The following is a 57,671-nucleotide window of genomic DNA, read 5'->3' as shown; positions in this document are numbered from 1 at the left end:
AAAGTTTTCTGAGATGTTTGCAATAAGTTTAATGTTATTTGCACTATTTTTCGGTGCGGGTAATATGATTTTTCCACCAGCATTAGGACAAGGCGCTGGAACAGATGTATGGATCGCACTATTTGGTTTTGTCGTAACAGGCGTTGGATTGCCTTTATTAGGAGTTATCGTTATAGCTTTAAAGGGAGATATTAATGAGCTAGCAGGGCGTGTACACCCTATATTCGCACTAGTTTTTATTACTGCAATTTATTTATGTTTAGGCGTATTCGTAAGTGTGCCGCGTACAGGAACTGTTGCTTATGAAATGAGTGTTGCACCGTTTTTACCAAGTGAAATAGCTGGTCAATCGTATCCACTTGTTATCTTTACATTTATTTTCTTTGCTGTCACTTTCTATTTAGCTTTAAACCCATCAAAATTAGTGGGCCGCATCGGTAAAGTATTAACTCCGATTTTATTAGCTGTTATTGCAATCATCGTAGGTAAAGCATTTATTACACCAATTGGAGAATTTGGCGCACCGACAGAAGCGTATAGTGCTCCTCTTTTCAAAGGATTTATTGATGGATATTTAACTTTAGATGGACTTGCAGCGCTAGTATTCGGAAATGTTGTCATTCATGCTTTAAAAGAAAAAGGAATTACAAATAAAAATAGCATTGCAAAAGTAACAATTTTTGCAGGATTTATTGCGGCACTTGGTTTACTACTAGTTTACTTGGCGCTTGCTTATCTCGGAGCTTCTAGTGTCTCTCTTGGAATGGGAGCAAACGGAGGGATTATTTTAACAAACGTTGTAAATCATTTATTCGGTAGTTACGGAACTCTATTATTAGGAATCGCAATTACAGCAGCATGTTTAACAACTTCTGTAGGTATTGTTGCAGCTTGCGGAGAATATTTCTCTTCTTTATTACCAAAACTTTCTTATCAAAAGGTTGTTTTCATTTTCTGCGTATTAGCATTTATGGTAGCGAATCTTGGATTAACTCAGTTAAATGCATTAGCATTACCGATTTTAATTGCAATTTACCCAATTGGTATCGTGCTTATTGTATTATCACTTGTTGAAAACTATATTCGTCTTCCTTTAGTCATGTATGTAGGTGGTATTGTAGGAGCATTCATGATTAGTTTCTTTGATGGGTTACACAATGCAAATCTTGAGATTGCAGCATTAACACCAATTTTAAATAAAATTCCATTATATAGTGTAGGGATTGGTTGGTTCGTTCCTGCTCTAGTAGGTATTGTAATTGGATATATTATTTCTTTGTTTCAAAAGCAAGAAGTTGCTGTAGAAAAATAGAGAAAAGAGGCTTTCTATGAAAGAAAGCCTCTTTTTTTGTAGAAAAAGCCGCATATAGAGAAATTTAGATATTTAAAATTTTATACGTAATATAGTTGACAAAAAAATTATGAGTAGGCTAAGATTGACTTAGTTGTGGAAATATTGGAAGGAAAGTGAGGAGTGAAAGGTATAAGGTTTTCTATAACAATATTATTTTTGTAGATAGAGGTGATCAAGTAGGAAGATGGATAGTTTTATTTTTTTTGAGATTCATTGAGAATGATAATCAACGAAATAAATAGGGACTTATGTTAAAATAAGAATCGCTCTTTATAAAGAATAGAGAGGGATATTATTTTTAACATGAATTGAGAATGATAATCAATAATATCTGTATTACATAAACAAATTACAATTAAATAAGGATAGAAGATTATTATTTTTTTCTAATATAATGAGAATAATTATCATTTTCAAAAAGTGTGGATGAAAGATAAACAAGGAGGAAGTAAGCCAAATGAGAAAGATTTCTGTATTACCCGCTTTTATTATAACGTTCGTATGTATGCTAGCTTTTCTTGTCATGCCATATGGGAAAGTTGCAGCACAACTAGCTGACGGTACTTACGATATTAACTATGTCATTCAAAAAGCGGAAAATGATTCAGCTTCAATGGCAAATGATTATTTTGAAAAACCAGCTAAGCTAGTTGTGAAAAATGGTGAGATGAGAGTGCAAATCCCGATGAATCATAGTGCTTGGATTACAGAATTTAAAGCACCTGAGAACGGGAATTTTGTTGATGCAAAAGTTGTTAGTAAAGATGAATCGACAGATAAAAGAACAGTAGAGTTTAAAATAGATGATTTATCTAAACCAGCAGCTGCAAAAATTCATGTTGTTGTACCAAACGTAAATTATGACCATAACTACACAATTCGCTTTGCATTTGATGCAAATGTAAAAGCGGTAGGTGGAGAAAATAAAGCAACAGCTGTAACAAAGAATAACGATCAAACAAAAACAGATACAAAAGTAAAAGAAGAAGTGAAAAAAGAAGAGAGTAAAGAAGCAAATAAAGAAGCGAACAAAGGAACAAATGAAAGTGGTAAAGCTGAAAAAACAGATAACCCAAAAACAGGCGATGAAGCACGTATTGGATTATTTGCAGCGTTAATCCTTATTTCAGGAGTTTTCTTCATTCGTAAAGTACGTCAAAACTAAATAAAGGAGCGGTATTCCATTGAATAGATATTTTAAAATTGTTGTTGCGATGTTTTTAATGATATTTACATTCGTATCAACATTACAACCTCTTGCAGTTCAAGCAGCAACTCAATTAGCTGACGGTGAATATTCAATCGGTTTTAAGGTTATTAAAGATACATCGGATGAAGTATCTAAAATGAATGACTATGTTATAAGTCCAGCTACTTTAAAAGTAAAAGATGGCAAACAAAAGGTCTCATTCACTTTAAAGAATAGTGAGTGGATTACGAAGTTTACAACAGAAAAAAATGGTCAGTTTGTTGATGTAAATGTAATTGGTGAGAATAAAGAGCAGAATACTAGAGTAGTGGAATTCGATATAGTCGATGTAGCAAACCTTTTAAATGGAAAAGTAAAAGTAGATATTGATGCGATGGATTACCATCATATTTTTGACGTTCGCATTAAATTTGATTCAAGTAGTATTACACTAATTAAGGCAGAAAAGCCAAATGAAAAAGAGGATCCAGCAAATAAGCCAGATCCAAATGAAAAACCGGATCCAAGTCAGAAGCCCGACCAAAAGCCTGACCCAGATCAACAACCAAATTCTAACACAATTGCAGATGGAGAGTACAGTATTCCATTTAAAGTGTTAAAAGATAAGACAGATGAAGAATCTAGAATGAATACTTACATGGTAAATCCAGGAGTATTAAAAGTGAAAAATGGTAAGAAAAAAGCGGTTGTAACACTAACAGACAACGTATCAATTAAAAATTTCCAAACGGAAAAAGATGGTTCATTTGTTGATGCAAAAATAGTAAGTGAAGATAAAGAGAAAAATACAAGAGTAGTAGAATTCGAAGTAGACAATTTATCTAAAAAATTAAATGCAAAAATATTTATTGAAGTGGCATCAAGAAATTATAAACAAACGCATGAGGTACAGCTTTCATTTGACCAAGAAAAACTCAAGCCAATTAAGAATGAAGAAAAACAACCGGATGAAGATAAAAAGCCAGAAGCAGAAAAGCCGAATGTAGAAACAATTAAAGACGGTGAATACAGTATCAATTTCAAAGCTTTAAAAGATCAAACAGAAGAAATTTCAATGATGAACACGTATACAAAGAGTCCAGGCGTGTTAAAGGTGAAAAACGGTAAAAAATACGTATCATTCACATTAACGAATAGTGCATGGATTACAAAGTTTGAATTTGAGAAAAATGGTTCGTTTATTGATGCAAGTGTATTAAGTGAAGATAAAAAGGCTGATACACGCGTAGTGGAAGTAGAAGTAAACGACTTATCTAAAAAGTTAAATGCAAAAGTGAAAGTAGATATCGATTCAATGAATTACCATCATTTCTACAATATCCAATTTGCATTTGATAAAGATAGCATTCAGCCAGTAGAAAACCAAGGTGGAAACAACAACGAAGGTGGAAACGAAAACCAAGGTGGAAACAACAACGAAGGCGGAAACGAAAACCAAGGTGGAAACAACAACGAAGGCGGAAACGAAAACCAAGGTGGAAACAACAACGAAGGTGGAAACAACAACGAAGGCGGAAACGAAAACCAAGGCGGAAACAATAACCAAGGCGGAAACGAAAACCAAGGTGGAAACAATAACCAAGGCAATAACACAACCATTGATCCAAAAGCTCTTAAAGATGGTGAATATAGCATTGGTTTTAAAGTTTTAAAAGATCAAACAGAAGAAATTTCAATCATGAACACATATACAAAGAGTCCAGGTGTATTAAAAGTAAAAGATGGTAAGAAGTATGTATCGTTTACATTAACGAATAGTGCGTGGATTACAAAGTTTGAGTATGAAAAAAATGGTTCTTTCGTTGACGCGAAAGCGTTAAGTGAGAACAAAGAAAAAAACACAAAGGTAGTAGAAATAGAAGTAGATGATTTATCAAAAAAATTAAATGCAAAAGTAAAAGTAGATATTGATGCGATGAATTATCACCATTTCTACGATGTTCAATTTGTGTTTGATCAAAATAGTATTAAAGTTTCAGGTAACGAAGATGGAAACAACAACGAAGGTGGAAATGAAAACCAGGGCGGAAACGATAGCCAAGGTGGAAATGACAACCAGGGCGGAAACAATAGCCAAGGTGGAAATGACAACCAAGGTGGAAACAATAACCAAGAAGGAGATAATAAGCCGAAAGTAATCGTTGATCCGAAAAATTTAGTAGATGGTCAATACGATATTCCATTTAAAGTGTTAAAAGACAAAACAAATGAACTTTCAAAGATGCATGACTATACTGTGCATCCAGCAAAATTAATCGTTAAAGATGGTAAAAAGTACATTGAGATGACGCTGAAAAATAGTGCGTGGATTACGAAATTCCAAACAGAAAACAATGGTCTATTTGCTGATGCGAAAATAGTGAGCGAAGATAAAAATGCAAATACGAGAGTAGTGCAATTTGAAGTAAGTGATTTATTTGCAAAATTAAATGCAAAAGTAAAAGTAGATATTAACGAAATGAACTACCATCATTTCTACGATGTACAAATCCAATTTGATACAAATAATATTGGTGCGTTAGGAACGATTAAAGAGGATCCAAAAAAAGATCCGAAGAATGATCCGAAAAATCCAGTAACTACACCGAAAGTAGATAATGTAAAAACAGTAGGAACTCCTGATTTTAACCGAAATGCAGATGGTAAAAAGAAAAACGAAGCTACAAATAATGATGCGAAAAAAGAGAAAAACTCAAAAACTGCAGATACAGCACAGCTTGGTTTATACATGGTGCTACTGCTTGGGTCACTCGCTTTACTAGTTCGTAAATATAGAGCTGGTAGATTGTAATTTTGGGAGTCTTGATGCGTTTTCGGGCGCATCAAGACTTGTTTCATATTGTTTGGAAAGGAGTGGTGATTAAGAGTGAAGAAAATTGCAAGTGTACTAATGGCTATCATTTTATTAGTGAGTATAGCTGGTTGCTCCCCACAAAAAAAAGAAACAGCGAAGCCGGCAAAGAGTGAAAATAAAGAGAGGGTTGTTGCAACGACCGTCGCTGTTACTGAAATTATGGATGCGTTAGAAGTAGATTTAGTTGGTGTGCCAACGAGTACGAAAGATTTACCAAAAAGATATAAAGGTTTAGCTGAAGTCGGGAATCCGATGAGCCCTGATATGGAAAAAGTAAAGTCGTTAAAGCCGTCAGAAGTATTATCCGTGACAACACTTGAATATGAATTAAAGCCGGTGTTTGACGGTGTAGGTATGAAAGCAAATTTTGTGGACTTAACTAGTTTAAAAAATATGCAAAATTCCATTAGTAATTTAGGTAAGCAATATGGACGCGAAAAGCAGGCTGAAGCAGTTGTAACGAAGTTAGATAAAAAGGTTGCTAGCATTCAAAAAGAAGTAAAAGGAAAGAAAGAACCGACAGTGCTTATTTTATTAGGTGTACCAGGGAGCTATTTAGTAGCAACTGAGCATTCCTATATTGGAGATTTGGTGAAACAATTAGGTGGTAAAAACATTGTACAAGGTGAGAAAGTAGAGTATTTAGCCTCTAATACAGAGTATTTAAAGAAAGCTGATCCAGATATTATTTTACGAGCAGCACATGGTATGCCTGATGAAGTTGTAAAAATGTTTGATAAAGAATTTAAAACAAATGATATTTGGAAACACTTCGCTGCAGTTAAGAATAACCGTGTTTACGATTTAGAAGAGCGTTTATTTGGAACGACGGGAAATTTAGAGGCAATGGAAGCGTTAGATGAATTGAAGAAAATGATGTATCCGTGATGCATTTTCATATAAAGGAAGAGTGGAATGAATAAAAAAACTTGGAGTTTCTTCATTGTTACTGTATTACTTATTGTTATGACATCATTGTCAGCAATGAAAGGGAGTTTAGAAATAGGGATAGTAGACCTTGTACAAGGAATATTTACAGGGGCTAATGAAGATGTGAAAGTGATTAAAGATTTACGTTTCCCGCGTATTATTATTGCGCTGTTCACTGGGGCGGCTCTTGCAGTTTCAGGTGTGCTTTTTCAAGCTGTTATGAAAAATCCACTTGCTGATGCTGGAGTGATCGGTATATCTTCAGGAGCAAGTTTTATGACACTTGTTATTATTACGTTATTCCCGCAATTCTTTTTCTGGACACCAGTATTTTCCTTTTTAGGTGGTGCGTTTGCATGTTATCTCGTTTATGCCTTTTCATGGAAGTCAGGGTTAAGTCCACTTCGCATTATTTTAGTTGGTATAGCTATTAATGCGATGTTCACTGGATTAAATGAATCGTTCATTACGATTTGTGGATATTTCATAAAGAGTATTAAGCAAACGACGACTTCTAATATAACGATGAAGACGTGGGGTGATGTAGAAATAATGGTTACGTATGGAACAATTGGTCTTATTCTTGCTCTGTTTGTAGGAGCTTGGTGTAACTTATTATCACTACAAGATAAGACTGCGAAAAACTTAGGCTTGCACGTGACGAGAGTTCGTCTTATTATCTCTGCTATTGCAGTACTTTTAGCGGCAGTATCAACAGCGATTGCAGGTGTTATTGCTTTTGTAGGATTACTTGTTCCGCACATTTCGAGACAACTAGTTGGTTCAGACCATAAAGTGTTGATTCCATTTTCTGCACTTGCAGGAGCGTTATTAATTTTGACGGCGGATACGATTGGAAGGTTAATTGTGCCACCTAACGAAATTCCAGCGGCGACGATTATGGCAGTTATTGGTGGCCCATTCTTAATATTCTTGCTTAGAAAGAGTGATAAAGTTCATGGAAATTAAAAATGTAACCTTTTCATACGATAATGTAACAAATCGTTTAAAGTCTGTTAGTAGTGAAATAGAAATTGGGAAAATTACAACAATCATTGGTCCGAATGGTTGCGGGAAATCAACATTACTTGGTGTTATGTCTAGAAATCATGCTCCTAATAGTGGGGAAGTAATACTTGATGGAAAGGCGATTAGTGAGTATAAACCGAAAGAGTTTGCTAGAAAATTAGCTGTTGTCCATCAACAAAATGAGGCGCCAGCAGATATTACAGTGGAAAAACTAATAAGCTTTGGACGTATGCCATATAAAAATATTTTTTCTTCGCAAACTGATGAAGATAGAGAAGCAATTGAGCGTGCACTAACATGTACGAATTTGCAAAGTAAGCGTGAAAAGCCAATTCATGCTTTATCGGGCGGAGAGAGACAGCGAGTTTGGATTGCGATGACATTAGCTCAAAGTACACCAATGCTTTTCTTAGATGAACCGACAACATATTTAGATATTTATTATCAGCTAGAAATATTAGAGTTAGTGAAAGAATTAAATGAAGTGTATGGATTAACGATTGTGATGGTACTACATGATATTAATCAAGCCATTCGTTATAGTGATCATATTATCGTTATGAAAGATGGGGAAATTGTTACGAAAGGTAATCCTAATGAGGTAATAACAGAAGAAATGGTTAAAGCAATATATGGTGTAGATGTCGTTGTGAAACAAGACGAAGATACAGGGTTATACATGGTACCAATGGGAATTTAAAGGATGGGCATAATCCGTTTTGAGGTGATAATTTGAATAGTAAGAAAGAACGGAAAAAGAATTCTTTTTTTCAACGAATACTTACAATTGTATTTTTAGGAATCTTTTTCTATTCAATGTATGAATTGGGTGGGATTTTCATGGATTATTATGAAAATCGTAAAGTAATGGCTGAAGCGCAACATATTTATAAGAGAAGTCCAATGGAAGAAAAATCAGAAGATGGGGAAGTACGTAAACAGTTTCAAGCTCTCCAAAAAATTAATCCAGAAATAGTGGGATGGATTACGATGGATGATACACAAATCAATTATCCAATCGTTCAAGCGAAGGATAATGATTACTATTTATTTCGTAATTATAAAGGCGAGGATATGAGAGCGGGAAGTATTTTTATGGATTATCGTAATGATGTGAAATCTCAAAACCGAAATACTATTTTATATGGTCATCGTATGAAGGACGGTTCTATGTTTGGAAGTTTAAAAAAGATGTTGGATGAAGATTTCTTCATGTCCCATCGTAAATTGTATTACGATACATTATTTGAAGGATACGACGTTGAAGTTTTTTCAGTATATACGACAACGACGGACTTTTATTACATTGAAACGGATTTTGAAAGCGATGCAGCGTATACAGCGTTCTTAAAGCAAATTCAAGATAAATCCCTTTACAAAACGGATACGAAATTGACGGCTAATGATGAAATTATAACACTTTCTACATGTGACTATGCACTTGATCCAGAAGCAGGAAGATTAGTCGTACATGCGAAACTAGTAAAAAGACAGTAAATAAAAAGTATAGAATATGAGAAGTGGTAACGCTTCTCATATTCTATACTTTTAAAAAAACAGTTTTTACTGTGCTGCAGCCATTGGCATACGTACAACTTTCACATCATAGTAAGAGATTTTATTATCGAGAATATAATCTGGCATTCCGCCTTGATGTGAGTGAGCTGCTTTAAATGCTGGGCTCTTTGTCCAACCTTGGAAATCTTCTTTTGCATTCCAGCGCGTGCTAATTGTTACCTCATCATAATCAACTGTATTTTGCGTTAGAAGAACTTCTAATCCTAAAAATCCTGGCATTGTTTCGACTTGACCTACTTTATTAAAACGATCAATTAATTTATGTCCATTTCCCTTGGTGATTTTAGCTGTATTTGTAACAATAATCATGTTTATTCCTCCTATAAGTTGTAGCCTTTATTTTCGAGAACTCATATACATTAAACGATAATGAAAATCATTATCATTGTCAATGGTAAATATGAAATATATAAGTATTTTTTCTATTATGTTGGACAGTAAGATTTCCATTTCAAAATGTAGTAAATAGGTGGCGGTTAAGCGAGAGAATGAGTGAGTTGTACTAGCAAAGCAATAATATGGTATAGTGAAACGAGGCTGTTTTTTCAGTCTCGTTTTTCAAATGCTTCCTATAGAGAAAGCATGCAAATGGAAAGGAAGTTATTATATGCGATCAGAAGTAACTGTAAAAATAAAACCGAAATTTATAAAAGAAATTAAAAGTGGATATCCGCTTATTTTAAAAGATGCGATTCAAAATTTAAATGATGTTCAGGAAGAAGGAACAATCATTAAAGTGGTAGATGAGAAAAACCACTTTGTCGGAAAAGGTTATTATGGAAAACAAAATAAAGGATACGGCTGGATTTTAACGAGAAAAGAGAGTGAACAAATTAATCAATCTTTCTTTGAAAGTAAAATTAAATCTGCCTTACATAAACGAAAACAATTTTACAAATCAAGTGATACGACAGCATTCCGCGCCCTAAATGGTGAAGGTGATGGGCTTGGAGGCTTAATCATCGATTATTATGATGGTTATTATGTAGTTAGTTGGTATAGCGAAGGGATTTATACTTTCAGGGATGAGATTATAGCAGCTCTTCAAAAAGTAGCAAATTTTAAAGGTATTTATGAGAAGAAGCGTTTTGATACGAAAGGGAAATACATTGAAGGCGATGATTTCGTAGCAGGAGAGCGCGGTGAGTTCCCGCTTATCGTAAAAGAGAATGGTGTGAACTTTGCTGTTTATTTAAATGACGGAGCGATGGTTGGGGTATTTTTAGATCAGCGTAACGTACGAAAACAAATTCGTGATAAGTATGCGAAGGGAAGAACAGTGTTAAATATGTTCTCTTATACAGGTGCCTTTTCTGTATTTGCAGCGCTTGGTGGAGCGAGCAAAACGACGAGTGTCGACCTTGCAAATCGTAGTTTAAGTAAAACGATTGAGCAGTTTAGTGTAAATGAAGTTGATTATGAAGCGCAAGATATCATTGTAGAAGATGTATTTCTTTACTTCAAATATGCAGCGAAGAAAAAAATGAAATTTGATATGGTCGTACTTGACCCTCCAAGCTTTGCGCGTTCAAAAAAATATACATTTAGTGCAGCGAAAGATTATAAAAACTTATTAAAAGAAACAATTGCCATTACAGAAAATAACGGGATTATCGTTGCTTCAACAAATTGTAGCGCATTCGATATGAAAAAGTTTAAAGGCTTTATCGATACAGCATTTAAAGAAATGAATGGCAAATATAAAATATTAGAAGAACATTCTTTACCAGAAGATTTCCGTACAATCGATCAATTTAAAGAAGGAGACTATTTAAAAGTAGTTTTCATTGAGAAAATTAAAGGGTAATAAAGAAAAAGGAGCTCGAGTTTAGTTGAGCTCCTTTTCTTATTGAACGATATTTTGTACTCTGCCGACTTGCCCGTCCTGCAAGCGCACTTTAATGCCATGCGGATGAGAAGGGGAGTTCGTTAAAATATCTTTTACAATGCCACGTGTTAATTTGCCAGTTCGTTGATTTTGTTTTAATACAATATCAACTTCAAGGCCGGGTACGATATTAGAACGTTTTTGTCCGTTCATTTATACACCTGTACGTCTACGTTGGTTGTTTGTTTTCTTTGTTTGTTGGTTTTGTAGTTTTTTTGTTTCTTGGCTTTGGTTTTTTGTATTTTGACCATTACCGTTACCTTGCTTTTTCTTTGCAAGTTGTTCACGCATTAAATCAGCTAAGCTTACTTTTTTGTTTTCTGACATGATAAGTCTCCTTTATATAAAGTTAATTATGAACTATCGTAGTAAATTTCATCATATCATTGTTATGGAAGGAAGGGAAGTTGGTTTGAAAATTCATATAATTGTTTCCAGTCTGTAGTAGTTACGATACAATTAAAATGTTAATGTTTGTAAAAAAGGGGATAGATATATGTCACATCATATTTTATTAGTGGAAGATGATATTTCAATTCAAGAGATGGTGCAGAAGTATTTAATAAAAGAGGGCTTTCAAGTTACAATCGCGTCTGATGGAGAGGAAGGCGTGAACACATATTTACAAGGTTCATTTGATTTGATTATCCTCGACATTATGATGCCAAAGTTAGATGGCTTAGAGGTTGTACGAATCATTCGAGAAAAAAGTGCAGTACCGATTTTAATGATGTCGGCAAAAGATACAGATGTTGATAAAGCTGTTGGATTAGGACTAGGAGCAGATGATTACATTTGTAAGCCATTTTCTATGATTGAATTGGCGGCGCGTGTAAAAGCGGGTATTCGGAGGTCTACGAAATATTCAGCTACAGAAACAACAGAAAAGATGATTCAAATTGGCGATTTAACAATCGATCCAATTAATTTTACTGTGGAAAAAAACGGGAAGCCTCTCAAACTTACTTTAAAAGAATTTGAGATTTTAAAACTGTTTGTAAAGAATCAAAATCGTGTATTTACGAAAGCACAAATATATACGCTAATTTGGAACGAAGAGTATTACGGTGACGATAACGTTATTAATGTTCATATGAGAAGATTGCGTGAGAAAATCGAAAGTGATCCATCTAATCCAGAATACATTAAAACGTTATGGGGTATCGGTTATAAGCTGGACGTGATGTAATATGGTCAATTTGTTAATAGGTATTATTTTTATATTGTTATGTGTCATTTATCTACAATATAAAATGAGGAAAAATAATAGCAAAAATTTGCGATACACATATGAAAAATTAGAAAGTATTGTTAATGAAAAAACAGGCGAGAAGTTACTCGTTATGACAGATGATCTAGAATTGCAAAAGTTGTTAGTGGCAATTAATCAATTGTTAGATGCGAAACAGAAAACGAATGCTGATCATGCGAAAGTAGAAATTTCGATGAGAAAAATGCTTTCAAATATTTCACATGACTTGAAAACACCACTAACAGTTATTCTTGGATATACAGAAATGTTAAATAAGGATAAAACGATAAATGAAGAAGAACAACAAATATTACTTGAAAAGGTGCATGTGAAAACATTAGAAGTAATGGAACTGATTCATAAGTTTTTTGATTTAGCAAAACTAGAATCTGGTGACAAGGCAATCGAGATGACAAAAGTAAATATGAATGAAGTTTGCCGTGAGAAAATTTTATCTTTTTATGATTTAGTGACGACGAAAGGTTTTCATGTTCATATTAATATACCAGAAAAAAATATATATGCACTTGGAAATGTAGAAGTATTAGGTAGAGTATTGAATAATTTAATATCAAATGCAATTACATATGGAGATGATGGAAAGACGCTCGGTATGACGTTAAGAGATGATGAAACGAATGTGTATATAGATGTATGGGATACAGGAAAAGGAATTGATGAATCTCATATTGATAAAGTGTTTGAGCGTATGTACACACTTGAAGATTCCAGAAATAGATTGTACCAAGGAAGCGGTCTAGGTTTAACGATTACGAAAAGGCTTGTAGAAGCGATGGACGGAGAAATACATCTTTTTAGTAAGCCGTATGAAAAAACAATTTTTACAATTGTATTAACAAAGATGCAGTTTTAGCTTGTAGAGAAGTAGATTCTACAAGCTTTTTTTTCAGCGTAAGGAATTTGTAAGGAACGGGTAAGAAAAAAGAGATTTCCGTTGTCTATTATAGAAGTATAAAGTAGTGCGAAAGGAGAAAACGACATGACATATATATTAAAAACGAATCAGTTAACGAAAGTGTTTAAGGGGAAAGAAGTTATTTCTAGCGTTAACATGCATGTGAAAAAAGGAGAGATATACGGTTTCTTAGGACCGAATGGTGCTGGTAAAACAACGATTATGAAAATGATCACAAATTTAATAAAACCGACGAGCGGTGATATTGAAATTTTCGGTGAGAAGTTAACGGATACATCTTATGAAGTATTAAAGCGCATGGGGACAATTATCGAATATCCAATCTTTTATGATAAATTAACGGCGAAAGAAAACTTAGAATTACATTGTGAATATATGGGCTATTACGATAAAAACGCAATTGACCATGCTTTACATTTAGTAAAATTGCAAGGGATCGATAATAAAAAAGTAAAAGATTTTTCATTAGGGATGAAGCAACGACTTGGTATTGCAAGGGCGATCATGACAAAGCCAGAATTACTCATTTTAGATGAGCCAATTAACGGTTTAGATCCAATTGGTATTAAAGAGTTACGAGACTTATTTAAAATGCTCTGCAAAGAATATGGCATTACGTTATTAGTTTCTAGTCATATTTTAGGTGAGATGGAACTAATGGCGGATACAATTGGTGTAATTCAAAATGGAAAACTAATAAAAGAAGTTTCAATGCAGAGTATTAACGGAAAACAAACAGAGTACATTGAAATTACTGTTCCTGATGTGAAGCGTGCAGCTTATATTTTAGAAGATAAACTCGGTATAAAAAATTACAAAATAATGAGTGGAAATATGATTCGCGTGTATGAATTGAAGGCGACGCAGCAGGCTATTTCAAAAGCACTTATTATGAACGATGTGGAAATAGAAAGTATGAATAAGAAACATAGTTCCTTAGAAGAGTATTTCTTAAATGTAATGGATGGAGAGGGCATTCATGCTTAATGGATTGTTAGTGAATCTAGTGAGTGGATTAATCGTAATGTTTATAAGTGCAATTTTATATTATAGAAAACCTGAGCGGAAATGGTTGTTAATTATAATAGTGATAGGAATGATGAGCGTAGTTACTGCTGGAATTAGAATGTTAGTAGCATAGAGATAGTTATGTCAGTAATGGAGGCTTGGTTTATATGTTTAAATTGATGAAACTTGAATGGAAGAAACATAAATTATCTAGTTATTTTAAAGGGGTAGCAATTTGTATTATAGCAATTTTTGCTTCGGTAAGTCTTATGGGGATGGGAGTGAAAGGTGAAGTAGACGCAGCCCTCACTGATTTCACAAAATATATGACTTTAGCAAACATTTTTATAAGAATGACATTTCTTATTTTTAGTGCAGTCATTTTATCGCGTTTAGTAATTGATGAATATAAGAACAAAACAATGCAACTATTGTTTATGTACCCATTACAAAGGAAATTGCTAATGAGGGCGAAATTAACAATTGTTTTTAGTTTTTGTTTTATCAGCATGATTATTGCTACGTTCACTATTAGTTTGCTCATATTTTTTATGAACCCAATGATGGGGTTAATTGAAACACCTATTACGATGGGTGAAATAATAGCTACTGTTCCAGCTACCTTTATAAGTGCATTTATGATATCTGGTATAAGCTTAATTCCTTTATTTTTTGGGATGAGAAAGAAATCTACACCGACAACAATTACTTCTGCAGTAATAATTGGGATGCTAATGAACAGTAACGTAGGTCCTGGAAGCGGTCAAGTAAGTATGTATGATTTTATATTTATCCCAATTGTACTCTGTTTATTAGGAATTTTTATTAGTTATTTATCGTATCGTAAAATCGACAAGATCGATGTAGCATAAAACAATAACGAACTGGGGTATGAATAGTGAAAAAAATAATAGTAATTGCAATATTATTCATTACAATTGCTAGTGCGTTTTTTTGTTTTAAAGTATTTCAGGGGAAAGATTTTAAGAAAGAAAAGTCTTTTGAGATAAATAATATAAAAGAAATAGAAGTGGACAATGAAAACTGGGATATTGAATTTAAAAGTACAGAAGCTAACAAAATAGTCATTTCGGCTCAAGGTAAACGTTTAGATAAAGAGGTAGATCCTGTCGAAATAGAACAGGTAGGGAATAAAGTTATAGTTAAGCAAAAACAAAAGGCGACCAGATTTTTTAATGGTTTCACGTTTAGGAAGAAAAATAGTATATGTATAGCTATTCCGAAGAAAGAAATAGATAAAATTGTATTAAATAATAAATCGGGTGATGTGAAAATAAGCGATATAGTAGTAAAAAGTATCGTGACAAAAAGCAAGTCTGGAGATGAAATGGTTGTAGGACTATCAGCTGAGAAAGGTGAATTCATATCGCAAAGTGGAGAGTTAGCTGTAAAAGATAGTTCAGTACAAGAATTAAATATAAAGTCTACGACTGGTGATAACTATATAACAAATGTAAGTAACTCAAATATGAACATCACTTCAACATCGGGAGAAGTATTACTGAAGGATATGAAAGAAGGAAAATCGTTATTTGTAGAAACAAAATCAGGAGATATTGGCGTACGGTATAAAGGTGTTCCGACTTCTTTAAAACTTACGGCTAAAAGTAATTCGTCTGACGTAATGGTGAATGTAAAAGGACTTAAGAAAGATAAAAATACAGAACATGTAAAAGCAGGAACCATTGGTGATGCGAAAAACGAAATGAAGATTTTAAGTAAAACAGGAGCGATTTATATCGATTAAATTTCAAATGAAAGGAGGACTATTATGCTACGTCTTATGAAGCTAGAAATGAAGAAGTTTAAGCTTGGATGGTATGTAAGGGGAGCGATTATTGCAAATATCGCTATACTGACATTACTGATCTTTACGAGCATCGTTTCTCAAATAGAAGGCGATCCAGAAATAAGAGATCCACAGATGGTTTTGTTAATGGCTAGTACATTAGTAAGAGCAACGTTTATTATTTTTGGTAGTGTGTTAATCGCAAGGTTAATAATTGGTGAATATAAAAACAAAACAATACTACTTATGTTTTCTTATCCAATTAACCGAAAGAAAATGATGGTTAGTAAGTTGATTATTACAGCAACATTAACATTTATAACAGTTATTTTATCTAATATTTTAGTAGTAGGAGTTTTCTTTTGGATAGATAGCTATTTTTCAATTCTTCCTCATTCATTCACAGTAGATCAATTGATGCAAGAAGGGATAAATCTTGTTCCTTTAGCCGTTGCAACTGCGGGAATAAGTTTAATTCCACTATATTTCGGAATGCGTAAACGTTCAGTGCCAACTACAATTGTTTCATCCCTTATCGTTGTATCAATTGCAATTAATAACACCCCAATGTTTTCAACGGCAACTTTTCTTCCCCTTCAACTAGCATTGGCAGCAATTGGAGTTGCCATTGCATATTACGGAATTAAAAATATAGAGAAGGAAGATATAACTGTATGATAAGAATACGTAAAATAGTTTCACATGAAACAAGTTACAGAAAAAGACAAGATGTGTAAATTTTATTAAAAGTCAAGATATTACTTAAAATGTACGATAATAAAATATCTCTATATAATGTCAGACATTATATGTGAAAATAAATGAAGGGTAGATGAGCGTAATAAAAAATCCACTCTATCTATCCTTTTTTGTACTACAAATGACCTCATTTGCTACAACAACTTCATTCTTTACCACAACAGTTTCACTTGTAGCTTTAGTGTCCTATAAAAATGTGCTATTATCAAATAAATAACACCGTTCAATTGATTTGGAACGGTGTTATTTATATCTATTAAATTTTCTGTTTCACTCTTATTGGAACTTTAATTTTATTTCTAGCAATGCAGACCCCATTTTTTATAATAAAACATTCAACAAAATGATCTCCATTGAACTCAGTTTCTTCATAATGAAATAACGCATTCTCTGGAATTCTACTAGGAGTTAATTCTCCTCTAATCATATCTTTACTTTTAGCAACGTTGCCACGATTTTTGACTTTCCAGTAGACTGTATATGGAGGTAGTGCATTAGTGTTAGCTGTAAAATAGAGACCTAATCCTCTATCCAATGTTTGATTTTGTTTCAACACATCTGAAAGTTTCCCTAAAAATTTGTCTCCTTTTACGATATTACATTCTAAATGTAGCTCATTTTTCAGATTAATGGCAGCTACATACTCAATAAATTCTTCGGTTTCTCTAAAATTGTAGTAAGGTTCAGGTGCTAAAGTATAAGATTTGCTAACTTCGCTTAGAGAACGATTTTCTTGTAGGTCATTCCAATATGAATGCTGGAAAAAATCATTCCATGCAGCAATTGCCTGTGCCTCAGTACATGTACTCTGAAACAAAATATCTAACTTAGATAAATAAGTAGTCAGTCGGGTGTGTAAATTCCCTATTTTTGTAATATCTTTCTGTACAAGTGTTAGGCTTTGAGATTTATCAGTAGGATTGAATACCTCTTTATCGTTATCCAATCGCTCCTTAATCGATTTTATTGTGTAGTAAAAACGTTCATCTAATCTCGTATAAGTGGATTCACACTTTTCGTCAGCAAGTACACTCTGAATGAGACCACCAGGCATTTCCCATTTCTCTCTAGATTTAGAGAACATTTTCATCAAGCGAACAATTTCTCTTAATCTAGAATTATGATTTTTATTCTGTTCCATAAACCATTTGGTAATAGAGCGTGGATTTCGTTCTCTCCATTTGCTACCACAATGTTCATAAGTATATTCGTTATCTTGTTCATCTTTTTTAAAACGACGATAGATTGCAAAATCAATATGGTATCCATCTTTATAAACAATTCTTACACAGTTAGTGTGGGCTTTAGGGGCTATTGTAAATCCCGAACATTTCTTTAACAGTGCTTTTTCAATAACTCTTTTGGCTAATAGAGTAGTGTCAGGAAAATTATCTTTTTCAAAGACAATTGCTACATCTATATCATAATCATTTGATTCATTCTGTGTTACAGTATGCATGGCTACGCTTCCTTGAATAACAGGTTCTTCAGCCATTTTATAGTCAGTACCAAATTCTTCGTTATAAGCAATTAAACCTGCTTTCAAACGTTGGATATTTAGCTTTTTCTTTTCATATAACTCATTTTTTTGATCCTTCTTTAATACAACATGCGTACTGTAAAACGTATTAAATTTTCCGCTTAAATCATACATTGACATTTACATGCTCCTTTGTGATACAAACAGTAATAGGTTGATCAACTTTTTTTAAATTTAGATTCCAATTATACTTCGGGACTTCTGATCCTACATAATTATATACAACAATTTCTTTATCCATTCTTTGAGTAATAGCACTCCCCATATAATAGGCAAATGAAGGTTGTCCAGAATAAAATAAATGAATCTTTTTTAGATTAATATATTTTTGATTGATATCATCTAGAAGGTTACGGAAATCTTTCTTATATTTTTGAAGCTGCTCGGAACTGATAATGTTATTTCGATGTGGCTTTTCTAAGTGTAAATAAAAAGTATTTAAATGCTCAAGAGATAAGCCTCTTAAATCTTCATCGGGTATGGGGTAAGTCATCCCTACTTTCAACACAACTTCAGTAGTATCAATTTGTTCTTGCTCTTGCTTATTTTCCAGGATAAGAGGGGGATATTCAACTTTCTTTGAATTAATGGCTTCCCAAATATTTTTATTCTGATTCCACTCATGAAATTTAACAGGTATTTTATCAGCAATTTGATAACCTAGTAGAATAGTAAATGGGATATGAGCCAAACCATAATAATCTACGTCCACATAATCATTCCCATCTGTAGAATGAATAATGTCTTTAGCGACCTTTTCTTGGATATATAAGGCTCTTTCAATCCCTTCCTTTGAAGTTACTTTCATCTCAAACTTTTGATCGATATCTTTTTTGTCCACTTGGTAATTTGAAATGTCTTTATTTATCTTTGAAAAGTTAGTTGATTCAATAGAAGAATGCCTAATTTGAAGTAGACTACCAATTACTGTATTCTCTTTTGTTTTAAAATATAAAATGATGGCACACCCGTATAAGAATAGCCCTACAGTTATTAATACCCCAAGAACTATGTAATCTATACTTGGGTCGGAAGCATTAAACTTTGTTTCTAGGTAAGTGTTGCATAGCTGAGCTATGATAGGCCAAATGTAGTCAGGGCTGACGGCAGCTATAATGCAAATTGTGCCAGCTGAAAAGAGTCCCAACACCATTTTATTTTCTAGTTTCCCTTTGTATAGTTGATACAATTTTATTAAAAATTCTTTTGTGTTCATTTTGTTCCTCCCTTCGATATCCTTGTTTTATTTTAACATATAAATATACACTATATGTTTAATATGTAAGATAGCGGTGTAATTTTATTAGGAATATTTTAAATAAGATATTTATGCAAATATCAAGTGAAATAACGGTCTCGCTATATAAAACGTAAAAAGTCTTCACATGATTTTTTACGTTTTAGGTATTGGCAATTTCAAAACAACCAATCTTTCTCACAAAGATACATCACTTAAACGATTCGAAGTGACTCGCAACCCATTTAGCATTATTTTCCGCAATATATTCTTCTGCTAGAATTAGCCTTTGTATAAGTTCTTTCTTAGATAGTTTCATATATTTTTTTCTGAGATTATCCCGATTACGGTTTGGTCTTATATTATAAAATTCAATCCCCTTAATGTTTAGAGGATCGTTACGGAGATTATTTTGGCTATTCTTTTTTTGTTTATGAGTTTTACTATATTGCTTGTAATATTCATATAACTGTTCGTTTGTACGAATGGTGTTTGGATGAATTCCTTTCCCTTCGGGATCAATCTCTTTTGATTGTTTAGCGATTGTTGTATAAGTGATTGGATCACCTATTTTAATTAATTGATTAATTGATTGTTTCCCTAATTCTACTGAACGATCACTACGTCTTTGATAGCTTTCCTTAAGCCAAACTGGTTCATTTTTGGAATTGAATGTTTGGCTCATATTTTTGCTCCTCCCTATACTTTTCAATCGATTCTATCTCTTTCAATTCATTACGTGCGTGTTTTCGCATCACTTTTGCCTTCTTTACATCAATTTTTAAACCCATTGCACTATATCGTTTCTCCATATCTTTCGATAAATCAATAACCTCTAATAATTCTTGTTTCTTTTCAGGTTGTGGGATTTTCGCTTGGCAACCTAAACACGCCATTTTGATTGGACAAACGTGATTAGTGACACATGTTCCACCTACCACATTATTGAAGACACCAACTGTTTCCTTATATTCTTCAAGTTCTTTTTCAAGTTCTTCAGGATTTCGCAATATAGCTTCATCGATATCTATATAATCGGAGATAACATCATGTAAATCGCTGATTGATTGAGCCACTTGGCTTGATGTAGGCTCTGAATAATAACTAGTTACCCCCGCATCTCGCTGATGTAATATCTTTGCTACGATGTCTATCGGTAACTTTTGTCGTTGAACAGCTTCGGTAGCAAAGGCATGACGTAATAAGTGGGTTTTCACCACAACAGGTTTTCCTTCTTCCGTTTCGAATTTTAATCCGTGTAGTAAAAAGCGGAGATTTGCTGTAATCGTTTTGTATTGAAATGATTTTTTATGATACTGAAAAAAATATGGTTTAGGTTTGGGAAATAGATGTTTTCGTATTCCTCGATATTCCACGCCTGGTATTTTATCAGTGCCATAATGATTTTTAAGCATTAAACCAACGGATTGTATTATTTTCATTGTTTGTTCACTGATATTAAAAGCTTCTAATCCATCACGACCTTTTGGAACAACGTGAAAAGAAAAACGTAATTTCTTATCAACTTTAACCGTACGGATACATTCTTTAGTGTTACTAATTTGCAATAATTCATTTAATCTAGCACCAGTAGTGGTGCATATATCTAATGTTAATAAACCAAAGGTTGCTGCTGCATATAAAGGTTCTACATCAAACAAAATACCTTTTGCTTTGTCTTTATGAACAGAAACAAATGTACTTGGTGTAAGTATCCCTTTATGATCTGACTTAAAGGGGGTTGGATTTTCGCTTGAATTTTCTTTACCATACCCCCATTCATTAAGTAGTTTGCGTTTTAGCTTAATTTCTTCATCGGTTGCATTATTATGCCACTCTCCAATAACATTATATTCAAAAAGTTTAATAAACCATAGCCCTTCAGGTTCATCATCATCTTTAAATCGTTCTGCTTTAATAAACTCTACAAAGTAATGATTATTATCATCTGAATAACATCTTGTACGAGTCATTGCTGCTTTTATAGTCCCTTTACTAAATTGTTCTTGATGATTCAAAACAAATGATTTTTTGTCCCATAGGCGAAAATAAAAGCGTTCGCCAATCCTTTCAGGTTCATCGTAATGGAAATCTAGGGGCATAACTTCATTTTGTGTTTTTGTTTGTTCACAAGCTTTTAAATAAGCTTGTCGTAGTCGATTTATTTGATTCCGTCGAAAATGGCCTTCTGCTCGAATCTGAGGGAGTAAGGGTACGATAGCATCTGTTTCACTCTTACGACTGTTTTTTGTCTGGTCTTTGGCTGCTTTAGTAAAAGAAAAATCTCTTGAATCATAAGTTGGCATTAGAAATATAAAGCGATGGAAGTATTCTTGTTGTTCATTAGATATTTTAGTTTGAGCCCATTTATTTGTTGAGTAAGAACAACTTCTATAATTACTCAAAAAAGCTGCCCTTATATGATCTGAATGTTCTTCGAAAATCTCCCCCTTAAAGTATTGATACATATGTGTTTCAATATTCAGGTCTGTCATCTCAGTCAAATGAAAGTAATCAAACAAATTTCGTAATCGTAAGTTAATAACATTGATAGTTTTCTCAATTGTTTTAACATCTAAATTTTTTTCCTTATAAACAATCATAATTAGAAAGATATGATTGTTCCAAGGTTTGTCTACCACATGATTAATATAATATTTTAAATATCTTTCATTCATTTTATCTAGAATAAAAATATCTCTTGCATCACGAAAATGCAAAAGTTGTTCATCGACTTTATCCAATAATTGCTCGTAAAAAGGTGATTGAGGTTTAAGGGTTGATATTGTCAGTGTTATCACTCCAATCCATCTAAAAATTCTTGTAGTTCAGGATCTATTTCAACAGCTTGGCTACTTTCTAAAACTGTTAGGGTAGGTTTTTTCTTTAAATCATGTTTCTTTTGTTCTATATACTCATTTTCCAACTTTGTCATATTGTCCAACATTTGATCGTGAGCCTCGCGATGTCTTTCTTCATCAAAATAATGTTCATAAACTTTTATGGTATTAACATTTTTCCACTTTATATATTTAATAAGTTCATTTGTCCTTTGTTTAATTTCAACTTCTGTTTTGGAAATATTATGTATCTCTCTTAACCTTGTAGTAACAAACCAGTGCCTTGTTTTATGAGGGTTTAACTTAACCTCGCATTCTTCTATAGCCCTGCTCCAATGATAATACCAAGCTTGATATGAAAAAGGAGTTCCTAGTTCCGTAAGAAATATGGGAGATTCATTTGGTAATTTTTCGAAGGTTCGTTGGAATTCGTCATATTGAATTCGGTCTCTATTAATATATCGCATCAGTAATTTTACTGTATCTTTGCTAAATCTAAGAAACTTGACCCGTCTTCCGTGGCTACCTTTATTGAATGTACTTACCTCTTGAAAATCCTTTCTTGAGCGATAATCACCAATAGTTAATTCGATAACCTCTGATGCTCTTGCTCCTGTCTCGAATAGCATACGAGATATAATCAATTCCCTTAGTGACCAGTGCACCTTTTTTCCTGCTTGATAGACCTGAGAAGGGAGGTAAGGATCATCAATAATTTTAGGCTGCCACTCTTCATTAATTAGCTTAAAATAGGAATCAGTCAGTCGTCTATGCAGCATGGCACCTTCCGTTCCAGCTTCAGGTGGCATACGAGGTTTATCCTTTCTTACACCTTCGATTTGACTTTTATATTCATCTGAAATCGCATAAGAATCTATCAAAGGATTTGAATAATTGTACTGTTTTAATCGAATAAGAGATTTATAAAATGATTTCAAAGCTGATAGAAAACGGTTTACCGTATTAGGACTTTTTCTTGTACGATTGACAAAGCGAAAGGTGTCTTTTTCACGAACTTTACATTCCATTCCATTCATTAGATAATCTTCAACAGCAATTCGTATTATTTCAGGAGGTTCATTCCACTGAATACGTTTACCCTGATAATTACTTGACTCGTCTAGCCACCTAAAGAAAGGAAGAAGACATTTTAAATACGAAAGGGTAGAGCTTTTAGCTATCCTGCCTATACAATCGTGGTAATAATCCGTCAAGGGTAGAAAAGGATCATTGTCACCATTAAAAACCATTAATTCATAGCGACTTTCAATCCCTTTGGGGCAATAATGATACTTATAGCTTTCTATAAAAATCACCTACTTAATTTTTTACACATTGTTAATCTCTTATTTTTCTTTTTTTGTAACTTTACAGGGGCAAAAGTAGGACTCCAGTTCTCACGAACTGCTTTTTTAATACATCCGTCAGGATTTTTAACTTTTGTTGTGGATTGCTGCATTATAAGGTGTATCTCCAACGTTGGTTTGATTCTTATAACAGAAAGAACTGATAAAATATCATTGCTAGGAGAAGTTGTTTATTTTTTCCAAATAAAAACAACAACTTTGTTTAAATTTAATAAATCATTTTCTGAAATTCCTCCTCCTTCTTTGTCGTTATTTCTAAATATTTTAGGTAATTCACCTAAATGAAACCACCTTTCTATTGTCTCCACGTGCTTTCCTAAAATTTCGGCTGCCTCTTTTATTGAATATACTTTAGCCATTACAACGCCTCTCATAAGAATGTACGTTCTTATTATAGCGCTACATTATTGTTGTAGTAAATGATTAACATTATTGTATGACTGTGGTATTGTATAGAATCATCTAGAGGCATAACAAAGATTAAGTACACCACTATATATAAGTGATGTACTTAATCTTTGTTTAATGTGTGACATTAAATATAAATAACCAATTATTATACAAAAAGGTCCATTCACTTGTCTTTAATTTTACATGGTACACCTTGTCTTTTTCTGTAGTTACATTTTAGGAGCTTCCATTCCAGCTGTAGCCCATTCTTCTTTTGCAGGACCATATACGCCAGGAACTGTTAAGCCAGCCTGGCGCATTAAAACTGTCATTTGTCCGCGGTGGTGATTTTGATGATTAATGAGTGTCATTAAAAATATAGAATTTGGCATAGGGCGGCCAAAGAAGTCATTAATAGTAGTTAAGTCTTTATCCGTCCATTCGCTTTGAAGTGCTTCAACAAAAGCTGTATTCACTTTACGATATCCATCTGCAATTGTTTTTGCTGAAGTTGGTACGGGATAATCTTTCGTTTCTCCTTCAAACTTTAGCCCTGTGCCAGATAGTATAACAGGAATTGCCGTCACGATATGCCAAGCGACTCTTCCTAACGTCCAGTGCCCAGGTGCGATTTCTTGTGACAAAGATTCATCTGTTAGTACATCGAGCATTTTTTGAGTAGACTCAGTCTCGTATGTCCATGATTGCAAGAAGCCTTCAATTGTTTGGTACATAGTTATCCCTCCTAGTTATGTTCATAGGTTACATTCGTGAAAAAAAGATAGTTTCCTTTTGGCCTATAAGAACAAATAAAAAAGAAGACTCCTAACAAGAAGCCTCTTTTTTATTAACTTTCTTCCCACTCTCCCTCATCAACTATAAGAAATAAGGTGCTCCAAGTACGAGAACACCAAGTGGTTTTATTAAGAAAAAGAATTTCGTTTGAGTAAGAAGGCAAAAGTACAAGCAAAAGGGGTAAAAATCGCATGTAATAATTATTAGAATGTACGGAGTAAAGTTATTCTGGGGTATTTGATAGGTGTTTTTTTATTTGTTGCTTATACTTAAAAGATTGAATTTGAAGGAGGGGATCAACATGTCTTCATGGCGCAATAATATAAATGGGTATTGTGAGTGTAATAATCAAAATGGTGTACATGTTGATTCGTGTTGTTTTAGTTGCGATGGGACAGTGCCTAAGCTAGGTCCAACTGGTCCGACGGGAGCAACGGGTCCAACGGGAGCGACAGGTCCAACGGGAGCAACGGGTCCAACGGGAGCAACAGGTCCAACCGGAGTGACAGGAATAACGGGAGCAACAGGTCCAACCGGAGTGACAGGAATAACGGGAGCAACAGGTCCAACCGGAGCAACGGGAGCAACGGGAGCAACGGGAGCGACAGGAATAACGGGAGCAACGGGAGCGACAGGAATAACGGGAGCAACGGGAGCAACGGGAGCGACAGGAATAACGGGAGCAACGGGAGCGACAGGAATAACGGGAGCAACAGGTCCAACGGGAGTGACGGGAGTAACGGGAGCAACAGGTCCAACGGGAGCAACAGGTCCAACGGGAGTGACAGGAATAACGGGAGCAACAGGTCCAACCGGAGTGACAGGTCCAACCGGAGTGACAGGTTCAACGGGAGCGACAGGAATAACGGGAGCAACGGGAGTAACGGGAGTAACGGGAGCAACAGGTCCAACCGGAGTAACAGGTCCAACCGGAGTGACAGGTTCAACGGGAGTAACGGGAGCAACAGGTTCAACGGGAGTAACGGGAGCAACAGGAATAACGGGAGCAACAGGTCCGACCGGAGCGACAGGAATAACAGGAGCAACGGGTCCAACGGGAGCAACAGGTCCAACCGGAGCGACGGGAGTAACCGGAGCAACAGGAATAACGGGAGCAACAGGTTCAACAGGAGCGACGGGAGTAACAGGTTCAACGGGTCCAACCGGAGCGACGGGAGTAACCGGAGCAACAGGAATAACGGGAGCAACGGGTCCAACGGGAGCAACAGGTCCAACCGGAGCGACGGGTTCAACAGGTTCAACCGGCCCAACGGGAATAACAGGTACAAGTATCACGGCGACGTATGCATTTGCAAATAATACGTCGGGTTCAGCGATATCGGTACTTCTTGGTGGAACGAATGTCCCGCTTCCAAATAATCAAAACATCGGTCCAGGAATTACTGTTTCTGGTGGAAATACAGTATTTACGGTTGCAAATGCTGGGAATTATTATATTTCATATACGATTAATATAACGGCTTCATTATTAGTCAGTTCTCGTATTACAATTAATGGAGCACCACTTGCTGGAACGATCAATTCTCCTGCGTTAGCAACTACATCATTTAGCGCAACAATTATTACAACTCTTGCAGCAGGAGATGCCATTAGTTTGCAACTATTTGGTTTGTTAGCTGTTGCAACATTATCAACAACTACACCAGGAGCTGTGTTAACGATAATAAGATTAAGCTAAATAATAACTCTCTTATTTTTTTAGATTAGGAGAGTTTATACATATAATAAGAAGTTAATGAAGTAAAGCATAGTTATATAAAAGTCGGAATATTATGATTGTAACGTTATGGTGACTATAATATAATGAAAACAACCTCATGAATGAACATTCATTTATTTTTATGTATTTGAAGGGGGAATGAAGGTGGAAAAACCATGGTTGAAAAATTATCCAGAGGAAATTCCAAGTACAATTTCTTATGATATTCAGCCGCTTCATAAATATGTAGAACAGATGGCTTCTCGCTACCCAGAAAAGAAAGCGCTTCACTTTTTGGGGAAGGATATTACATTTTCAGACTTTCATGATAAGGTGAAGAGATTTGCAAATTATCTTCAAAAGCTCGGTGTGGAAAAGGGTGATCGAGTTGCTATTATGTTGCCGAACTGTCCGCAAGCTGTAATTGGTTATTACGGTACATTACTTGCAGGAGGTATCGTAGTACAAACAAATCCACTATATACAGAAAGAGAATTAGAATATCAGCTTCATGACTCGGGAGCAAAAGTCATTCTTTGCCTCGATTTAGTATTTCCAAGAGTGACGAATGTTCAATCTGCTACAAAATTTGAGCATATTATCGTAACGCGTATTGCGGACTTTTTACCCTTCCCTAAAAATCTATTGTATCCATTTGTGCAGAAAAAACAGTCGAATTTAGTTGTGAAAGTATCAGAGAGTGAAACGATTCATCTTTGGAACTCAGTAGAAAAAGAAGTGAATACGGATGTTGAAGTGCCTTGTGATCCTGAAAATGATTTAGCTCTTTTACAGTACACAGGAGGAACAACTGGATTTCCGAAGGGTGTTATGTTAACGCATAAAAACCTCGTTTCTAACACTTTGATGGGAGTTCAATGGTTATATAATTGCAAAGAAGGAGAAGAAGTCGTTCTTGGGGTTCTTCCATTTTTCCACGTGTACGGCATGACGGCTGTCATGAATTTAAGTATTATGCAAGGATACAAAATGGTTCTTATTCCAAAATTTGATATGAAAATGGTTTTTGAAGCGATTAAGAAGCATAAAGTGACATTATTTCCAGGGGCACCAACTATTTATATCGCTCTTTTAAATAGCCCGCTTTTAAAAGAATACGATATATCTTCTATTCGTGCTTGTATTAGTGGATCAGCACCACTGCCAGTAGAAGTACAGGAAAAGTTCGAAACAGTTACAGGGGGCAAACTAGTAGAGGGATATGGTTTAACAGAATCATCTCCCGTTACACATAGTAATTTTTTATGGGAAAAGCGAGTGCCAGGTAGCATTGGAGTTCCGTGGCCAGATACAGAAGCAATGATTATGTCGCTTGAAACTGGTGAGGCATTACCACCGGGAGAAATCGGTGAAATTGTAGTAAAAGGTCCTCAAATTATGAAAGGATATTGGAATAAGCCAGAAGAAACAGCAGCTGTACTGCAAGATGGATGGCTCCATACAGGCGATGTTGGCTATATGGATGAAGATGGCTTTTTCTATGTGAAAGATCGTAAGAAAGATATGATTGTTGCGAGTGGATTTAATGTGTATCCTCGTGAAGTAGAAGAAGTATTATATGAGCATGAAAAAGTGCAAGAAGTAGTGACGATTGGAGTTCCCGATCCATACCGAGGAGAGACAGTTAAAGCGTTTGTTGTGTTAAAAGAAGGTACAGAGTGTTCTGAGGAAGAATTAAATCAGTTTGCTCGTAAATATTTAGCGGCCTATAAAGTGCCGAAAGTATATGAGTTTAGAGATGAACTGCCGAAAACGACAGTCGGAAAAATTTTACGCCGTGTCCTAATTGATGAAGAGAAAAGAAAGAATGAGGATGAGCAAACGGGCTAAGGCCCTTTCTTTTTGAAAAAATAGGATTGACACTTTTCTAAATAGTCAGTATTATAAGAATATGAATGACTATTCATTCAGTCATCTTCTTGAAGGGGACAGTAAAGTGAAGAAAAATAGACCGAAATACAATCAAATTATTGATGCGGCAGTCATTGTGATTGCGGAGAATGGGTACCATCAAGCGCAAGTTTCTAAAATAGCAAAGCAAGCTGGGGTAGCGGATGGCACGATTTATTTATATTTTAAAAATAAAGAAGATATATTAATATCCTTATTCCAAGAGAAGATGGGAGAATTTGTCGAAACAATTCGTCAAAAAACAGCAGGAATTGAAAGCGCTGTATCGAAGTTATTCATGTTGGTAGAAACGCACTTCTTGCTGTTGTCACAAAATGATCCTCTTGCTATCGTTACGCAATTAGAGCTAAGACAGTCCAATCAAGAATTACGCCTAAAAATAAATGAAGTATTAAAAGGCTACTTACAAGTTATGGATGAGATTTTAGAGACAGGTATAAAGCAAGGTGAATTTCGAGCGGATTTAAATGTTCGCGTGGCAAGACAAATGATCTTTGGAACAGTAGATGAAGTTGTGACCAATTGGGTAATGAGCGATCATAAGTATGATCTGGTCGCACTTTCAAAAACGGTACATGGGCTACTTATTGCAGCTTGTGGTTATCGTCAATAATGGGAGGGATCATGTTGAAATTCCTATCTGTAAGAGTTGAAGATCATATCGCGGTGGCTACGTTAAATCATGCGCCAGCTAACGCGATGTCTTCACAAGTTATGCATGACGTTACTGAATTAATTGATCAAGTGGAGAAGGATGATAACATTCGTGTTGTTGTTATTCACGGTGAAGGGCGTTTCTTCTCGGCGGGAGCAGATATTAAAGAATTTACATCTGTTACTGAAGCGAAGCAAGCGACTGAATTAGCGCAGCTTGGACAAGTTACGTTTGAGCGCGTTGAAAAATGTTCAAAACCAGTTATCGCGGCAATTCATGGAGCGGCACTTGGCGGCGGCCTTGAGTTTGCTATGTCTTGCCACATGCGCTTTGCAACTGAAAGTGCAAAACTTGGTTTACCTGAATTAACACTTGGATTAATTCCTGGATTTGCAGGTACACAGCGATTACCACGTTATGTTGGGAAAGCGAAAGCTTGTGAAATGATGTTAACAAGTACACCGATTACTGGTGCAGAAGCATTAAAATGGGGACTAGTTAACGGAGTTTTTGCTGAAGAAACATTTTTAGATGATACGCTTAAAGTTGCAAAACAGATTGCTGGAAAAAGCCCAGCGACGACTCGTGCTGTACTAGAGTTATTGCAAACGACGAAATCGTCTCATTATTATGAAGGTGTACAACGCGAAGCTCAAATCTTTGGTGAAGTATTTACGAGTGAAGATGGAAGAGAAGGTGTAGCAGCGTTTTTAGAAAAACGTAAGCCTTCATTTAGCGGCAGGTAGTTTAATTATTTTTTTAATATAAATTAACAGAAAATTAGAATTGATAGAATCTTTCTGAAAAACAAGGGGGTAAATGGAATGAACATCTACGTACTCATGAAACGAACATTTGATACAGAAGAAAAAATCGTAATTAAAAACGGTGCAATTTACGATGGCGAAGCGGAATTCATCATCAACCCTTACGATGAATATGCAATTGAAGAAGCAATTCAAGTAAGAGACGCACAAGGTGGAGAAGTTACTGTCGTAACAGTTGGTGGCGAAGATAGCGAGAAAGAACTTCGTACGGCGTTAGCGATGGGCTGCGATAAAGCGGTATTAATTAATATTGAAGATGATGTAGAAAATGGTGACCAGTTCACGACTGCAAAAGTGCTTGCTGAATATTTAAAAGATAAAGATGCAGATTTAATTTTAGGCGGAAACGTTGCAATTGATGGTGCATCTGGACAAGTTGGCCCGCGTGTAGCTGAAGCGTTAAATATTCCGTATGTAACGACAATTACAAAACTTGCAATTGACGGTAAAAACGTGAAGATTGAGCGTGATGTTGAAGGCGATACAGAAGTGATTGAAACTTCATTGCCAGTATTAGTAACAGCACAACAAGGTTTAAATGAACCACGTTATCCATCGCTTCCAGGTATTATGAAAGCGAAGAAAAAGCCACTAGAAGAATTAGAATTAGATGATTTAGATTTAGAAGAAGATGATGTGGAAGCAAAGACAAAAACAATTGAAATCTATTTGCCTCCTAAGAAAGATGCAGGAAAAGTGTTACAAGGCGAGCTGCAAGATCAAGTAAAAGAACTTGTATCGTTGCTCCATACAGAAGCGAAAGTAATCTAATAAAATACGAAATTATATATGCAGGAGGGAAAATCTATGGCTCGTAAAGTATTAGTAATGGGTGAAGTTCGTGATGGATCGCTACGTAACGTTTCATTTGAAGCGGTAGCAGCAGCAAAAACAATTGCAGAAGGCGGTGAAGTAGTAGGTCTTCTAGTTGGAGACAGCGTTGCCTCTTTTGCAAATGAGTTGATTCATTACGGTGCAGATCGCGTTGTGACAGTTGAAAATGATAAATTAAAATCATATACATCTGATGGGTATGCACAAGCATTTTTAGCTGTATATGCTGAAGAAAATCCAGAAGGTATTGTATTTGGACATACAGCACTTGGTAAAGATTTATCACCAAAATTAGCAGCGAAGCTTGAAGCTGGTCTAGTTTCTGACGTAACTGCTTTAGAAGTTGAAGGTGGAAATGTTATCTTTACTCGTCCAATTTACTCTGGTAAAGCGTTTGAGAAGAAGATTGTAACAGACGGCATGTTATTTGCGACAGTGCGTCCAAATAACATCGCAACGCTTGAAAAAGATGAGTCTCGCAGTGGTGACGTGTCTTCTATTACAGTAGATGTGAAAGACTTACGTACAATCATTCAAGATGTCGTCCGTAAGACGGCAGAGGGCGTTGATCTTTCTGAAGCAAAAGTTATTATCGCTGGCGGACGCGGTGTGAAGAGTGAAGAAGGATTCAAGCCATTAAAAGAGTTAGCTGACGTATTAGGCGGCGCTGTTGGAGCATCTCGTGGTGCTTGTGACGCTGAGTATTGCGATTACTCATTACAAATTGGTCAAACTGGTAAAGTTGTTACACCAGACCTGTACATTGCATGTGGTATTTCTGGTGCGATTCAGCATTTAGCTGGTATGTCTAACTCAAAAATAATCGTTGCGATCAATAAAGATCCAGAAGCAAGTATTTTCAAAGTAGCTGACTACGGTATTGTTGGCGATCTATTTGAAGTTGTACCTCTTTTAACAGAAGAGTTTAAAAAGTTAAAAGTACATTCATGATTTGAGTACCCTTGAGTTCCAAGTGAAGTACCCCTATATATAGAAAAAGGTGAGAGATCCCCTGTCTCTCATCTTTTTAGTATGTAATCCGTATTTTTATATAGTATAAAGGAACACTTTTTTGTTACAATACATAACGATACATATTATTCGCCACGTATATAAGTTAATGATATACTCTTGGTAGAATATACTTGAAGGAGGAAATAAAATGGCAATTGTAAACGCAAATGACCAAAGCTTCGCAGCTGAAACTAGCGAAGGTGTTGTATTATTAGATTTCTGGGCACCTTGGTGTGGACCTTGTAAAATGATCGCTCCTGTATTAGAGGAAATTGATGCAGAACTAGGCGAAAAAGTAAAAGTAGTAAAAGTAGACGTGGATGAAAATCAAGAAACTGCTCGTCAATTCGAAGTAATGAGCATTCCAGCTCTTTTCGTATTAAAAGACGGTAAAGTAGTTGATCAAGCGTTAGGTTACAAACCGAAAGAAGCGTTAGTGGAATTAGTTTCTAAACACTTCTAAAATAAAAGGGCTACCATTTGGTAGCTTTTTTTATTTTTCTTTTTTACACCTTTCCGTTACAATAAAAGAACGTATGTTGGGTGTTTTGGCATAGTATGTTTTCATGTGAAAATAAAAATGCTAAGCATGTAGAAATGGAGGGTAACGAGTGCACGAACATTTAAAAGAGAAATTGGCTATTTTACCAGATCAACCTGGTTGTTATTTAATGAAAGATAAGCAAGGAACGGTTATATATGTCGGAAAGGCAAAGGTGCTTAAAAATCGTGTGCGCTCGTACTTTACTGGTTCGCATGACGGGAAAACACTTCGGCTAGTAGGAGAAATTGTAGATTTTGAATATATTGTAACCTCCTCAAATCTAGAGGCTCTCATTTTAGAGTTGAACTTAATAAAAAAGCATGATCCAAAATATAACATTCAATTAAAAGATGATAAAACATATCCTTTTATTAAAATTACAGCTGAGAAACAACCACGATTACTTATTACGAGAAATGTAAAAAAGGATAAGGGAAAGTATTTTGGCCCTTATCCGAATGCACAATCAGCTCATGAAACGAAAAAACTGCTAGATCGTATGTATCCGCTTCGTAAGTGCTCAAATATGCCCGATAAAGTTTGTTTATATTATCATATGGGTCAATGTTTAGCGCCTTGTGTGAAAGAAGTGACGGAAGAACAAAACAAAGAAATTGTAGATGAAATTATTAAGTTTTTAAATGGTGGGCATAAAGAAGTTCGTTCAGAATTAGAAACAAAAATGTATGAAGCTTCAGAGAAACTAGAGTTTGAACGTGCAAAAGAGTTACGTGATCAAATCGCTCATATCGATGCGATTATGGAAAAACAAAAGATGATTATGAGTGATTTAGTGGATCGTGATGTGTTTGGGTATGCAGTTGATAAAGGGTGGATGTGTGTTCAAGTTTTCTTCGTTCGAAAAGGAAAGCTAATCGAACGTGATGTTTCTATGTTTCCAATCTACGACGAACCAGAAGAGGGATTCTTAACGTTTATCGGTCAATTTTATGAAAACAGCAGTCATTTTAAGCCGAAGGAAATCGTCGTTCCAGGAAGTATCGATTCAGAATTAATAGAACGCTTTTTAGAAGTGGAAGCGACACAGCCGAAACGCGGTAAGAAAAAAGATCTTGTAGAACTGGCAAATAAAAATGCGAAGATTGCTCTTGAAGAGAAATTCTATTTAATTGAGCGCGATGAAGAGCGAACGATTAAAGCTGTAGAGAATTTAGGGAAGCAGCTCGGAATTGAAACGCCTCATCGTATTGAAGCGTTTGATAACTCAAATATTCAAGGCACAAATCCTGTTTCTGCAATGATTGCTTTTATTGATGGGAAACCAGCTAAGAAAGAATACAGGAAATATAAAATTAAAACGGTTCAAGGGCCAGATGATTATGAGTCTATGAGAGAAGTTGTGAGACGCCGTTATACAAGGGCACTGAAAGAGAACTTACCTTTACCAGATTTAATCATTATTGATGGCGGAAAAGGCCATCTGGCGGCTGCAAGTGATATTCTAGAAAATGAGCTCGGTTTATATATTCCGATGGCAGGTCTTGTGAAAGATGACAAACATAAAACATCCCATTTAATTATTGGGGATCCACCTGAACCTGTGATGCTTGAGAGAAATAGCCAAGAATTTTATTTATTGCAGCGCATTCAAGATGAGGTGCATCGATTTGCAATTACATTCCATCGTCAATTACATGGGAAATCTGTCATTCAATCGGCACTCGATGATATTCCTGGAATTGGAGATAAACGAAAAAAGATATTGTTAAAACATTTCGGATCGCTAAAAAAGATGAAAGAGGCTTCTGTAACAGAATTTGTCGAAGCGGGTATGCCGAAAAATGTCGCAGAGACGATTTATACTTATTTAGCGGATAAGAAGACGTTGTAGTTTACAACGTCTTCTATTTTTTGGTATAATTTCTGAAGATTTAAAATAAATTCAAATGAATGAAAATGCAAAAAGTCAACTAAACTGATATGTCTAGTTGACTGCGGGTAATGCTACACTTCAATGAGATCTTTTATATCCCATTTTACAAGAAATGTAATAGAGTCTGAACGTTTTTTCTTTTCTTCGTAGGACTCTGCAACGACGTTTCGTTGCTTTTGAATTTGTTCAGCGATGAACCCAGCTTCTAATTGATAAGAAGAATGTCTTTTTTGTTTTTGACGTTCAGCGATGAGTGTGCCTTTAAGTTGGAACTGCATTTCACGACGCTTATGTTCAATAATGCTTAAAGTGCCCCAGCCAGCTTTTTCAAAGAACTGAATGACTTCTTCAATTGTGTCTAGTGGATATTTTCTTGCAAGGTTTCTACCGGACCAGTATAAAATACCATCTAGATCGTTACCGATTAAATCAGGTAGTAATTCTTCACGTAGCAATTCGTAAGCGAAGGCGTTCAATGAAAGATCTTCTAAAGATGTTGTATCGATTGTATTTTTACTCACAATATTCCCCTCTTTCTATAGGGATTATTATATAACATTTCTCATTTATAAAAACAGATTTTTCTTTGGGAAAATCTGAATATATAAGAAGAAAAAAAGAATTGGCAAATTATATGCAAATTATGTATACGTTTTCTTGACGCTTCGACAAAAATAGGAGTAAAATGAACTTGGTATCAAATTATGCTGAAATATTTCGAATAATTTTTTCAGTTTTTCTTATGCCAATAGTGAAAAAACATTATTGCCATAAACTAATCTGAAAACAGCAGTCAATCATTCAAGGGGGGTAATGGGGACATGAAAGGCCGCGAGTATACGTTTCGTAAGTGGCACTCATTAATGGGGGTCATCCCGGTTGGTGTCTTTTTGACGCAACATTTAATTGTAAACAACTTTGCAACACGAGGAGCAGAGGCTTTTAACAAAGCTGCAGGCTTTATGGAGCTCCTTCCATTCCGGTATGCGCTAGAAATTTTCATTATCTTTTTACCAATACTGTACCATGCTATATATGGCTTATATATTGCATTTACAGCTAAGAACAATGCGGTTTCTTACGGTTATTTCCGTAACTGGATGTTCGTCTTCCAAAGAATTTCAGGTATCGTTACACTGATTTTCATTTCTTGGCACGTCTGGGAAACTCGTATTCAAGCAGCGTTAGGTAAAGAGGTAAACTATGATATGATGGCAGATATTTTAAACAATCCAGCTATGTTTGCATTCTACTTAGTTGGTGTTGTTTCAACAATTTTCCACTTTGCAAATGGACTATGGACATTCTGCATCAGCTGGGGAATTACAGTATCTCCACGTTCACAAAGAATCTCTACTTATGTAACATTAGCTATTTTCTTAGGTCTATCTTATGTAGGTGTGAGTGCATTATTAGCGTTCATCGATCCACAGCTAGCAAACCAGTAAGGAGTGGGAGAGCATGAAAGGGAAACTTATAGTAGTCGGCGGTGGCTTGGCTGGCTTAATGGCAACGATTAAAGCGGCGGAAGCAGGAGTAAATGTTGAACTGTTCTCTTTAGTACCAGTAAAACGTTCGCATTCTGTATGTGCCCAAGGTGGAATTAACGGTGCCGTAAATACGAAAGGTGAAGGGGATTCTCCATGGATCCACTTTGACGATACAATTTATGGTGGGGACTTCTTAGCGAACCAACCACCAGTTAAAGCAATGTGTGAAGCAGCACCTGGTATCATTCATTTAATGGACCGTATGGGTGTTATGTTCAACCGTACGGAAGAAGGACTTCTTGATTTCCGTCGTTTTGGTGGAACGCAACATCACCGTACAGCATTTGCTGGTGCAACAACTGGACAGCAATTACTATACGCATTAGATGAGCAAGTACGTCGTCACGAAGTAGCAGGACTTGTAACGAAATATGAAGGTTGGGATTTCTTACGAGCTGTTATTGATGATGAAGGTGTGTGCCGAGGAATCGTTGCACAAGACTTACAAACTATGGAGATTAGAAGTTTCCGAGCTGATGCCGTGATTATGGCAACAGGGGGCCCTGGTATCATCTTCGGAAAATCAACAAACTCCATTATCAATACAGGTACAGCAGCTTCTGCTGTATATCAACAAGGCGCATATTATGCAAACGGTGAGTTCATTCAAATTCACCCAACGGCAATTCCTGGAGACGATAAATTACGTCTAATGAGTGAATCTGCACGTGGTGAAGGTGGACGTGTTTGGACATATAAAGATGGTAAACCATGGTACTTCTTAGAAGAAAAATATCCGGCTTACGGAAACCTTGTACCTCGTGATATCGCAACGCGTGAAATCTTTGATGTTTGCGTAGAGCAAAAACTAGGTATTAACGGTGAAAACATGGTGTACTTAGATCTTTCTCATAAAGATCCGAAAGAACTAGATATTAAACTTGGTGGAATTATTGAAATCTATGAGAAATTTACAGGTGACGATCCTCGTAAACTACCAATGAAAATCTTCCCAGCTGTTCACTATTCAATGGGCGGGCTATGGGTTGATTATAAGCAGATGACAAGCATTCCAGGTTTATTTGCAGCAGGTGAGTGTGATTATTCTATGCACGGTGGTAACCGTCTTGGCGCGAACTCACTGTTATCAGCAATTTACGGTGGTATGGTAGCAGGACCAAATGCAATTGAATATATGAAAGGTCTTTCTAAATCATCAGATGCCGTTTCATCTAATGTGTATGAACAAAATGAATTAATCGAAACAGAGAAATTTAACAATATTTTAACGCTTGATGGTAACGAAAATGCGTATGTTCTTCATAAAGAGCTTGGAGAATGGATGACAGATAACGTTACAGTAGTTCGTGAAAATAAAAAATTATTAGAAACAGATGCAAAAATTGAAGAGTTAATGGCTCGCTACAAACGTATTAACATTAACGATACAGCGAGATGGAGCAACCAAGGTGCTTCATTTACACGCCAACTTGCAAATATGTTTGAATTAGCACGTGTTATTACAATTGGCGCATATAACCGTAATGAGAGCCGTGGGGCGCATTACAAACCTGAATTCCCAAATCGTGATGATGCAAACTTCTTAAAAACTACGATGGCGAAATTTGAAGGAGAAGGAAATGCACCGGCATTCCGTTACGAAGACGTGGATATTTCATTAATTAAACCACGTAAACGTGATTATTCTTCAAAACACGATGTAGCTGCTAAGAGTGAAGAGAAGGGGGATAAACAACATGTCTGAGAAAACAATCCGCCTCATCATTACGAGACAAGACGGACCAGATGCGCAAGCGTTTGACCAAGAGTTTGAAATTCCGTATCGTCCGAATATGAATATTATTTCGGCGCTTATGGAAATTCGTCGTAATCCTGTCGATGCAAAAGGAAACAAAACAACTCCGATTGCATGGGATATGAACTGTTTAGAGGAAGTATGTGGTGCATGTTCGATGGTGATTAACGGAAAACCACGTCAATCATGTACAGCTCTTATCGATCAATTAGAACAACCAATTCGCTTAAAACCGATGAAGACATTCCCGGTTGTTCGTGACTTACAAGTTGACCGTAGTCGCATGTTTAATGCTCTAAAACGTGTTAAAGCTTGGATTCCAATTGATGGTACGTATGACTTAGGACCAGGACCAAGAATGCCTGAGAAGAAACGTCAATGGGCTTATGAGCTTTCAAAATGTATGACATGTGGTGTTTGCTTAGAATCATGTCCAAACGTAAATAGTAAATCGGACTTTATTGGACCAGCTCCGTTATCACAAGCTCGTCTATTCAACTCACATCCAACGGGTGAAATGCATAAAGCAGATCGCTTACGTGCAATTATGGGTGATGGAGGACTTGCAAACTGTGGTAACTCTCAAAACTGTGTGCAATCATGTCCAAAGGGTATTCCGTTAACAACTTCAATTGCGGCGTTAAACCGTGATACAACAATTCAATCGTTCAAAGATTTCTTTGGTAGCGACAATAACTATTAAAAAATATTGCCTCTTCATTTCGAAGGGGCAATATTTATAACTGTATTATTCTGTTTATTCTGTTTATTTTGAAGTGAAAAGGAGAGGGAACAATGAAGAGGATTTCTTATATTGAAGACTTTGAGCAATGGGAAAGTGGTTTTTCGTTTTACAATCCTGTAAAGGTTCGTTTTGGTGAAGTAGATATGTTTGGACATGTAAATAATGTCGTTGCCTTTACCTATTTTGAAGAAGCACGTATCGCATTGTTTAAAGAACTTGGATTTATGCAAGAATGGACGCATGAATCTTCAGAAACGATGATTGTTGTTGCGGATTTACAATGTAATTTTATTAAGCAAATATATTTTGATGAACAGTTGAAGGTGTATGTAAAAGCTGGATCAGTTGGAAATTCTTCATTAGATTTGCATTATATGGTGAAGAATGCAGAAGGAGAAGTTTGTTTAGTTGGTCGTGGAATGATGGTCCAAGCGTCGAAAAAAACGGGAAGAGGCGAACCGTGGCCTGAAGAGTGGAAGAAAAAATTAATACAATGATAGAGTGAAAGAAAAATAAGAGAGCAATTTGCTCTCTTATTTTTTGTCTTCCATCGCCTCTTCTAATGTTAAATGATGTTTATATATGTATGTAGCGTATGGATTTCCAACGTAGCGCAAATGCCACGGTTCATATGAGTATTCTGTTGTTTCTGTTTTATCTTCTAAATAACGAATGACAAAGCCAAATTCATGAGCATGTTTTGCAACCCATTTACCTTCGTTTGTCTCTCCAAAAATAGGCTCTAATTGGAATTTAGCAGATTTTGAACTAATATCCATTGCTAAACCAGTTTGATGTTCACTCGTACCGGGAATGGCACTTACTGAATCTGCCTCAGCTTTTCCTTGACGTCTAACGTATGTATCATGTAATGATTTTTGGCGTTTGTATGAACGATAACCAGATACAGCTGTAAGTTCAAGTCCTTCTTTCTTTGCCGCTTCAAACATATTTTCAAGCGCATCTGCAGCATCTTTGCGCAGCAATGTTTTTTCTTTATCTTTTGGACTAGTAAATGGTACGTTTGGTCTCGTTAAGTCTTCAGGTGTGTATCCGTCTGGTAGTTTTCGATGTTTATTAACTAATACAAGATTAGACTCTGGATTTGTTACAACGGAAAAATCATTGTCTAGCTTCTTTGCATTATGATCAGCTTTTGGAAAAGCAGGAATCTCTTCTTTTTGGTGGTTACTATGCTGTTGACTTTCGACAGCTTTCGCATTATTTTGTAGTGGTGATTTAGAACTAAAGTAAGCGAAAGAAGTGATACCGATTACAATAGTAGTGGCAGAAATAATAATTATCTTTTTCATGATGCCTTGTAATCACAGTCCTTTCTTAATAAAATGTGTATCGTTTCTTATTATAAGTCTAGTTTAATGAAAAAGAAATATAAGAGTCGTAACGTAATAGAAATGCAAAGAAAATGTCAGAAAATGTGTGAAATTGTAGTATTTTTTTATATAATTCATTTCTTGTCTTTCATGAAATTCATTTTTTATGTAATATATACACATAAGAAGATGTAGCGATTATCGAGAATAAAAAACTTCTTGTATAGACTAGGAGTGAATGGGAATGGATTTTGCAACACTTATTGGAATTATTTTAGGAGTAGTGGCGGTAGTAGTAGGAATGGTCGTCAAGGGCGCTGACGTAATGGCCTTAGTTAATCCTGCCGCAGCATTAATTATTTTCGTTGGTACATTTGCTGCAGTATGTATAGCATTTCCAATGAATCAATTAAAAAAGATTCCAAAATTATTTAAAGTTCTTTTTGGTTCTAATAAAAAAGATTTAAGTTATGAACAGTTGCTAGAATTGTTTGTTCATTGGACATCTGAAAGTAGAAAATACGGTATTTTGTCTTTAGAGCAGCAATTAGACAAAATTCAAGATGAATTTCTTTTGCGTGGTATGAAATTTGTGATTGATGGCGTATCTGCAGAAGATTTAGAACAAATTTTAGAAGCTGAATTAGAAGCAATTGAAGAAAGGCATGCAAAGGGAGCAGCAATTTTTTCTCAAGCTGGTACATATGCACCAACATTAGGGGTTTTAGGTGCTGTTATTGGTCTTGTAGCTGCACTTGGTAATTTAACTGATATTGAAAAGTTAGGTCACGCTATTTCGGGTGCATTTATTGCAACGATTTTTGGTATTTTCTCAGGTTATATACTATGGCATCCATTTGCAAATAAATTAAAGCAAAAATCTGCAGCTGAATTAGAGAAAAAACGTTTAATTATTGATTGTCTATTAATGTTACAAGAAGGTACATATCCGTTTATTATGAAGAACCGCATTTTAGGTGCACTTTCTGCAACTGAGCGCAAAAAGCTTGAAAAAGGGGCAGAAAAAAATGCGGAGTAAAAAAAATAGAAGAAGTAAAAAGAAAAAACACGAAGAACATATCGATGAAACTTGGCTAATCCCTTATTCTGATATGTTAACGTTGTTGTTTGCATTGTTCATCGTTTTATTCGCAATGAGCAGTATAGATGCTGCTAAGTTTAAACAGATGGCTGTTGCTTTTCGAAGTGAATTAGCTGGTGGAACAGGTAACAAAGAATTTTTAAGTGATCAGAAGCCAAATGATGAAAAGGAATTATCAGCAAGTAGTTTAGAGTCTGAGAAGATTAAAAAGAATGCTGAAGCTGAAGTAAAGCAACAAGAAATGAACGAATTAAAAGCGGTACAAAAAGGTATTGATAAGTATATTGAGGAAAATCGATTATCTTCTTCTTTTAAAACTGATTTAACAGAAAAGGGATTGAAGGTAACGATATTAGAAAATGTACTATTTGATTCTGGGAAAGCGGACGTAAAATTAGAATCGTTAAGTATTGCGAAAGAAATGTCTAATTTACTTGTTTCAGCATCACCTCGTGAAATCACAGTATCTGGACATACAGATAATGTTCCTATTGCAAATGCGCAATTTGCATCGAACTGGGAATTAAGTACGCAGCGGGCAGTTAATTTTATGCAAGTATTACTGCAAAATAAAGAATTACAACCAGGAAAATTTAGTGCAGTTGGTTACGGAGAATACCGGTCAATTGCTCCAAATGATACGCAAGAAGGAAAAGCGAAAAATAGACGTGTAGAAGTGTTTATTTTACCTTTAACGAGAAATTTGCAATAAAAGAGGATGGCACATGCCATCCTCTTTTATTTTGCATCAAATGATTTTAAGTTGTCATGGCGGATTTTATCTTTTTCTGCATCTGATTTTTTGAAATCATAATCATATAAAGCGCCTTCCCAATCGCCATACATTGGATTTGGGAAAATAATAAATTTCTCCCCAAATTGTGCTTTTGAATCTGAGACTGCTTGGTTTCGGTCCTTTACAGACTTTCCATCAAAACCAGTGAAGTCAGATAAGTTATCACCGAAGAATAAAACGATATCATGTGTTTGAGAAACGAGTTCACGACGTTTTTCTTTTCCTTTTTCTTTCGGGTCTTGTAGTAATATATGTTCTTTCGTTGCTTGAGGCGCGCCTACACGCTCAAGGTTTTTAATTGTTGCATCTAGTTGGTTTGTTTTACGATTTGAGATGTAGTAAATATCTACACCTTTAGACTCTGTATATTTTAAGAAATCAATTGCACCTGGAAGGGCCTCAGCTTCAGCCTTATTAATCCAATCATCCCATTTATACGGATAGCCTTTTCCTGTTTTTACGCTCATTGCTTGATGAGGACTGTTATCTAAAACAGTTTCATCTAAATCAAGTACGATAGCGGGTTTTTTCTCGGTTCCTTTTGCAAGAGCTGCATCAAGCTTCAATTGACCGATATTGTATCCTTGGTAGTACAATGCTTTCGTTTCACCGGCTGTTTGATACCATAAATCAGCCATTAATTGCTGGTCTGTTAATTTTACTTTCTCTTCTTTCGCCACTGTTTTCTCTTGCGTTCCTGAACATGCTACAAGCGATGTAGATAGAACCGCTACAGATAATAAAGTGGTAATGCCCCTCTTCATATGTATCCTCCTTGATGTTAAAAAATCATCTTATATTATATATTAAAATATAAATTTTTTTTATGAACATTTGCATATTGTCTTTTGTATATGTAGTAGTATGTCCTATATTAGAAAGATGAGAAAAAATGATGGGAATTATTTTGACAAGTTTAATTGTCGAAATGACAATAATAATTGACAAATCATATGACAATATTTACAATTTTAACTAAATAGAACAAATGATGGATTAAGGCGGTGTTACATATTAAGAGGATAAAGTGTAGTGCTATATTTTATCTTGTATAAACATAGTCTTTGAAAGAGAGTATGAATGATAGTAAAGGGGAGGCTTTATACTTTGAGTTTACAAATTCAAAACTTAACGAAACAATTTGGGGAATCAAAAGCAGTTAACGGCTTGCAAATTTCATTACCAAAAGGTGAAGTGTTAGGATTGCTTGGACGAAACGGTGCAGGAAAAACAACGACAATCAAAATGCTTCTCGGATTATTAACGCCTAATGAAGGGTCTATTACATGGGATGGAAAATCATTTGGGACTAGTGGAGTAACGATAGGGTACTTACCAGAAGAAAGAGGCTTATATACAAAAAGTAGAGTAGTAGACCAGTTGCGATATTTTGGCAGATTAGAAGGCATGACGAAAAAAGAAGTAGATCTTGCTATTGATCACTGGTTAGATCGATTAGCAATACCGGAATATAAATTTAAAACGGCAGGAGAGCTTTCAAAAGGGAACCAGCAAAAAATCCAATTAATTGCTGCTCTTCTTCATAACCCTGAACTTCTCATTTTAGATGAGCCATTTAGCGGACTGGATCCAGTGAATGCGGGGATGTTAGCTAGCATTATTGAAGAACAAGTACAGAACGGAAAGACAATTATTTTATCTAGTCATCGTATGGAACAAGTGGAGGCTTTTTGCCAACATGTATGTATTTTGAAAAAAGGTGAAGCAGTCGTAAAAGGTCAATTAAGTGATATTAAAAAAGAATATGGTTTCCGTAATTTAACGATTGAAGATACAGAAGAGAATGAGAAGGGATTAAAAGCTATTCATGTATCGTATGAAAAACAACAAGGCCTTCTTTATGTGAAAGTACAAGACGATGCGGAAGCTCTAAACATTTTACAACAATTACAAGAACAAGGTATTACCTTACGACAATTTAAAATGTTAGAGCCGACGTTAAACGAAATCTTTGTAGAGAGGGCGAAATAACGATGCGTAAATTTTCTCACGTATTTTCATTTTATTTTAGGGAAGCATTTTTATCTAAAAAATCATTAATTACGAGTGCGATTTTGTTTTTAGTTGTGTTTGGGCTTTTCGCATTTAATCATTTCACAGCTGATAACGATAAAGGAAAAGATAAATTTGCTGTAGTAACAGAAAGCGATACGTATAAAGTGCAAGAAAGTGATATAACAAAGTTACTTCCGTCTGCTAAAGTAACGGTAGAAAATAAGGATAAGTTTAATAAACTACGTAAGCAAGTAGAAGATGGGGATTTAGACGGTTTATTCCGTATTACAGAAAAGAATGGTATCCCAGAAGTGACGTATATGTATAGTGGTTTTCCGAGTCAATCAACGGCTACACTTATGGCAAGTTATTTGAAGGAACAGTATACAGCGGTAATGATTGAAAAAAATAACGTATCTGCCGAAGTAGCAAAACAGTTACAGATGGAAATTCCGTTAAAGCAAGAGGCGGTAAAAGATCATGCATCTTCCTTTGGAATTGGCTATATTTTCTCGTTTGCTTTATATATGTTTATTATTGTGTTTGGAACTGCAATTGGGACGACGATAGCATCCGAAAAATCATCCCGTGTTATGGAGTTAATGCTTCCGAAAGTAAAACCATTAACAATGCTACATGCTAAAATTTTAGCAATTGTTTCTAGTGCTTTACTATTACTTATTACTGCTTCTCTCGGTTTTCTTGTACCGTATTTATTAGGTTGGGTAGACCTAGAAAATGCATCTTTAGTAGGACTTGTACTAGACTTTTCCAAGTTGGATGCTGTAGTAATTAGTATGTTCGTTGTATATTTTGTTACAGGCTACTTACTATATGCAATGTTATATGCAGCGGTTGGTGCTGTTGTATCAAAAATTGAGGATGTGCAATCTCTTTCGTTCCCAATTACAATGTTAGGTATAGCAGCATTTTTCATTAGTATTAAATCACTATTTGATCCTAATAGTACATTAGCTGTAGTTAGTTCGTATATTCCATTCTTTACACCTATGGTTACATTTTCAAGGCTTGTAGCGGGTGAAGCAGGAACTGTAGAGATTATTGTGACTTTAGTCATTTTATTGGTGACTATTGTTATCATCAATATGCTTACAAGCCGCATTTACGTAAATGGTGTAATGAATTACTCAGACAAAGTAAAATTTAAAGATTTAGCGAAATTTATAAAGCGTCAATAATGAGAGAAAAGCATGATTTCCTGTTGAAATCATGCTTTTTCTTTATGTATAAATTAAAAATAGTATATAATAATAAGAGTCGTCTTTTAATAGAATGAATAAAAAGGAGGGTGTGCAGATGGGAATTAGTAGTCGTTTTACAGTAGGTGTTCATATGTTGACATTACTTGCGATAGATCGAAACTCTCGCTGTACCTCTGAATGGATTGCCGGTAGTGTGAATACAAATCCAGTTGTGATTCGTCGCATTACAGGAATGTTGAAGAGAGCAGGACTTGTTGATGTACAAGCTGGTAAAGGTGGTACGACACTTGCTCGTGATTTAGAAGAAATTACATTACTTGATGTATATAAAGCAGTGGAAGTTGTAGAAGAAGGACAGCTATTTTCCTTCCATGAAAATCCCAACATTGAATGTCCAGTAGGAGCTAATATTCAATCAGTATTAGAAATTATTTTAATGCAAGCGCAAGAAGCGATGGAAAATGTACTTGCAAATGTAACAGTAGATCAATTAGTTACAAATTTAAAGTCTAAAATGAAAGAGTAAAAAAGCGAGCATCCTCATAATGAGGGCTCGCCTTTTTTTATTTAGAAATATTGAAAATTTTATTTTTCAGTATTTAAAATGAATTTACCTACGATAGCTGCTACGATACCACCAACAATTGGTGCGATGATGAATACCCATAGTTGAGAAAGTGCTTCTCCGCCAGCGAATAAAGCTGGTGCGATACTACGAGCTGGGTTAACAGAAGTTCCAGTTAACGGAATACCTAATAAGTGAACTAAAACTAATGTGAAACCAATTACTAATCCTGCTAGAGAAGAACTTCCTTTTTTACCTGTTACAGCAACGATTACTAAAATGAATACGAAAGTTAAAATAAATTCAACTAGAAATGCTCCAGATAAACCAAGAGTTCCAAAACCGTTTTGACCTAAATTATCTAAAGGTGTTTTAGCAGATTTTAAAATTGTTACTAACGTTGCAGTTCCTAATAAACCACCTAAAATTTGAGCTAATACATAATAACAAAGTTCCATAGCGTTCATTCTTTTATTGATGAACATAGCTACTGATACTGCTGGGTTAATGTGACATCCAGAAATTGTTCCGATGCTATATGCCATAGCCACAATAGATAGACCGAAAGCCATAGCGATTCCTAATGTTCCAATTCCTTCAATTCCGCCGCCAATGACAGCTACTCCAGTTCCGAATAATACTAGTACAAATGTACCAATAAATTCAGCGATTGCTTTTTTTAACATAATTTACCTCCTATTGTTGCGCATGAACCGTATTATAACATAGGTTTTAGTATAAACCGTTAATGAAATACTATTCTGATAAGGCGCAATAGGGGGACAATAAAAAAAGAGTATAGTTCTTTGTCACAGAACCATACTCTTTTTTTATGCTGTTTTTTTCTGTTTAACGACTGGAACAGAGCGGTTTAAAATGCTATTTGCAACCATTCCTAACATAATAATAATCATTCCAAGTAGGGAAAGCCCGCCAGGAAATGAACCATTTAAGAAAACAATTTCGCCAAGCACGGTAAAGACCATCGTTCCAGCTTGCGTTGCTTCAACAGCTCCAAGTAGAGCGAGATTATCTTTGGCTAAGTCAGTAGCAAAGAAAAATGTCATTGTCGCTATAACGCCAGAACATAATGCTAACAAAAATCCTTGCAGCATTTGGCTTGATGTTGGAATACCCGTAGTAGAAAATCCGTATATACCAAGTAAAATTGTTATAGGAAGACTGCCTATTGCCATTCCTAATACACGTTGGAATGTATCAAGACGCCCGCCAACAAGTTCCATCATTTTTCGGTTACCGAATGGATATAAGAAAGCAGCTAACACGACAGGTAAAAATCCTGAAATGAACTGAGTCATTGTAATGTGACCTGCTGCAGTTGCTTGCATACAAATTACACCAAGTAAAATAAATAATGCGACATATAAACTACGAAGTGGAATTTTTCCGCGTACAAGTTTCATACCTGATTTTGTTTCTATTTTAACGAAAAATAATGGCGAGAGTAGTAAGCCTGCTAATATAGTAACTTGCCAAGTTCCAGCAACGAGCCAAGCGGGAGAAAAGACAGCTGCAAAACTTAATAAAGAATAGAAACCAATACCAGCAACAGACCCCCACCCGATCCAAGCCAATGGATGTTTCTTTAATTCTTCCCATAACCCCCTTAAGTTTTTGCGAAATAAAACGATAAGGAATAAAATAGGGAGAGCAAATAAAAAACGGAAGGAAGCTGTCCAAGCCCAGCTCGTTCCAGATACATTCATCGCTCGATTAATAATAAAGGTTGCGGAAAAAAAGGCTGATGATAAAAGGCCTAATAAAATTGCGCGCATGAAGTATAGCACTCCTTTCGAAATTCAAAGAATATGTATAGTATAATATACTTTATTTGTATAAAAGTAAACTATTTTATATTTTAAGGTGGTTTTATAGATGAAAGAACATGAAGATATGCAAACGAAAGAAGTCATTCAGCAAGTAGGTCAGTTATTAAGACAAATTCGAAATGAGCAAAAATTAAGTTTAGAAGAATTAGCTCAAAAAACAGGAGTTAGTAAATTAACGTTAGGAAAGATTGAAAGAGGCGAAACGAATCCGACGTTAGCCGTCATTTGGAAAATAACGAAAGGATTATCAATTCCTTTATCGAGATTGATGGTTGTTGGAGAACCTGTAGCTGTTGCGCGCTGCGGAGAAGGATTTGCAGTAGATGTAGGACAAGCATGGCATTTAGAAACAATGTTCCGTTATACGAAAGAAACGGGGATGGAAATGCACCGTGCTTGTTTACGATCGAATAGTATATATGAACCAGAAGCGCATCATGAAGGTGCTATTGAGCTTGTAACGGTAATGAAAGGGAAAGTATTGATTCAAGTAGAAAGCGATGTATACGAATTAAATGAGTTCGACTCGATTCAATTTGAAGCGAATAAGAAACATAGTTATAAGAATGAAGAAGATGAAGTGGCGGTATTACATTTAACGATGAAATATTCTTCATGAAAAAATCCCCTATAGAAAAATCTATAGGGGATTTTGTATACACTATGCTTAAATATACGAAAGAATGTTATTAGTAAGAGCGTGGCATAAGTAATAAACAAATAAAATAAACTAAAAACCCCGTCCCAAAACATAAAACAGCAATGACCCAAAGTATGCGAATGAGAGTAGAGCTAATATCAAAATATTCTCCTAAACCACCGCATATACCAAATAGCATTTTATCAGTTTCGGATTTACATAACCTTTTTGACATCTTCCAATCCACTCCTTTTTATGACAAGCTATATACTTCTATTCTATATGGAAATTTATGAGAAGACTATGAGGTTGTATTACATTTTTTTTAGGAAACAGTCGTATTAATTGTCTTAATTTTCAGTTGATATTAAAATTATATCATGAGGTGAGTTTCAATAAAGGGTGGGAGGGATAGAGATGACAGTATATTGGCTGACTAATGTAATGCTTGAATCAGGGTATACATATGAAGAGGGTAGAATTTCTCAAACAGAAACAGAGTTATGTAGTTTACTCATTGAAGATGGAAGAATTAAAAAAATGATAACAGGGGCTATTCAAGAGGAAGGGGTATCAATTTTTGATGCCAATCGTTTATTAATTTTGCCTGCTTTCGAAGAGATGCATATTCATATTGATAAAACATATTATAGTGGTCCTTGGAAAGCTTGTATGCCAGCAGAAAGTATTTTTACACGTTTTCATGAAGAAGAGGAAATTTTACCGAAGCAATTAGCAACTGCTCAAGATAGGGCGGAAAATATGCTAGCGTTATTGCTTCAAAATGGTGCAACGAATATAAGAACGCATTGTAATGTTGATCCAATTATTGGACTTGGTAATTTGGAGGCGACGTTAGCGGCGTTGGAAACATATAAAAAACAGGTTTCTGGTAGAATTGTTGCTTTTCCGCAACATGGATTATTGCGCAGTAATTCTGTGCAACTTGTGAAAGATGCGATGCGTATGGGTGCGCATCTAGTCGGTGGAGTGGATCCAGCTACAGTGGATAATGATATTGAAAAATCATTACATACCATTATGGATATCGCAGTAGAATTTAATGCGGACGTTGATATTCATCTGCATGATGCGAATAATCTTGGGACGTTTACGATGAAGAGATTGGCAAGTTTAACAGAAGAAGCGGGATGGCAAGGTCGCGTAACGATTAGTCATGCGCTTGGACTTGGTGGTGTTACAGATAAAGAAGCTGAAGAAGTGGCGGAAAGACTAGCAGCTTTACACATTGATATTACTTCAACAGTACCAATTGGGAAACAAGTAATCCCAATTCCATTATTAGATAAAAAAGGTGTGAAAGTTTCGTTAGGAAATGATAGTATTACAGATCATTGGTCCCCGTTTGGAACAGGTGATATGTTGCAAAAGGCAAATCGATTAGCGGAACGTTTTGGATGGAGTGATGAAAGATCGTTAGGAAAAGCACTTCGCTTTATTACGGGAGGAAAAGAAACGTTAAACAGTGAAGGGAAGCGAGTTTGGCCGAATGTAGGAGATGAAGCGAGTTTTGTTTTGACGAATGCAACATGCGTCGCTGAAGCAGTAGCGCGTCAAACAGAGAAGCATTTAGTCGTGCATAAAGGAAATATTGTTGTTGGAAGTTTAAGTGAGGTTAAATTAAATAATCTTGTGTAAAAGAATCGTTTAAATGTTTTGAGGAGGGTTCTAATTGTGAGTATAGAACTCTTCTTTTTTATGTTTGAAATATATTTCTTATAGGTTACTAGGAAGGATGAAAAATTTGGACAATCAACATAATCAAAATCATATTATGGGAACTTTGCAATGGTTTATATTTTTATTAGCGAATTCAATCGCATTACCAATTGTCGTTGGCGGATTATTTCATCTTACGACGGAAGAAATATTTTATTTAATGCAGCGTACATTTTTTGTAGTTGGTATATCATCTTTTTTACAAGGGTGGGTTGGGCATAGACTGCCAATTGCGGATGGGCCAGCTGGATCTTGGGTTGGAGTATTTACCGTACTTGCTTACGCAACGGCCGGACAAGATCAATTACATAGTACATTGCAAATTTTAGAATTAGGAATGATAATTTCTGGTGTTATTTTAATAGGGTTAGGGGTAACTGGTTTTATCGGACGTATTTTATTTTTGTTTACGCCGCTTGTGACAGGGACGTTTTTACTTTTATTATGCTTACAATTAAGCGGTGTATTTTTAAAAGGAATGCTAGGAATTACTGCTACTGTTTCTCAAATCGATGGATTTACAGCGGTAATTGCGTTTAGCATATTTCTTTTCGTTATTATACTATCTAACTTCGGAAAAGGTTTTGTCAAAAGTTATGCAGTTTTAATCGGATTAATTAGTGGGTGGATTCTCTTTCTCATTGCAGGAAAAGTGATGATTCCAGCTCAAGTAACGCATTTTGTGCAACTTCCGCAAATATTTGCTTGGGGACTTCCAAAATGGAATACAGGTATGGCTGTATCAAGTTTCGTTATGGTATGTATTTTAGTTTCAAATACAGTGGCGGCGATTATAGCAATTAATCAAGCTACCATTCAAAAAGGGACCATTGAACAGAAACAGTTGAAGGATGGTACGTGGGTTGGAGGGATTTCACATATCATTTCTTCTGCATTTTCAACTGTAGGTGTCGTGCCGTTACCAGCAACGGCAGGATTTATACGTTTAACGAAACAAAAATATATACGATCGTTCTTACTAGCATGTATGTTACTAGTCGTAATGTCGATGTTCCCAAGTATTATTCGTTATTTAGCATCTTTACCATCGGCCGTCGCATCTGCGGTTTTAATGGCTTCATTCGTACAGCTAATTGGAATTGGATTCAATAATATAAAACAAGTGGAGCTTAATGAAAGGAATGTAACAATTTTAGGCGTTGCAGTATTATTTGGCAGCGGTGTTATGTTTCTACCGTCTGGAGCGCTCCAATCATTGCCATCTGTTATGCAATATATATTCGGAAATGGTTTATTTGTAGGTACTGTTGTAAGTATATTGCTAGAACAAATATGGCGTACTGAAAAGTGAGTAGATGCAAGGAGTGTCTGCACTGTATAAAAGTCTAAAATAACATGTGAAATAAAGCCCATTTTCATTCACCACCCGCACATTTCGTTCATACAATATCTTGACTAAATAAACACCCAACTTACACATACACAGCTCTGGCTTAAGCAAGGAGGGTTATACCAGTTGAAGGAAAAAGCGTATCAATCTAAACCTTTACTCACAAAGAGAGAGAGAGAAGTATTTGAATTACTGGTTCAAGATAAAACAACGAAGGAAATTGCAGGTGAACTTTTTATAAGTGAAAAGACAATTCGTAACCACATCTCAAACGTGATGTGTAGTGATTGCAAATAGATGAAATCTATTTTATAAAACAGAAGATGGAATTATTACTTAAGCAATCAGAGAAGCTTTTTTTTACAAGAAAAACTCCTTTTTTTAATGGTGTAAGTATTTTTATAATTGTTATTTTTATGTGGTATGATTATGGTAATACTAGAAATCATTTCAGGGGGAAGGTAGTTTGGTAAGCAAGCAAAAAAAGTATATTTTATTTATTGATGAAACGGGAATTGCTCAAAGTAGCACTCAGCCATTTACTTTAACAGGTGTGATTTTTGAAAACAAGTATGCTGTTGATCAAAATGGTAGAACAAGTGAATTACGTAATCGGCTTAATCGAGTAAAAATGCAATGTTTTGGAACACAAGATGTAATGTTACATTTAGATGAAATTTCTAGGGGGCGAGGTGATTTTGCGAAGTTTAAAAAAGAACAGCGTGCGGATTTTTATAACAATATGCCTAATTTCTTAGGTAACCTAGATTTTAAAATCATATCGGTAACAATTGATAAAGTGAAACTAAAACAATATTTTCTAGCACACAAGGATCCATACGTTGTTGCATTTATACATATCCTTGAAACGTTTTATTCATTTTTGAGTCAAACAGATGTAGAAAATGCACGGATTGTATTAGAATCTAGAGATGATTATGAGAATCTTTTGATTCAAAAAGCTTTCTTTGAAGTATTCAACAATGGAACAATGCATTTAGATTTTCAGAAGTATAGAGAAAAAATAAAAGGGTTTATACTTGCAAAAAAAGGCGATCCTTTATACCAATCAGGTTTAGAAATTGCTGATCTGGTTTGTAATCCAATCGGTCGGGTTCGAAAAGGAATTGTAGAAGCAAAGCCTAAATGTATAAAAAATTATGGAACAGAAAATAAAATTTTTAAAGCGATAAAGACAAAAATTTATAGCCCAAGCCCGGATCAAGATTTTAGAAACTGGGGATTTAAGAAGATTCCAATTACTAAAAAGAAAAGGGATTGGATTGATGATCCAAGACAGGATGATGAAGCAACAGGGGCTTGATGGACTTTTTAAAAGAAGGAATATTTTACATAAGTAAGTATATACTAGATATACAGGTCCTGTAAAAGGAGTAGGGGGATCGGAAAACTGATCGCCCGATGATCTCCTGTTAATTTTTTCTTGACTTGAAATAAAAAAGATGGTAAATTCTACTTAGCCAAAAAAAACAGGGAGTCGGTTGATCTGACTGCTTGGAACTTACATATCAATTTGGGGGTCGGTTGATCTGACCGCCATAAAAAAGCCTTCGTGTCTACGAAGGTTTTTTGCGTTTATTGACTTTTTTATTTTATAATTTCTCTAGTAACTCAATATTTTCATATGAATTCCCAACAACAAAGCAAGTATTAACCAGCTCTTTTATATTTCGATGGAGTTCTCCTTTTCGGATTAAAGAAAATTGTGCATTACCCGTATCCCACTTCACTCCATAGATCTTATTATTGATTTCAACGATATCTGATTCATAAATTTCTCTTTCTTTTTGATCAAAAAGTCCTGTAGATTGCATTATGGTGGATGGATGGTCATCAAAAGAAAAATATTTTTTATCTAAGGGATTGTCACTATAAACCATAAGATAGTTTTCTTGAGAGTTATTATGCCAAGAAATATATTTTCTGAATTTAAAAATCATATTTATCACCCTCTCGCTATTCTTTTGTAATTTACATCTTTGATTTGTCAATCCTCTAAAAAAATAGACCATACAAATGACGGTCTATTTTCGTAAATATCCATATTCGGTTCAAGAGCGATTTTTTATAAGGATCTTACTTATATAATCATCGGAACAAATTATTCTTCTTTAAGGATTAACTTATTTTTAACTTGTTCTTCTGTTAAATAGAACTCGGATATAACCTCGTCTGGAGCCATACCATTTTTATTCTTGATGTGTTCATTTAATCTTTGTATTGCTAACCATAGTGGCATTTTTACAAATTCATAGGTGAATCCTCCGAATCTTTCGGTAATGGGTTTTTGGGTGATAGGATGTATCGTATCTGTTTCAAATCCGTATACAAATCGATCTGCAATTTTATTATTTAGGGTGTTTCTAACAAATACGATTTCATCGGCTGGTAAGTAGCCTATATTTCGCTTGTTTTCGATTCTAAAAGATAAGTTACCCCCAGTGTCTAATTGAGATTCATCAAATTTATCAAGGAAACAAAAACAACCGACTATTTTATTATTTTTATTGTATTTTGCTTGTTCAGAAGAGATTGTAATACTTTGATTTAAATCAGTTATTGTCACGTTTAAAAAGTCCAAAGTTGTATTTTGGTGATAGGGTTTAATATCAAATCCATGGTTAGACATGCGAATAACTTTAATTTTTTTCTCTGTAGACAAAAGGTTCACCTGTTTCTTTTTGATAGTTTACGTGGGATAAAAAACAACTTCAATTGATGAAATTAGATTTGAACAAGACATTCATATAAAGGAACAATTGTGTATGAAGATCTCCTTTATTATTTACACAGGTATTGAATTTGTTTCGAAGAACATTTTTTTTACGCCTCTTGTAATAAAGGTTCTGTCAAATAGATGATTTACTTCTCGTATCATATCAGCAATATCTTCTTTTTTTGTAGAATCTAATGGAATCGGTCGAGTGAGAACAGGATTTAAACGGATTAAGTTTTCACCAATGAGGTATTTTGCCGTATGTTCAGCCCCTTTTGATTGTGCTTGAAACGTGAGCTCAACCAAATTTTTCTTCCATGACAATAGCCCACCAGCTTCCGCGATTTTATTTGGAGCATTATATAAACAATCGCCTGTTCCTAAAGATAATACTTTGATTTGATCTAACGAATATCCTAATTTCTTAGCTTCAGCAATACCGACTAATACGGGATTATTAGCCCAGAGTCCCCCATCTATTTTACATTCGCCTTCTCCAATATTGGCAGCAGGGAAATAGGATGGAGCAGCAGAAGTTGCTAGTCCAACCTCCCACATATAACGTTCGCCATCTCTGATATAATCTGAGTGGTGAGGAGTTTTAAATACTTTTGGTTCTGCTTTGTGATGTTCAATTGATGGGATGCAGAGCATTGTATTAGCATCTAAAATCTTCTTATCAGCAAACTTTTCTATTAATAGTTTTTTTAATGGGTGGTTTGAATATGAAGCATTTATCAAATATCCCTTTGCTTTTTTTGTACCGAAAATTTGATTTCCTTCCTGGATATAAAGATTTGCAATTTGTTCAGCGCTCATTCCAGATGCTAAACCGAGACAAATGATACCTCCAGTCGAAGTACCTGTTAATAAATCGAAGTGTTGATGAATAGGCTCTCCTATTATATGTTCAATTTTTTTGAGGTATTGAGAAGGAATAACGCCTTTCATTCCACCGCCATCAATTGATAAAATTTTAAAAGTATTCGGCTCTTTGGTTTGCCAAGAACCTTTTTTGTAATGATCCCAATTTAACATGTATTACGTCCTTTCTTAACAGGGGATGGGGCTATGAGGGGCTTCTTTTCCCCACCAAATACCCTCTTCTAACCAAATATTATAGAAAAAAAGCCACTCACAGGTCCAAGGGATAAGAGTATCTGCAATTAATAAATTAGGACGATAACTCTTATCGTTTGGGTGATATAGGCATAAAGATTGATCCGAATAACGATGAGGAGCACTTTTTAAGATTTGTGGCTCCATAATGAAAACTTTTGGTTTATACGGAGTATAGCTAATTTTAACCGTATATTTTACTGCGTGGGGAGATGATTCTAATTCTCCTAACCAAAAAATATCTTGATGGTTTTTTTTATAAAGTTTAAGTGAAGGGAACTTTTTTTGAATCGCTAAATTTTGTAATCCAAGATTGATTGTTTTTATACGCTTCATTTATTCACCATAAAAACGATGTTCACGAATTTTTGTACCTTGTTCTTGATTTAATAAACCAGTAGGTGCTACTTTTATTAAACCATTATTAATTCTATTTGCCATATCTTTTGCTTCCCCTAATTCAGAAGGGAAATAGGATTTTCCAAAAATGTCTTGCCACTTTTCTATACTGTCTTCTTTATTCTTTTCATCCATAGCGTCTTGACAGTTTTCTTTAAGCTTTTGCACTTTTTTCAAGAAACGCTCTGCTTTTGTTTGATCCCAATTTCTAGCCAAATTCTCATCTTCGAGAGAAGGATTTTTAACAAATACGTCACCATCATCTTCTTCTATAAGTTCGTTCAAATCATCGATTAAAACGTCTAGTGTTTCTACTAGAGTTTCAGCAATAGAATTTTTTTTCACAAAGGCGTTACCGATTAAAGTTGTCATTAAAATGGATTTAGGTGCTGTATCTTTTCCGACGTTATCATCGCGCCAATGTTTCATGATTTTTACTACTTTTTCAAAATAGCTATCGGTTTTGCTATTAATAGCATTGCACCAATTAGTAAATCCTTTAGGGTTTGTTTTGCACCATTCGTTTTCTTTTTTAGAAGGAATTTTTATGACGCCTTCACATGGCAATGCAGGAACGATATCTACATGGAAGTCTCCAGCATAATCAATTCGTACACATCGGTCTTTTGTTTTAACACTTTTTTCAAATTCTTTATGGCTTTTAATTCGTGAGGCAATCCATTTAAGGATATCTTGAGGTTCATTTTCTTCATCCAGTTCAAGGAGTAATATAGCATCAACGTCGAATTCATCATCGTTTTTTGGCTTAATCCCAGTATTTGTACTATAGGATCCTTGTGAATAAAAATCGAGAAATAGATCTTCTATCTCTTCGTCTTCTTTGAAGTTTTTTCCCCAATGAGATAAAGCACTTTCTACGCGATTAATACGGGTGGGATTTAAGGAAATGTTTGCAACAAATTTTTTAAAATAATCGTTTAACTTCATAAAATTCCTCCAAATAATAGTATGTAATAGAAATAGCAGAGTGACAGTGACAGTAGTATATTTATGTAAAAAATAAAGAAATTTTTGGTAGAATTGCTAACGGAGTTATTATACTATAAATTTAATATAAATATCAATACTTAGTACGAATATTTGTTCTTCGATACGATATGTGGTGTTTTCCGGGAGGTTTAACTATATGTTGTAGTATGTAAAGAGACCTGGTGAACCATTACCATATTAATCTCTAAAATAAATGGAATAGTCCGTCCAGAGTCAATCCTTACATATAGTGGTGATAGGGTGTTGCTTTATAAAAATAAAAACATCCTCACTTAAACTAGGCAATGAAATGTCCTTTACGTTGAAAATTGAAAAAGCGTTTTTAAATAAAAGGGGATCAGAAAGATTAACGTATGAAAAGTTAGAGAAAATAAAATGGTTGTTAAACTCCACTAGATTTGATGAGCTTTACGATATAGAGCTACAGTGGGAGCATATGCTGGAAATGATGAACTATAAGAAGGTGTTAATGAATCAGTTTCAGTCGAAAATTGAAATGCAATTATCCCAGTGGGGAAGTATACCACAGATGATGATTTTCCAAGGCTACAAAATTAGATAAACAGTGTATTTTCAAAGGGAGCGGAATCTTCTCCTTTTGAATTGTTATATTTTGTAGAATGATTCAATTGTAAAAATTGAATTTTATTTTCCTTTATGGTAATAATAGGTAAAAAGGAGCGTTAAGTAAGTGTTTTTGCAGGATTGTTTATTCTTCAAGTAACAAGGTTAACAATTAATAACATAGGTGAATTTTTTGGAGTACATATATCGAAGGATAAATTAAATAGGGAGGTAATGTTATGGGTTTTTTTAAAGATAAAGAAGAGATGTTTAATCATCGGGCTGATCGTTTTAGTCGAGAAGCTGATCAATACGTACGAGAAGGAAAAACAGAAAAAGCAGAATGGGCTAAAGAACAAGAATTTGAAAATCGTGAAAAAGCTGATAAATATAAGGGGCAAGATGGTTGGTAAGTGGAATGCTTATTTAATAAAAAACGAGAAACATGTATGTTACAATAAGTTATTTAACTAAAAAAAAGAAAATGAAACTCAGGGTTAATTCCTAGTTTCATTTTCTTTTTTTCTTCTTTTTCCAAATTCAAGAGCATCTTTATATAGTTTGGATGCACGTGAAAAACGATTGGGGTCATTTAATTCTTTTATAAGTTCTTTCGTTGTTTCACCATTCGCTTTCAAGCGTCTGCGTACCACTATCATCCCTCCAATTATCTAACGATTGTTAAATATATGAGTATGTCTGATAGTATTAGAACTTTTAAAAGATTCCTTTTTCAACCGTAAGTTTATTAGGGAACGGAAGTCTCATATGTGTTAGTCCATCATAGGTTTCTAAATTTGTTTTTACAAACCCTTGTTTTTCATACCAAGAAATTGCTTTTGGCTTTGATTTGACAAGAAGGTGACTGAACCTAAGCTAAACGCTTTTAGTAGTTTAGGAGTAAGATGGATGAGCTATATGCAACGTAAAAACTAACATTTGATATAATATAAAATGTAGTCAGGGTGAATTAAC

General features: G+C 35.0%; 61 protein-coding genes (1 of these 61 running past the window's edge). 39 read left to right on the top strand and 22 right to left on the bottom strand.

Features of this window, described 5'->3' with window-relative positions; all coding sequences use genetic code 11:
* The 7 genes from brnQ6 to srtB all read left to right on the top strand — a co-directional run.
* A protein-coding gene (gene brnQ6 / locus PDQ68_RS04825) for a branched-chain amino acid transport system II carrier protein BrnQ6 (protein WP_061183309.1) crosses the window boundary here: on the top strand, positions 1 to 1,312 show its 3' portion. It extends 14 nt beyond the left edge of the window; the window shows 1,312 of its 1,326 coding nt (coding positions 15–1,326); its start codon lies off the left edge, out of view; it ends in the stop codon at positions 1,310 to 1,312.
* Between the two features lie 499 nt (positions 1,313 to 1,811).
* Positions 1,812 to 2,519, top strand: coding sequence for a heme uptake protein IsdC (gene isdC / locus PDQ68_RS04820; protein WP_016718629.1), 708 nt, complete (start codon positions 1,812 to 1,814; stop codon positions 2,517 to 2,519).
* 19 nt (positions 2,520 to 2,538) lie between these two features.
* Entirely contained in the window at positions 2,539 to 5,355 is a 2,817-nt protein-coding gene (locus PDQ68_RS04815) for an NEAT domain-containing protein (RefSeq protein ID WP_061183308.1), read from the top strand.
* Between the two features lie 75 nt (positions 5,356 to 5,430).
* Positions 5,431 to 6,306 carry a heme ABC transporter substrate-binding protein IsdE gene (gene isdE, locus PDQ68_RS04810; RefSeq protein WP_074568225.1) on the top strand — a complete coding sequence of 292 codons (876 nt, stop codon included), beginning with the start codon at positions 5,431 to 5,433 and terminating at the stop codon, positions 6,304 to 6,306.
* Between the two features lie 27 nt (positions 6,307 to 6,333).
* Positions 6,334 to 7,317 carry a FecCD family ABC transporter permease gene (locus PDQ68_RS04805; RefSeq protein WP_061183307.1) on the top strand — a complete coding sequence of 328 codons (984 nt, stop codon included), beginning with the start codon at positions 6,334 to 6,336 and terminating at the stop codon, positions 7,315 to 7,317.
* Entirely contained in the window at positions 7,307 to 8,077 is a 771-nt protein-coding gene (locus PDQ68_RS04800) for an ABC transporter ATP-binding protein (RefSeq protein WP_061183306.1), read from the top strand. The genes PDQ68_RS04805 and PDQ68_RS04800 overlap by 11 nt, the downstream gene beginning before the upstream one ends.
* A gap of 32 nt (positions 8,078 to 8,109) precedes the next feature.
* The gene (gene srtB / locus PDQ68_RS04795) at positions 8,110 to 8,874 is read left to right on the top strand and encodes a class B sortase (protein WP_001086113.1); all 765 of its coding nucleotides are present in this window, start codon (positions 8,110 to 8,112) and stop codon (positions 8,872 to 8,874) included.
* 66 nt (positions 8,875 to 8,940) lie between these two features.
* On the opposite strand, the gene isdG is transcribed toward srtB, so the two are convergent.
* Entirely contained in the window at positions 8,941 to 9,264 is a 324-nt protein-coding gene (gene isdG, locus PDQ68_RS04790; RefSeq protein WP_000587815.1) for a heme oxygenase, read from the bottom strand.
* Between the two features lie 298 nt (positions 9,265 to 9,562).
* Here isdG and PDQ68_RS04785 point away from each other — a divergent pair, with 298 nt between their 5' ends.
* A complete protein-coding gene (locus tag PDQ68_RS04785; protein ID WP_001255958.1) occupies positions 9,563 to 10,762 on the top strand; it encodes a class I SAM-dependent rRNA methyltransferase in 1,200 nt (399 codons plus the stop codon).
* Between the two features lie 39 nt (positions 10,763 to 10,801).
* On the opposite strand, the gene PDQ68_RS04780 is transcribed toward PDQ68_RS04785, so the two are convergent.
* Together PDQ68_RS04780 and PDQ68_RS04775 are read right to left on the bottom strand one after the other, a co-directional pair.
* Positions 10,802 to 10,996, bottom strand: coding sequence for a YwbE family protein (locus PDQ68_RS04780; RefSeq protein ID WP_001014318.1), 195 nt, complete (start codon positions 10,994 to 10,996; stop codon positions 10,802 to 10,804).
* Positions 10,997 to 11,170, bottom strand: a complete 174-nt coding sequence (locus PDQ68_RS04775; protein WP_001293581.1) for a hypothetical protein — start codon at positions 11,168 to 11,170, stop codon at positions 10,997 to 10,999. It abuts the gene before it with no gap.
* A gap of 169 nt (positions 11,171 to 11,339) precedes the next feature.
* On the opposite strand from PDQ68_RS04775, the gene PDQ68_RS04770 reads away from it, so the two are divergent.
* The 7 genes from PDQ68_RS04770 (at position 11,340) to PDQ68_RS04740 (ending at position 16,528) form a co-directional block, all read left to right on the top strand.
* Complete coding sequence (locus PDQ68_RS04770) at positions 11,340 to 12,032, top strand: response regulator transcription factor (RefSeq protein ID WP_000018053.1); 693 nt, start codon at positions 11,340 to 11,342, stop codon at positions 12,030 to 12,032.
* 1 nt (position 12,033) lies between these two features.
* On the top strand, positions 12,034 to 12,969 hold the full coding sequence (locus PDQ68_RS04765; RefSeq protein ID WP_014893492.1) for a HAMP domain-containing histidine kinase: 936 nt from the start codon (positions 12,034 to 12,036) through the stop codon (positions 12,967 to 12,969).
* A gap of 126 nt (positions 12,970 to 13,095) precedes the next feature.
* Complete coding sequence (locus tag PDQ68_RS04760) at positions 13,096 to 14,019, top strand: ABC transporter ATP-binding protein (protein WP_016718626.1); 924 nt, start codon at positions 13,096 to 13,098, stop codon at positions 14,017 to 14,019.
* A complete protein-coding gene (locus PDQ68_RS04755) occupies positions 14,012 to 14,173 on the top strand; it encodes a hypothetical protein (RefSeq protein ID WP_000931764.1) in 162 nt (53 codons plus the stop codon). The genes PDQ68_RS04760 and PDQ68_RS04755 overlap by 8 nt, the downstream gene beginning before the upstream one ends.
* Before the next feature lie 34 nt (positions 14,174 to 14,207).
* Entirely contained in the window at positions 14,208 to 14,912 is a 705-nt protein-coding gene (locus PDQ68_RS04750; protein WP_061183305.1) for an ABC transporter permease, read from the top strand.
* 26 nt (positions 14,913 to 14,938) lie between these two features.
* Positions 14,939 to 15,808: a DUF4097 family beta strand repeat-containing protein gene (locus PDQ68_RS04745; protein ID WP_061183304.1), complete on the top strand. Its 870-nt coding sequence runs from the start codon at positions 14,939 to 14,941 to the stop codon at positions 15,806 to 15,808.
* A gap of 24 nt (positions 15,809 to 15,832) precedes the next feature.
* Positions 15,833 to 16,528, top strand: a complete 696-nt coding sequence (locus PDQ68_RS04740; protein ID WP_061183303.1) for an ABC-2 family transporter permease — start codon at positions 15,833 to 15,835, stop codon at positions 16,526 to 16,528.
* 337 nt (positions 16,529 to 16,865) lie between these two features.
* Here the strand turns inward: PDQ68_RS04740 and PDQ68_RS04735 are convergent, their stop codons facing one another.
* From PDQ68_RS04735 to PDQ68_RS04705, 7 genes are all read right to left on the bottom strand, one after another.
* The gene (locus tag PDQ68_RS04735; RefSeq protein WP_063262686.1) at positions 16,866 to 18,269 is read right to left on the bottom strand and encodes a nucleotidyltransferase; all 1,404 of its coding nucleotides are present in this window, start codon (positions 18,267 to 18,269) and stop codon (positions 16,866 to 16,868) included.
* On the bottom strand, positions 18,256 to 19,365 hold the full coding sequence (locus PDQ68_RS04730) for an SAVED domain-containing protein (RefSeq protein WP_063262687.1): 1,110 nt from the start codon (positions 19,363 to 19,365) through the stop codon (positions 18,256 to 18,258). Before PDQ68_RS04730 ends, PDQ68_RS04735 begins: the two co-directional genes overlap by 14 nt.
* 232 nt (positions 19,366 to 19,597) lie before the next feature.
* The gene (locus tag PDQ68_RS04725; protein WP_063262688.1) at positions 19,598 to 20,071 is read right to left on the bottom strand and encodes a hypothetical protein; all 474 of its coding nucleotides are present in this window, start codon (positions 20,069 to 20,071) and stop codon (positions 19,598 to 19,600) included.
* On the bottom strand, positions 20,043 to 22,178 hold the full coding sequence (locus PDQ68_RS04720) for a site-specific integrase (RefSeq protein WP_063262693.1): 2,136 nt from the start codon (positions 22,176 to 22,178) through the stop codon (positions 20,043 to 20,045). The genes PDQ68_RS04725 and PDQ68_RS04720 overlap by 29 nt, the downstream gene beginning before the upstream one ends.
* A 5-nt stretch (positions 22,179 to 22,183) precedes the next feature.
* Positions 22,184 to 23,542, bottom strand: coding sequence for a tyrosine-type recombinase/integrase (locus tag PDQ68_RS04715; RefSeq protein WP_080467781.1), 1,359 nt, complete (start codon positions 23,540 to 23,542; stop codon positions 22,184 to 22,186).
* Positions 23,543 to 23,763: 221 nt separating this feature from the next.
* Positions 23,764 to 23,952, bottom strand: a complete 189-nt coding sequence (locus PDQ68_RS04710; RefSeq protein WP_063262689.1) for a helix-turn-helix domain-containing protein — start codon at positions 23,950 to 23,952, stop codon at positions 23,764 to 23,766.
* A gap of 261 nt (positions 23,953 to 24,213) precedes the next feature.
* Positions 24,214 to 24,717 carry a DinB family protein gene (locus PDQ68_RS04705; protein ID WP_000284989.1) on the bottom strand — a complete coding sequence of 168 codons (504 nt, stop codon included), beginning with the start codon at positions 24,715 to 24,717 and terminating at the stop codon, positions 24,214 to 24,216.
* 362 nt (positions 24,718 to 25,079) lie between these two features.
* Between PDQ68_RS04705 and PDQ68_RS04700 the strand changes: the two genes are divergently transcribed.
* The 8 genes from PDQ68_RS04700 to uvrC all read left to right on the top strand — a co-directional run bounded on the left by PDQ68_RS04700 (position 25,080) and on the right by uvrC (position 34,156).
* Positions 25,080 to 26,477, top strand: coding sequence for a BclA C-terminal domain-containing protein (locus tag PDQ68_RS04700; RefSeq protein WP_270786591.1), 1,398 nt, complete (start codon positions 25,080 to 25,082; stop codon positions 26,475 to 26,477).
* Between the two features lie 186 nt (positions 26,478 to 26,663).
* A complete protein-coding gene (locus PDQ68_RS04695; protein ID WP_061183301.1) occupies positions 26,664 to 28,349 on the top strand; it encodes a long-chain-fatty-acid--CoA ligase in 1,686 nt (561 codons plus the stop codon).
* 106 nt (positions 28,350 to 28,455) lie between these two features.
* Entirely contained in the window at positions 28,456 to 29,043 is a 588-nt protein-coding gene (locus PDQ68_RS04690; protein ID WP_000742224.1) for a TetR/AcrR family transcriptional regulator, read from the top strand.
* 11 nt (positions 29,044 to 29,054) lie between these two features.
* The gene (locus PDQ68_RS04685; protein WP_000911295.1) at positions 29,055 to 29,831 is read left to right on the top strand and encodes an enoyl-CoA hydratase; all 777 of its coding nucleotides are present in this window, start codon (positions 29,055 to 29,057) and stop codon (positions 29,829 to 29,831) included.
* Positions 29,832 to 29,909: 78 nt separating this feature from the next.
* Positions 29,910 to 30,683 (top strand): electron transfer flavoprotein subunit beta, encoded by a 774-nt coding sequence (gene etfB / locus PDQ68_RS04680; RefSeq protein ID WP_001029026.1) that lies wholly within the window; start codon positions 29,910 to 29,912, stop codon positions 30,681 to 30,683.
* A 36-nt stretch (positions 30,684 to 30,719) separates the two neighbouring features.
* On the top strand, positions 30,720 to 31,697 hold the full coding sequence (etfA, locus tag PDQ68_RS04675) for an electron transfer flavoprotein subunit alpha (RefSeq protein ID WP_016718622.1): 978 nt from the start codon (positions 30,720 to 30,722) through the stop codon (positions 31,695 to 31,697).
* A gap of 211 nt (positions 31,698 to 31,908) precedes the next feature.
* Positions 31,909 to 32,223 carry a thioredoxin gene (gene trxA / locus PDQ68_RS04670; RefSeq protein ID WP_001018943.1) on the top strand — a complete coding sequence of 105 codons (315 nt, stop codon included), beginning with the start codon at positions 31,909 to 31,911 and terminating at the stop codon, positions 32,221 to 32,223.
* 148 nt (positions 32,224 to 32,371) lie between these two features.
* On the top strand, positions 32,372 to 34,156 hold the full coding sequence (gene uvrC / locus PDQ68_RS04665) for an excinuclease ABC subunit C (RefSeq protein ID WP_061183300.1): 1,785 nt from the start codon (positions 32,372 to 32,374) through the stop codon (positions 34,154 to 34,156).
* Between the two features lie 113 nt (positions 34,157 to 34,269).
* Here uvrC and PDQ68_RS04660 read toward each other — a convergent pair whose 3' ends face one another.
* On the bottom strand, positions 34,270 to 34,719 hold the full coding sequence (locus tag PDQ68_RS04660) for a YslB family protein (RefSeq protein WP_061183299.1): 450 nt from the start codon (positions 34,717 to 34,719) through the stop codon (positions 34,270 to 34,272).
* A 300-nt stretch (positions 34,720 to 35,019) separates the two neighbouring features.
* Here PDQ68_RS04660 and sdhC point away from each other — a divergent pair, with 300 nt between their 5' ends.
* From sdhC to PDQ68_RS04640, 4 genes are all read left to right on the top strand, one after another.
* Positions 35,020 to 35,646 (top strand): succinate dehydrogenase cytochrome B558, encoded by a 627-nt coding sequence (gene sdhC / locus PDQ68_RS04655; protein ID WP_000678352.1) that lies wholly within the window; start codon positions 35,020 to 35,022, stop codon positions 35,644 to 35,646.
* 13 nt (positions 35,647 to 35,659) lie between these two features.
* A complete protein-coding gene (gene sdhA / locus PDQ68_RS04650) occupies positions 35,660 to 37,453 on the top strand; it encodes a succinate dehydrogenase flavoprotein subunit (protein ID WP_270786590.1) in 1,794 nt (597 codons plus the stop codon).
* Positions 37,446 to 38,207, top strand: coding sequence for a succinate dehydrogenase iron-sulfur subunit (gene sdhB, locus PDQ68_RS04645; RefSeq protein ID WP_001291825.1), 762 nt, complete (start codon positions 37,446 to 37,448; stop codon positions 38,205 to 38,207). Before sdhA ends, sdhB begins: the two co-directional genes overlap by 8 nt.
* A gap of 92 nt (positions 38,208 to 38,299) precedes the next feature.
* Positions 38,300 to 38,746: an acyl-CoA thioesterase gene (locus PDQ68_RS04640; protein WP_000822739.1), complete on the top strand. Its 447-nt coding sequence runs from the start codon at positions 38,300 to 38,302 to the stop codon at positions 38,744 to 38,746.
* A gap of 36 nt (positions 38,747 to 38,782) precedes the next feature.
* Here the strand turns inward: PDQ68_RS04640 and PDQ68_RS04635 are convergent, their stop codons facing one another.
* Positions 38,783 to 39,562, bottom strand: a complete 780-nt coding sequence (locus PDQ68_RS04635) for a M15 family metallopeptidase (protein ID WP_016718620.1) — start codon at positions 39,560 to 39,562, stop codon at positions 38,783 to 38,785.
* 265 nt (positions 39,563 to 39,827) lie between these two features.
* Between PDQ68_RS04635 and motA the strand changes: the two genes are divergently transcribed.
* Together motA and motB are read left to right on the top strand one after the other, a co-directional pair.
* Complete coding sequence (gene motA, locus PDQ68_RS04630) at positions 39,828 to 40,622, top strand: flagellar motor stator protein MotA (RefSeq protein ID WP_000344868.1); 795 nt, start codon at positions 39,828 to 39,830, stop codon at positions 40,620 to 40,622.
* A complete protein-coding gene (gene motB / locus PDQ68_RS04625; protein WP_001256752.1) occupies positions 40,612 to 41,397 on the top strand; it encodes a flagellar motor protein MotB in 786 nt (261 codons plus the stop codon). The genes motA and motB overlap by 11 nt, the downstream gene beginning before the upstream one ends.
* A gap of 26 nt (positions 41,398 to 41,423) precedes the next feature.
* Here motB and PDQ68_RS04620 read toward each other — a convergent pair whose 3' ends face one another.
* Positions 41,424 to 42,251, bottom strand: a complete 828-nt coding sequence (locus PDQ68_RS04620) for a 5'-nucleotidase, lipoprotein e(P4) family (protein ID WP_061183297.1) — start codon at positions 42,249 to 42,251, stop codon at positions 41,424 to 41,426.
* 337 nt (positions 42,252 to 42,588) lie between these two features.
* On the opposite strand from PDQ68_RS04620, the gene PDQ68_RS04615 reads away from it, so the two are divergent.
* The 3 genes from PDQ68_RS04615 to PDQ68_RS04605 all read left to right on the top strand — a co-directional run bounded on the left by PDQ68_RS04615 (position 42,589) and on the right by PDQ68_RS04605 (position 45,246).
* On the top strand, positions 42,589 to 43,473 hold the full coding sequence (locus PDQ68_RS04615; protein WP_000058127.1) for an ABC transporter ATP-binding protein: 885 nt from the start codon (positions 42,589 to 42,591) through the stop codon (positions 43,471 to 43,473).
* A gap of 2 nt (positions 43,474 to 43,475) precedes the next feature.
* Positions 43,476 to 44,696, top strand: coding sequence for an ABC transporter permease (locus tag PDQ68_RS04610; RefSeq protein ID WP_061183296.1), 1,221 nt, complete (start codon positions 43,476 to 43,478; stop codon positions 44,694 to 44,696).
* Positions 44,697 to 44,814: 118 nt separating this feature from the next.
* Entirely contained in the window at positions 44,815 to 45,246 is a 432-nt protein-coding gene (locus PDQ68_RS04605) for an Rrf2 family transcriptional regulator (protein WP_000512998.1), read from the top strand.
* Positions 45,247 to 45,305: 59 nt separating this feature from the next.
* Here PDQ68_RS04605 and PDQ68_RS04600 read toward each other — a convergent pair whose 3' ends face one another.
* Together PDQ68_RS04600 and PDQ68_RS04595 are read right to left on the bottom strand one after the other, a co-directional pair.
* Positions 45,306 to 45,971: an MIP/aquaporin family protein gene (locus PDQ68_RS04600; RefSeq protein WP_000913199.1), complete on the bottom strand. Its 666-nt coding sequence runs from the start codon at positions 45,969 to 45,971 to the stop codon at positions 45,306 to 45,308.
* Positions 45,972 to 46,115: 144 nt separating this feature from the next.
* Positions 46,116 to 47,081: a DMT family transporter gene (locus tag PDQ68_RS04595; RefSeq protein ID WP_061183295.1), complete on the bottom strand. Its 966-nt coding sequence runs from the start codon at positions 47,079 to 47,081 to the stop codon at positions 46,116 to 46,118.
* Between the two features lie 100 nt (positions 47,082 to 47,181).
* Between PDQ68_RS04595 and PDQ68_RS04590 the strand changes: the two genes are divergently transcribed.
* Entirely contained in the window at positions 47,182 to 47,754 is a 573-nt protein-coding gene (locus PDQ68_RS04590; protein ID WP_000658050.1) for a helix-turn-helix domain-containing protein, read from the top strand.
* A 70-nt stretch (positions 47,755 to 47,824) separates the two neighbouring features.
* Here PDQ68_RS04590 and PDQ68_RS04585 read toward each other — a convergent pair whose 3' ends face one another.
* Positions 47,825 to 48,010, bottom strand: coding sequence for a PspC domain-containing protein (locus PDQ68_RS04585; RefSeq protein ID WP_000044337.1), 186 nt, complete (start codon positions 48,008 to 48,010; stop codon positions 47,825 to 47,827).
* A gap of 182 nt (positions 48,011 to 48,192) precedes the next feature.
* Here PDQ68_RS04585 and PDQ68_RS04580 point away from each other — a divergent pair, with 182 nt between their 5' ends.
* From PDQ68_RS04580 to PDQ68_RS04565, 4 genes are all read left to right on the top strand, one after another.
* Positions 48,193 to 49,434, top strand: coding sequence for an amidohydrolase family protein (locus tag PDQ68_RS04580; RefSeq protein ID WP_061183294.1), 1,242 nt, complete (start codon positions 48,193 to 48,195; stop codon positions 49,432 to 49,434).
* 97 nt (positions 49,435 to 49,531) lie between these two features.
* Positions 49,532 to 50,827: a purine/pyrimidine permease gene (locus tag PDQ68_RS04575; RefSeq protein ID WP_061183293.1), complete on the top strand. Its 1,296-nt coding sequence runs from the start codon at positions 49,532 to 49,534 to the stop codon at positions 50,825 to 50,827.
* A 165-nt stretch (positions 50,828 to 50,992) separates the two neighbouring features.
* Positions 50,993 to 51,163: a helix-turn-helix domain-containing protein gene (locus tag PDQ68_RS04570; RefSeq protein WP_270786588.1), complete on the top strand. Its 171-nt coding sequence runs from the start codon at positions 50,993 to 50,995 to the stop codon at positions 51,161 to 51,163.
* A gap of 169 nt (positions 51,164 to 51,332) precedes the next feature.
* Positions 51,333 to 52,190, top strand: a complete 858-nt coding sequence (locus PDQ68_RS04565; RefSeq protein WP_088106392.1) for a DUF3800 domain-containing protein — start codon at positions 51,333 to 51,335, stop codon at positions 52,188 to 52,190.
* A gap of 289 nt (positions 52,191 to 52,479) precedes the next feature.
* On the opposite strand, the gene PDQ68_RS04560 is transcribed toward PDQ68_RS04565, so the two are convergent.
* The 5 genes from PDQ68_RS04560 to PDQ68_RS04540 form a co-directional block, all read right to left on the bottom strand.
* Positions 52,480 to 52,827: a YopX family protein gene (locus PDQ68_RS04560; protein ID WP_000576359.1), complete on the bottom strand. Its 348-nt coding sequence runs from the start codon at positions 52,825 to 52,827 to the stop codon at positions 52,480 to 52,482.
* Between the two features lie 161 nt (positions 52,828 to 52,988).
* Positions 52,989 to 53,549 carry a hypothetical protein gene (locus tag PDQ68_RS04555; protein ID WP_076868878.1) on the bottom strand — a complete coding sequence of 187 codons (561 nt, stop codon included), beginning with the start codon at positions 53,547 to 53,549 and terminating at the stop codon, positions 52,989 to 52,991.
* 123 nt (positions 53,550 to 53,672) lie between these two features.
* A complete protein-coding gene (locus PDQ68_RS04550) occupies positions 53,673 to 54,641 on the bottom strand; it encodes a CBASS cGAMP-activated phospholipase (RefSeq protein WP_088106393.1) in 969 nt (322 codons plus the stop codon).
* Positions 54,642 to 54,656: 15 nt separating this feature from the next.
* Positions 54,657 to 55,058 (bottom strand): type II CBASS E2 protein, encoded by a 402-nt coding sequence (locus tag PDQ68_RS04545; RefSeq protein WP_088106394.1) that lies wholly within the window; start codon positions 55,056 to 55,058, stop codon positions 54,657 to 54,659.
* Positions 55,059 to 56,069, bottom strand: coding sequence for an SMODS domain-containing nucleotidyltransferase (locus PDQ68_RS04540; RefSeq protein ID WP_176359595.1), 1,011 nt, complete (start codon positions 56,067 to 56,069; stop codon positions 55,059 to 55,061). It abuts the gene before it with no gap.
* A gap of 352 nt (positions 56,070 to 56,421) precedes the next feature.
* Between PDQ68_RS04540 and PDQ68_RS04535 the strand changes: the two genes are divergently transcribed.
* Both PDQ68_RS04535 and PDQ68_RS04530 read left to right on the top strand, forming a co-directional pair.
* The gene (locus PDQ68_RS04535) at positions 56,422 to 56,694 is read left to right on the top strand and encodes a hypothetical protein (protein ID WP_076868875.1); all 273 of its coding nucleotides are present in this window, start codon (positions 56,422 to 56,424) and stop codon (positions 56,692 to 56,694) included.
* A gap of 241 nt (positions 56,695 to 56,935) precedes the next feature.
* Positions 56,936 to 57,109, top strand: coding sequence for a hypothetical protein (locus tag PDQ68_RS04530; protein ID WP_154644223.1), 174 nt, complete (start codon positions 56,936 to 56,938; stop codon positions 57,107 to 57,109).
* 84 nt (positions 57,110 to 57,193) lie between these two features.
* Here the strand turns inward: PDQ68_RS04530 and PDQ68_RS04525 are convergent, their stop codons facing one another.
* A complete protein-coding gene (locus PDQ68_RS04525; protein ID WP_175879550.1) occupies positions 57,194 to 57,349 on the bottom strand; it encodes a hypothetical protein in 156 nt (51 codons plus the stop codon).
* Between the last annotated feature and the right edge of the window lie 322 nt (positions 57,350 to 57,671).

The sequence above is a fragment of the Bacillus cereus group sp. Bc010 genome, from assembly GCF_027716745.1.
GTDB classification, from domain to species: domain Bacteria; phylum Bacillota; class Bacilli; order Bacillales; family Bacillaceae_G; genus Bacillus_A; species Bacillus_A pacificus.
This window is presented reverse-complemented; position numbering and strand designations above follow the sequence as displayed.

What these genes read in the sequence shown, in the direction of transcription:
- isdC (WP_016718629.1), top strand. Translation starts at nt 1,812, where the DNA reads ATGAGAAAGATTTCTGTATTACCCGCTTTTATTATAACGTTCGTATGT.
- PDQ68_RS04805 (WP_061183307.1), top strand. Translation starts at nt 6,334, where the DNA reads ATGAATAAAAAAACTTGGAGTTTCTTCATTGTTACTGTATTACTTATT.
- PDQ68_RS04800 (WP_061183306.1), top strand. Translation starts at nt 7,307, where the DNA reads ATGGAAATTAAAAATGTAACCTTTTCATACGATAATGTAACAAATCGT.
- isdG (WP_000587815.1), bottom strand. Translation starts at nt 9,264, where the DNA reads ATGATTATTGTTACAAATACAGCTAAAATCACCAAGGGAAATGGACAT.
- PDQ68_RS04785 (WP_001255958.1), top strand. Translation starts at nt 9,563, where the DNA reads ATGCGATCAGAAGTAACTGTAAAAATAAAACCGAAATTTATAAAAGAA.
- PDQ68_RS04780 (WP_001014318.1), bottom strand. Translation starts at nt 10,996, where the DNA reads ATGAACGGACAAAAACGTTCTAATATCGTACCCGGCCTTGAAGTTGAT.
- PDQ68_RS04775 (WP_001293581.1), bottom strand. Translation starts at nt 11,170, where the DNA reads ATGTCAGAAAACAAAAAAGTAAGCTTAGCTGATTTAATGCGTGAACAA.
- PDQ68_RS04770 (WP_000018053.1), top strand. Translation starts at nt 11,340, where the DNA reads ATGTCACATCATATTTTATTAGTGGAAGATGATATTTCAATTCAAGAG.
- PDQ68_RS04765 (WP_014893492.1), top strand. Translation starts at nt 12,034, where the DNA reads ATGGTCAATTTGTTAATAGGTATTATTTTTATATTGTTATGTGTCATT.
- PDQ68_RS04760 (WP_016718626.1), top strand. Translation starts at nt 13,096, where the DNA reads ATGACATATATATTAAAAACGAATCAGTTAACGAAAGTGTTTAAGGGG.
- PDQ68_RS04755 (WP_000931764.1), top strand. Translation starts at nt 14,012, where the DNA reads ATGCTTAATGGATTGTTAGTGAATCTAGTGAGTGGATTAATCGTAATG.
- PDQ68_RS04750 (WP_061183305.1), top strand. Translation starts at nt 14,208, where the DNA reads ATGTTTAAATTGATGAAACTTGAATGGAAGAAACATAAATTATCTAGT.
- PDQ68_RS04740 (WP_061183303.1), top strand. Translation starts at nt 15,833, where the DNA reads ATGCTACGTCTTATGAAGCTAGAAATGAAGAAGTTTAAGCTTGGATGG.
- PDQ68_RS04735 (WP_063262686.1), bottom strand. Translation starts at nt 18,269, where the DNA reads ATGTCAATGTATGATTTAAGCGGAAAATTTAATACGTTTTACAGTACG.
- PDQ68_RS04730 (WP_063262687.1), bottom strand. Translation starts at nt 19,365, where the DNA reads ATGAACACAAAAGAATTTTTAATAAAATTGTATCAACTATACAAAGGG.
- PDQ68_RS04725 (WP_063262688.1), bottom strand. Translation starts at nt 20,071, where the DNA reads ATGAGCCAAACATTCAATTCCAAAAATGAACCAGTTTGGCTTAAGGAA.
- PDQ68_RS04710 (WP_063262689.1), bottom strand. Translation starts at nt 23,952, where the DNA reads ATGGCTAAAGTATATTCAATAAAAGAGGCAGCCGAAATTTTAGGAAAG.
- PDQ68_RS04705 (WP_000284989.1), bottom strand. Translation starts at nt 24,717, where the DNA reads ATGTACCAAACAATTGAAGGCTTCTTGCAATCATGGACATACGAGACT.
- PDQ68_RS04700 (WP_270786591.1), top strand. Translation starts at nt 25,080, where the DNA reads ATGTCTTCATGGCGCAATAATATAAATGGGTATTGTGAGTGTAATAAT.
- PDQ68_RS04685 (WP_000911295.1), top strand. Translation starts at nt 29,055, where the DNA reads ATGTTGAAATTCCTATCTGTAAGAGTTGAAGATCATATCGCGGTGGCT.
- etfB (WP_001029026.1), top strand. Translation starts at nt 29,910, where the DNA reads ATGAACATCTACGTACTCATGAAACGAACATTTGATACAGAAGAAAAA.
- etfA (WP_016718622.1), top strand. Translation starts at nt 30,720, where the DNA reads ATGGCTCGTAAAGTATTAGTAATGGGTGAAGTTCGTGATGGATCGCTA.
- trxA (WP_001018943.1), top strand. Translation starts at nt 31,909, where the DNA reads ATGGCAATTGTAAACGCAAATGACCAAAGCTTCGCAGCTGAAACTAGC.
- sdhC (WP_000678352.1), top strand. Translation starts at nt 35,020, where the DNA reads ATGAAAGGCCGCGAGTATACGTTTCGTAAGTGGCACTCATTAATGGGG.
- sdhA (WP_270786590.1), top strand. Translation starts at nt 35,660, where the DNA reads ATGAAAGGGAAACTTATAGTAGTCGGCGGTGGCTTGGCTGGCTTAATG.
- sdhB (WP_001291825.1), top strand. Translation starts at nt 37,446, where the DNA reads ATGTCTGAGAAAACAATCCGCCTCATCATTACGAGACAAGACGGACCA.
- PDQ68_RS04640 (WP_000822739.1), top strand. Translation starts at nt 38,300, where the DNA reads ATGAAGAGGATTTCTTATATTGAAGACTTTGAGCAATGGGAAAGTGGT.
- PDQ68_RS04635 (WP_016718620.1), bottom strand. Translation starts at nt 39,562, where the DNA reads ATGAAAAAGATAATTATTATTTCTGCCACTACTATTGTAATCGGTATC.
- motA (WP_000344868.1), top strand. Translation starts at nt 39,828, where the DNA reads ATGGATTTTGCAACACTTATTGGAATTATTTTAGGAGTAGTGGCGGTA.
- motB (WP_001256752.1), top strand. Translation starts at nt 40,612, where the DNA reads ATGCGGAGTAAAAAAAATAGAAGAAGTAAAAAGAAAAAACACGAAGAA.
- PDQ68_RS04610 (WP_061183296.1), top strand. Translation starts at nt 43,476, where the DNA reads ATGCGTAAATTTTCTCACGTATTTTCATTTTATTTTAGGGAAGCATTT.
- PDQ68_RS04605 (WP_000512998.1), top strand. Translation starts at nt 44,815, where the DNA reads ATGGGAATTAGTAGTCGTTTTACAGTAGGTGTTCATATGTTGACATTA.
- PDQ68_RS04600 (WP_000913199.1), bottom strand. Translation starts at nt 45,971, where the DNA reads ATGTTAAAAAAAGCAATCGCTGAATTTATTGGTACATTTGTACTAGTA.
- PDQ68_RS04595 (WP_061183295.1), bottom strand. Translation starts at nt 47,081, where the DNA reads ATGCGCGCAATTTTATTAGGCCTTTTATCATCAGCCTTTTTTTCCGCA.
- PDQ68_RS04590 (WP_000658050.1), top strand. Translation starts at nt 47,182, where the DNA reads ATGAAAGAACATGAAGATATGCAAACGAAAGAAGTCATTCAGCAAGTA.
- PDQ68_RS04585 (WP_000044337.1), bottom strand. Translation starts at nt 48,010, where the DNA reads ATGTCAAAAAGGTTATGTAAATCCGAAACTGATAAAATGCTATTTGGT.
- PDQ68_RS04580 (WP_061183294.1), top strand. Translation starts at nt 48,193, where the DNA reads ATGACAGTATATTGGCTGACTAATGTAATGCTTGAATCAGGGTATACA.
- PDQ68_RS04575 (WP_061183293.1), top strand. Translation starts at nt 49,532, where the DNA reads ATGAAAAATTTGGACAATCAACATAATCAAAATCATATTATGGGAACT.
- PDQ68_RS04560 (WP_000576359.1), bottom strand. Translation starts at nt 52,827, where the DNA reads ATGATTTTTAAATTCAGAAAATATATTTCTTGGCATAATAACTCTCAA.
- PDQ68_RS04550 (WP_088106393.1), bottom strand. Translation starts at nt 54,641, where the DNA reads ATGTTAAATTGGGATCATTACAAAAAAGGTTCTTGGCAAACCAAAGAG.
- PDQ68_RS04545 (WP_088106394.1), bottom strand. Translation starts at nt 55,058, where the DNA reads ATGAAGCGTATAAAAACAATCAATCTTGGATTACAAAATTTAGCGATT.
- PDQ68_RS04540 (WP_176359595.1), bottom strand. Translation starts at nt 56,069, where the DNA reads ATGAAGTTAAACGATTATTTTAAAAAATTTGTTGCAAACATTTCCTTA.
- PDQ68_RS04535 (WP_076868875.1), top strand. Translation starts at nt 56,422, where the DNA reads ATGTCCTTTACGTTGAAAATTGAAAAAGCGTTTTTAAATAAAAGGGGA.
- PDQ68_RS04530 (WP_154644223.1), top strand. Translation starts at nt 56,936, where the DNA reads ATGGGTTTTTTTAAAGATAAAGAAGAGATGTTTAATCATCGGGCTGAT.